The 57,671-nt window shown below is 37.9% G+C and carries 64 protein-coding genes, 1 tRNA gene and 1 riboswitch (2 of these 66 only partly in view); of the genes, 25 read left to right on the forward strand and 40 right to left on the reverse strand.

Translation table 11 applies throughout. The annotated features are described in order from the left end of the window. On the reverse strand, positions 1-19 hold the 5' portion of the coding sequence (locus SFB89_RS09440) for a helix-hairpin-helix domain-containing protein (RefSeq protein WP_331774437.1). 2,081 nt of this gene lie to the left of the window's left edge; only the first 19 of its 2,100 coding nucleotides appear in the window; the start codon lies at positions 17-19; its stop codon lies beyond the left edge, outside the window. Positions 20-144: 125 nt separating this feature from the next. Next, positions 145-261, forward strand: a riboswitch (TPP riboswitch). Here SFB89_RS09440 and thiB point away from each other — a divergent pair. From thiB to SFB89_RS09495, 11 genes are all read left to right on the forward strand, one after another. Next, positions 260-1,267 carry a thiamine ABC transporter substrate binding subunit gene (gene thiB / locus SFB89_RS09445; RefSeq protein ID WP_331774438.1) on the forward strand — a complete coding sequence of 336 codons (1,008 nt, stop codon included), beginning with the start codon at positions 260-262 and terminating at the stop codon, positions 1,265-1,267. (Overlaps the previous riboswitch by 2 nt.) Positions 1,268-1,278: 11 nt before the next feature. Continuing rightward, complete coding sequence (locus SFB89_RS09450; RefSeq protein WP_331774439.1) at positions 1,279-2,919, forward strand: ABC transporter permease subunit; 1,641 nt, start codon at positions 1,279-1,281, stop codon at positions 2,917-2,919. Next, positions 2,903-3,565 (forward strand): thiamine ABC transporter ATP-binding protein, encoded by a 663-nt coding sequence (locus SFB89_RS09455; RefSeq protein ID WP_331774440.1) that lies wholly within the window; start codon positions 2,903-2,905, stop codon positions 3,563-3,565. The genes SFB89_RS09450 and SFB89_RS09455 overlap by 17 nt, the downstream gene beginning before the upstream one ends. Before the next feature lie 211 nt (positions 3,566-3,776). Further along, positions 3,777-4,676: an AEC family transporter gene (locus SFB89_RS09460; RefSeq protein ID WP_331774441.1), complete on the forward strand. Its 900-nt coding sequence runs from the start codon at positions 3,777-3,779 to the stop codon at positions 4,674-4,676. 83 nt (positions 4,677-4,759) lie between these two features. Next, positions 4,760-6,835 (forward strand): HD domain-containing phosphohydrolase, encoded by a 2,076-nt coding sequence (locus SFB89_RS09465; RefSeq protein WP_331774442.1) that lies wholly within the window; start codon positions 4,760-4,762, stop codon positions 6,833-6,835. Positions 6,836-6,845: 10 nt separating this feature from the next. Continuing rightward, complete coding sequence (locus tag SFB89_RS09470) at positions 6,846-7,274, forward strand: MarR family winged helix-turn-helix transcriptional regulator (protein WP_331774443.1); 429 nt, start codon at positions 6,846-6,848, stop codon at positions 7,272-7,274. 103 nt (positions 7,275-7,377) lie between these two features. After that, on the forward strand, positions 7,378-8,682 hold the full coding sequence (locus SFB89_RS09475) for a TolC family protein (RefSeq protein ID WP_331774444.1): 1,305 nt from the start codon (positions 7,378-7,380) through the stop codon (positions 8,680-8,682). Continuing rightward, the gene (locus tag SFB89_RS09480) at positions 8,682-9,833 is read left to right on the forward strand and encodes an HlyD family secretion protein (protein ID WP_331774445.1); all 1,152 of its coding nucleotides are present in this window, start codon (positions 8,682-8,684) and stop codon (positions 9,831-9,833) included. The genes SFB89_RS09475 and SFB89_RS09480 overlap by 1 nt, the downstream gene beginning before the upstream one ends. 2 nt (positions 9,834-9,835) lie before the next feature. Continuing rightward, positions 9,836-11,464: an ATP-binding cassette domain-containing protein gene (locus SFB89_RS09485; protein WP_331774446.1), complete on the forward strand. Its 1,629-nt coding sequence runs from the start codon at positions 9,836-9,838 to the stop codon at positions 11,462-11,464. Then, a complete protein-coding gene (locus tag SFB89_RS09490; protein ID WP_331774447.1) occupies positions 11,461-12,582 on the forward strand; it encodes an ABC transporter permease in 1,122 nt (373 codons plus the stop codon). Before SFB89_RS09485 ends, SFB89_RS09490 begins: the two co-directional genes overlap by 4 nt. Next, positions 12,582-13,661, forward strand: a complete 1,080-nt coding sequence (locus SFB89_RS09495) for an ABC transporter permease (protein ID WP_331774448.1) — start codon at positions 12,582-12,584, stop codon at positions 13,659-13,661. The genes SFB89_RS09490 and SFB89_RS09495 overlap by 1 nt, the downstream gene beginning before the upstream one ends. Before the next feature lie 63 nt (positions 13,662-13,724). On the opposite strand, the gene SFB89_RS09500 is transcribed toward SFB89_RS09495, so the two are convergent. The 4 genes from SFB89_RS09500 to SFB89_RS09515 form a co-directional block, all read right to left on the reverse strand. Continuing rightward, positions 13,725-14,396, reverse strand: a complete 672-nt coding sequence (locus SFB89_RS09500) for a phospholipase D family protein (protein ID WP_331774449.1) — start codon at positions 14,394-14,396, stop codon at positions 13,725-13,727. Between the two features lie 191 nt (positions 14,397-14,587). Continuing rightward, positions 14,588-15,514 carry a zinc metalloprotease HtpX gene (gene htpX / locus SFB89_RS09505; protein WP_331774450.1) on the reverse strand — a complete coding sequence of 309 codons (927 nt, stop codon included), beginning with the start codon at positions 15,512-15,514 and terminating at the stop codon, positions 14,588-14,590. Between the two features lie 213 nt (positions 15,515-15,727). Continuing rightward, the gene (locus tag SFB89_RS09510) at positions 15,728-16,747 is read right to left on the reverse strand and encodes an alpha/beta fold hydrolase (protein ID WP_331774451.1); all 1,020 of its coding nucleotides are present in this window, start codon (positions 16,745-16,747) and stop codon (positions 15,728-15,730) included. A gap of 85 nt (positions 16,748-16,832) precedes the next feature. Continuing rightward, entirely contained in the window at positions 16,833-17,432 is a 600-nt protein-coding gene (locus SFB89_RS09515) for a TetR/AcrR family transcriptional regulator (protein WP_331774452.1), read from the reverse strand. A 432-nt stretch (positions 17,433-17,864) separates the two neighbouring features. Here SFB89_RS09515 and SFB89_RS09520 point away from each other — a divergent pair, with 432 nt between their 5' ends. Genes SFB89_RS09520 through SFB89_RS09530 form a run of 3 tightly spaced genes read left to right on the forward strand, consistent with a single transcriptional unit; the run spans position 17,865 to position 19,796 of the window. After that, positions 17,865-18,971, forward strand: a complete 1,107-nt coding sequence (locus SFB89_RS09520; RefSeq protein WP_331774453.1) for a hypothetical protein — start codon at positions 17,865-17,867, stop codon at positions 18,969-18,971. Beyond that, positions 18,971-19,525, forward strand: coding sequence for an NUDIX hydrolase (locus SFB89_RS09525; protein WP_331774454.1), 555 nt, complete (start codon positions 18,971-18,973; stop codon positions 19,523-19,525). Before SFB89_RS09520 ends, SFB89_RS09525 begins: the two co-directional genes overlap by 1 nt. A gap of 40 nt (positions 19,526-19,565) precedes the next feature. Then, the gene (locus SFB89_RS09530) at positions 19,566-19,796 is read left to right on the forward strand and encodes a tyrosine-type recombinase/integrase (protein WP_331776077.1); all 231 of its coding nucleotides are present in this window, start codon (positions 19,566-19,568) and stop codon (positions 19,794-19,796) included. Between the two features lie 75 nt (positions 19,797-19,871). Here the strand turns inward: SFB89_RS09530 and SFB89_RS09535 are convergent. The 11 genes from SFB89_RS09535 to SFB89_RS09585 form a co-directional block, all read right to left on the reverse strand. Beyond that, positions 19,872-19,962, reverse strand: a tRNA-Ser gene (locus SFB89_RS09535). A gap of 58 nt (positions 19,963-20,020) precedes the next feature. Beyond that, positions 20,021-21,397: an ATP-dependent RNA helicase DbpA gene (gene dbpA / locus SFB89_RS09540; protein WP_331774455.1), complete on the reverse strand. Its 1,377-nt coding sequence runs from the start codon at positions 21,395-21,397 to the stop codon at positions 20,021-20,023. Then, positions 21,390-21,587, reverse strand: coding sequence for a YwbE family protein (locus SFB89_RS09545; protein WP_331774456.1), 198 nt, complete (start codon positions 21,585-21,587; stop codon positions 21,390-21,392). Before SFB89_RS09545 ends, dbpA begins: the two co-directional genes overlap by 8 nt. Before the next feature lie 10 nt (positions 21,588-21,597). Next, complete coding sequence (locus tag SFB89_RS09550) at positions 21,598-23,085, reverse strand: AsmA family protein (RefSeq protein WP_331774457.1); 1,488 nt, start codon at positions 23,083-23,085, stop codon at positions 21,598-21,600. Continuing rightward, positions 23,082-23,771 (reverse strand): orotidine-5'-phosphate decarboxylase, encoded by a 690-nt coding sequence (gene pyrF / locus SFB89_RS09555; RefSeq protein ID WP_331774458.1) that lies wholly within the window; start codon positions 23,769-23,771, stop codon positions 23,082-23,084. The genes SFB89_RS09550 and pyrF overlap by 4 nt, the downstream gene beginning before the upstream one ends. A gap of 3 nt (positions 23,772-23,774) precedes the next feature. Further along, positions 23,775-24,176, reverse strand: a complete 402-nt coding sequence (gene nusB / locus SFB89_RS09560; RefSeq protein WP_331774459.1) for a transcription antitermination factor NusB — start codon at positions 24,174-24,176, stop codon at positions 23,775-23,777. A gap of 9 nt (positions 24,177-24,185) precedes the next feature. Further along, a complete protein-coding gene (gene ribH / locus SFB89_RS09565) occupies positions 24,186-24,650 on the reverse strand; it encodes a 6,7-dimethyl-8-ribityllumazine synthase (protein WP_331774460.1) in 465 nt (154 codons plus the stop codon). Positions 24,651-24,718: 68 nt separating this feature from the next. After that, on the reverse strand, positions 24,719-25,516 hold the full coding sequence (kdsA, locus tag SFB89_RS09570) for a 3-deoxy-8-phosphooctulonate synthase (RefSeq protein ID WP_331774461.1): 798 nt from the start codon (positions 25,514-25,516) through the stop codon (positions 24,719-24,721). Next, complete coding sequence (locus SFB89_RS09575; RefSeq protein ID WP_331774462.1) at positions 25,513-26,412, reverse strand: DMT family transporter; 900 nt, start codon at positions 26,410-26,412, stop codon at positions 25,513-25,515. The genes kdsA and SFB89_RS09575 overlap by 4 nt, the downstream gene beginning before the upstream one ends. Then, on the reverse strand, positions 26,393-27,172 hold the full coding sequence (locus tag SFB89_RS09580) for a DUF3108 domain-containing protein (protein WP_331774463.1): 780 nt from the start codon (positions 27,170-27,172) through the stop codon (positions 26,393-26,395). The genes SFB89_RS09575 and SFB89_RS09580 overlap by 20 nt, the downstream gene beginning before the upstream one ends. Before the next feature lies 1 nt (position 27,173). Further along, positions 27,174-27,929, reverse strand: a complete 756-nt coding sequence (locus SFB89_RS09585; RefSeq protein WP_331774464.1) for a sulfite exporter TauE/SafE family protein — start codon at positions 27,927-27,929, stop codon at positions 27,174-27,176. 94 nt (positions 27,930-28,023) lie between these two features. Here SFB89_RS09585 and SFB89_RS09590 point away from each other — a divergent pair, with 94 nt between their 5' ends. Next, a complete protein-coding gene (locus tag SFB89_RS09590) occupies positions 28,024-29,112 on the forward strand; it encodes a mechanosensitive ion channel family protein (RefSeq protein ID WP_331774465.1) in 1,089 nt (362 codons plus the stop codon). On the opposite strand, the gene SFB89_RS09595 is transcribed toward SFB89_RS09590, so the two are convergent. From SFB89_RS09595 to prfB, 3 genes are read right to left on the reverse strand one after another with little or no spacing between them, the layout of a single operon-like run. Continuing rightward, complete coding sequence (locus SFB89_RS09595) at positions 29,113-29,805, reverse strand: metallophosphoesterase (protein WP_331774466.1); 693 nt, start codon at positions 29,803-29,805, stop codon at positions 29,113-29,115. A gap of 46 nt (positions 29,806-29,851) precedes the next feature. Beyond that, positions 29,852-30,175 (reverse strand): hypothetical protein, encoded by a 324-nt coding sequence (locus SFB89_RS09600; RefSeq protein ID WP_331774467.1) that lies wholly within the window; start codon positions 30,173-30,175, stop codon positions 29,852-29,854. 12 nt (positions 30,176-30,187) lie between these two features. Further along, a complete protein-coding gene (gene prfB, locus SFB89_RS09605) occupies positions 30,188-31,285 on the reverse strand; it encodes a peptide chain release factor 2 (RefSeq protein ID WP_331774468.1) in 1,098 nt (365 codons plus the stop codon). Positions 31,286-31,339: 54 nt separating this feature from the next. Here prfB and panC point away from each other — a divergent pair, with 54 nt between their 5' ends. The 3 genes from panC to tilS are packed head-to-tail and all read left to right on the forward strand — an operon-like array spanning position 31,340 to position 34,464. After that, positions 31,340-32,161: a pantoate--beta-alanine ligase gene (gene panC / locus SFB89_RS09610; protein ID WP_331774469.1), complete on the forward strand. Its 822-nt coding sequence runs from the start codon at positions 31,340-31,342 to the stop codon at positions 32,159-32,161. Between the two features lies 1 nt (position 32,162). Beyond that, the gene (gene rimO, locus SFB89_RS09615) at positions 32,163-33,476 is read left to right on the forward strand and encodes a 30S ribosomal protein S12 methylthiotransferase RimO (RefSeq protein ID WP_331774470.1); all 1,314 of its coding nucleotides are present in this window, start codon (positions 32,163-32,165) and stop codon (positions 33,474-33,476) included. Next, positions 33,451-34,464 carry a tRNA lysidine(34) synthetase TilS gene (gene tilS / locus SFB89_RS09620; protein ID WP_331774471.1) on the forward strand — a complete coding sequence of 338 codons (1,014 nt, stop codon included), beginning with the start codon at positions 33,451-33,453 and terminating at the stop codon, positions 34,462-34,464. The genes rimO and tilS overlap by 26 nt, the downstream gene beginning before the upstream one ends. Here tilS and SFB89_RS09625 read toward each other — a convergent pair. The 7 genes from SFB89_RS09625 to SFB89_RS09655 all read right to left on the reverse strand — a co-directional run bounded on the left by SFB89_RS09625 (position 34,424) and on the right by SFB89_RS09655 (position 39,267). After that, positions 34,424-34,966, reverse strand: a complete 543-nt coding sequence (locus SFB89_RS09625) for a hypothetical protein (RefSeq protein ID WP_331774472.1) — start codon at positions 34,964-34,966, stop codon at positions 34,424-34,426. The two genes, tilS and SFB89_RS09625, sit on opposite strands and share 41 nt — an antisense overlap. After that, on the reverse strand, positions 34,959-35,480 hold the full coding sequence (locus SFB89_RS09630; protein ID WP_331774473.1) for a hypothetical protein: 522 nt from the start codon (positions 35,478-35,480) through the stop codon (positions 34,959-34,961). The genes SFB89_RS09625 and SFB89_RS09630 overlap by 8 nt, the downstream gene beginning before the upstream one ends. Then, complete coding sequence (locus SFB89_RS09635; RefSeq protein ID WP_331774474.1) at positions 35,470-36,534, reverse strand: hypothetical protein; 1,065 nt, start codon at positions 36,532-36,534, stop codon at positions 35,470-35,472. Before SFB89_RS09635 ends, SFB89_RS09630 begins: the two co-directional genes overlap by 11 nt. A 113-nt stretch (positions 36,535-36,647) precedes the next feature. Next, complete coding sequence (locus tag SFB89_RS09640; RefSeq protein ID WP_331774475.1) at positions 36,648-37,100, reverse strand: hypothetical protein; 453 nt, start codon at positions 37,098-37,100, stop codon at positions 36,648-36,650. Next, entirely contained in the window at positions 37,090-37,692 is a 603-nt protein-coding gene (locus SFB89_RS09645; RefSeq protein WP_331774476.1) for a lysophospholipid acyltransferase family protein, read from the reverse strand. The genes SFB89_RS09640 and SFB89_RS09645 overlap by 11 nt, the downstream gene beginning before the upstream one ends. A gap of 19 nt (positions 37,693-37,711) precedes the next feature. Continuing rightward, a complete protein-coding gene (gene miaB, locus SFB89_RS09650; RefSeq protein WP_331774477.1) occupies positions 37,712-39,016 on the reverse strand; it encodes a tRNA (N6-isopentenyl adenosine(37)-C2)-methylthiotransferase MiaB in 1,305 nt (434 codons plus the stop codon). Between the two features lie 8 nt (positions 39,017-39,024). Next, positions 39,025-39,267: an HP0268 family nuclease gene (locus tag SFB89_RS09655; RefSeq protein WP_331774478.1), complete on the reverse strand. Its 243-nt coding sequence runs from the start codon at positions 39,265-39,267 to the stop codon at positions 39,025-39,027. Between the two features lie 256 nt (positions 39,268-39,523). Here SFB89_RS09655 and nusA point away from each other — a divergent pair, with 256 nt between their 5' ends. After that, positions 39,524-40,630: a transcription termination factor NusA gene (gene nusA / locus SFB89_RS09660; protein WP_331774479.1), complete on the forward strand. Its 1,107-nt coding sequence runs from the start codon at positions 39,524-39,526 to the stop codon at positions 40,628-40,630. A 43-nt stretch (positions 40,631-40,673) separates the two neighbouring features. Here nusA and SFB89_RS09665 read toward each other — a convergent pair whose 3' ends face one another. From SFB89_RS09665 to gap, 6 genes are read right to left on the reverse strand one after another with little or no spacing between them, the layout of a single operon-like run. Then, on the reverse strand, positions 40,674-40,823 hold the full coding sequence (locus SFB89_RS09665) for a hypothetical protein (protein WP_331774480.1): 150 nt from the start codon (positions 40,821-40,823) through the stop codon (positions 40,674-40,676). After that, the gene (locus tag SFB89_RS09670) at positions 40,823-41,785 is read right to left on the reverse strand and encodes an ABC transporter permease (protein WP_331774481.1); all 963 of its coding nucleotides are present in this window, start codon (positions 41,783-41,785) and stop codon (positions 40,823-40,825) included. Before SFB89_RS09670 ends, SFB89_RS09665 begins: the two co-directional genes overlap by 1 nt. A 6-nt stretch (positions 41,786-41,791) precedes the next feature. Continuing rightward, complete coding sequence (gene fabI / locus SFB89_RS09675; RefSeq protein ID WP_331774482.1) at positions 41,792-42,616, reverse strand: enoyl-ACP reductase FabI; 825 nt, start codon at positions 42,614-42,616, stop codon at positions 41,792-41,794. Between the two features lies 1 nt (position 42,617). Further along, positions 42,618-43,322 carry a triose-phosphate isomerase gene (locus SFB89_RS09680; RefSeq protein WP_331774483.1) on the reverse strand — a complete coding sequence of 235 codons (705 nt, stop codon included), beginning with the start codon at positions 43,320-43,322 and terminating at the stop codon, positions 42,618-42,620. After that, complete coding sequence (locus SFB89_RS09685; RefSeq protein WP_331774484.1) at positions 43,319-44,518, reverse strand: phosphoglycerate kinase; 1,200 nt, start codon at positions 44,516-44,518, stop codon at positions 43,319-43,321. The genes SFB89_RS09680 and SFB89_RS09685 overlap by 4 nt, the downstream gene beginning before the upstream one ends. 9 nt (positions 44,519-44,527) lie before the next feature. Beyond that, positions 44,528-45,523 carry a type I glyceraldehyde-3-phosphate dehydrogenase gene (gap, locus tag SFB89_RS09690; protein WP_331774485.1) on the reverse strand — a complete coding sequence of 332 codons (996 nt, stop codon included), beginning with the start codon at positions 45,521-45,523 and terminating at the stop codon, positions 44,528-44,530. A gap of 199 nt (positions 45,524-45,722) precedes the next feature. On the opposite strand from gap, the gene SFB89_RS09695 reads away from it, so the two are divergent. The 4 genes from SFB89_RS09695 (at position 45,723) to SFB89_RS09710 (ending at position 48,693) form a co-directional block, all read left to right on the forward strand. Then, the gene (locus SFB89_RS09695; RefSeq protein WP_331774486.1) at positions 45,723-46,574 is read left to right on the forward strand and encodes a hypothetical protein; all 852 of its coding nucleotides are present in this window, start codon (positions 45,723-45,725) and stop codon (positions 46,572-46,574) included. Positions 46,575-46,669: 95 nt separating this feature from the next. After that, a complete protein-coding gene (locus SFB89_RS09700; RefSeq protein ID WP_331774487.1) occupies positions 46,670-47,164 on the forward strand; it encodes a type II toxin-antitoxin system antitoxin SocA domain-containing protein in 495 nt (164 codons plus the stop codon). 190 nt (positions 47,165-47,354) lie between these two features. Continuing rightward, positions 47,355-47,858, forward strand: a complete 504-nt coding sequence (locus SFB89_RS09705) for a flavodoxin (protein WP_331774488.1) — start codon at positions 47,355-47,357, stop codon at positions 47,856-47,858. Between the two features lie 100 nt (positions 47,859-47,958). Continuing rightward, a complete protein-coding gene (locus tag SFB89_RS09710; protein ID WP_331774489.1) occupies positions 47,959-48,693 on the forward strand; it encodes a phytanoyl-CoA dioxygenase family protein in 735 nt (244 codons plus the stop codon). Positions 48,694-48,733: 40 nt separating this feature from the next. On the opposite strand, the gene SFB89_RS09715 is transcribed toward SFB89_RS09710, so the two are convergent. After that, positions 48,734-49,048, reverse strand: coding sequence for an antibiotic biosynthesis monooxygenase family protein (locus SFB89_RS09715; protein WP_331774490.1), 315 nt, complete (start codon positions 49,046-49,048; stop codon positions 48,734-48,736). Positions 49,049-49,190: 142 nt separating this feature from the next. Between SFB89_RS09715 and SFB89_RS09720 the strand changes: the two genes are divergently transcribed. Together SFB89_RS09720 and nadD are read left to right on the forward strand one after the other, a co-directional pair. Further along, positions 49,191-49,640, forward strand: coding sequence for a hypothetical protein (locus SFB89_RS09720; RefSeq protein ID WP_331774491.1), 450 nt, complete (start codon positions 49,191-49,193; stop codon positions 49,638-49,640). A gap of 63 nt (positions 49,641-49,703) precedes the next feature. Then, the gene (nadD, locus tag SFB89_RS09725; protein WP_331774492.1) at positions 49,704-50,579 is read left to right on the forward strand and encodes a nicotinate (nicotinamide) nucleotide adenylyltransferase; all 876 of its coding nucleotides are present in this window, start codon (positions 49,704-49,706) and stop codon (positions 50,577-50,579) included. A gap of 12 nt (positions 50,580-50,591) precedes the next feature. On the opposite strand, the gene argS is transcribed toward nadD, so the two are convergent. The 7 genes from argS to SFB89_RS09760 all read right to left on the reverse strand — a co-directional run. Further along, positions 50,592-52,178, reverse strand: a complete 1,587-nt coding sequence (argS, locus tag SFB89_RS09730) for an arginine--tRNA ligase (RefSeq protein WP_331774493.1) — start codon at positions 52,176-52,178, stop codon at positions 50,592-50,594. Positions 52,179-52,189: 11 nt separating this feature from the next. Beyond that, entirely contained in the window at positions 52,190-52,417 is a 228-nt protein-coding gene (locus SFB89_RS09735) for a twin-arginine translocase TatA/TatE family subunit (RefSeq protein ID WP_331774494.1), read from the reverse strand. Between the two features lie 65 nt (positions 52,418-52,482). Continuing rightward, positions 52,483-53,127 carry a guanylate kinase gene (gene gmk, locus SFB89_RS09740; protein WP_331774495.1) on the reverse strand — a complete coding sequence of 215 codons (645 nt, stop codon included), beginning with the start codon at positions 53,125-53,127 and terminating at the stop codon, positions 52,483-52,485. Between the two features lie 3 nt (positions 53,128-53,130). After that, positions 53,131-54,222, reverse strand: a complete 1,092-nt coding sequence (locus SFB89_RS09745) for a hypothetical protein (protein ID WP_331774496.1) — start codon at positions 54,220-54,222, stop codon at positions 53,131-53,133. Between the two features lie 61 nt (positions 54,223-54,283). After that, the gene (locus SFB89_RS09750) at positions 54,284-56,686 is read right to left on the reverse strand and encodes an EAL domain-containing protein (RefSeq protein ID WP_331774497.1); all 2,403 of its coding nucleotides are present in this window, start codon (positions 56,684-56,686) and stop codon (positions 54,284-54,286) included. 95 nt (positions 56,687-56,781) lie between these two features. Then, complete coding sequence (fliR, locus tag SFB89_RS09755; protein WP_331774498.1) at positions 56,782-57,549, reverse strand: flagellar biosynthetic protein FliR; 768 nt, start codon at positions 57,547-57,549, stop codon at positions 56,782-56,784. Positions 57,550-57,556: 7 nt separating this feature from the next. After that, positions 57,557-57,671, reverse strand: partial view of an ABC transporter ATP-binding protein gene (locus SFB89_RS09760; RefSeq protein WP_331774499.1) — the end only. 521 nt of this gene lie beyond the right edge of the window; 115 of the gene's 636 nt are visible here — the last part of the coding sequence; its start codon lies off the right edge, out of view; the stop codon is at positions 57,557-57,559.

Below are 57,671 nucleotides of genomic sequence, written 5' to 3' on the forward strand. Positions count from 1 at the left end.
GTGCGATTAATCTGCTCATTCATGATCTCTTTATTGGAATATTTTTCATGTTCTAATCATATCATTTCAACCATAAAAATCATATCATGATAGAGAGAAAATTAAGTTGCAATTTAATCTAAGTTTGTATAATTCAAGTCATTAGTATTGTTTATGGGGTGCCCACAATAATGGCTGAGATAAAACCCAACACATTCTATTTTAGAATCGAATGAACCTGATCCCGATAATGCGGGCGTAGGAAAAAGGTAAAATAATTATGAAAAACAAATCCACATCATGGCGATACATCTTTTGCATCCTCTTGCTCACCACTTTGCTTCAAGCACAAAGCGAAAAACCCACTTTGGTAGTATATGCTTATGCTTCCTTTGCTGCTTCTTGGGGGCCTGGGCCTAAAATCAAAGCGGCTTTTGAGAAAAAGTATCATTGTAATTTAAAGTTTGTCACCACATCCAGTGCGATTAGTGCCTTGCGCAAAATCCAACTTGAGGGCAAAAATACCAAAGCCGATATCTTGATGGGATTGGACAAAAGTTCTGCCAATATCGCTAGAAAAACGCATCTCTTTATGGAACATGGTATCGATACTTCCGCACTCTCTCTTCCGATTGCATGGCATGATACCATCTTTTTGCCCTTTGATTATAGCTATTTTTCTTTTGTCTATGATGCCCATAAAACCCACAAGGTCCCGCACTCTTTTGATGCCCTCTTAAAAATGCCAAAAGATTTTAAAATCATCATCGAAGACCCAAGATCATCCACGCCAGGCTTGGGACTTTTGCTCTGGATTAAGGCGGTCTATGGTGATAAAGCGGGTGATTATTGGAGGCAATTATCACCACACATTCTCACCATCACCAAAAGTTGGTCTGAGGCTTATGGCCTCTTTTTAAAAGGCGAAGCGGCGATGGTATTGTCCTACACGACCTCTCCGGCTTATCACATCATCGAAGAGCACAAATCAAACTATAAAGCCGCCCCTTTTAAAAACGGGCATTATGCGCAAATCGAAGTCTCTGCCTTACTAAAATCATCGCCGCATAAAGCGTTGGCAAAAAAGTTTTTGGCGTTTACCCTCAGTGAGACTTTTGCCAATATTATCCCCACAACCAACTGGGCCTATCCCGTCATCAAAACCAAACAAGGCTTGCCTAAAGGATTTGAATCTTTGTACATACCCACGCACATGCTCCTACTCGATGACAAAGAGATAGAGACCAATAAAAAACACTATCTTGATGAATGGCTCAATGCCTTATAAAGATCTGTTTTGTGATTAAAAATATCTGGAGATTTCGCGCCGCTATTCTTCCTGGTAGCATCATAGCTTTGAGTTTTTTATTGTTGGCATTGAGTATCTTTTATATCCTTTTTTTGCACACCAATCAGATAGAATTTTCCTTTAATTTTCTCAATCACCGCATCATCCATCTTATCGAATTTACGATTTTTCAAGCCTTTTTATCCACACTTTTATCGCTTATAATCGGCACCTTGTTAGCCTGGTCATTAGCCCATCAAAATGCATTTTTTGGCAGAAATCTTCTGATTGCACTCCTCTCTTCTTCTTTGGTCTTACCCACGCTCATCGTTGTATTTGGCATCATTTCAATTCTGGGCAATAATGGCTGGGTCAATAGAGCACTCTTGTCCCTTTTTGATACTTCCTTGGGTAATTTTGTTTATGGGCTCAGTGGTATTTTAGTCGCTCACGTTTATCTCAATGCTTCCTTTGCCGCAAGGAGCATCTTGCATGTGTTTGAATCCATTCCAAAAGAGCGGTACAAACTATCCAAAAGTCTTGGTTTTTCTGTTTTGACACGATTTGTACTCATAGAATTTCCTGCGATAAAAAATTCACTCAAGAGTATCGCCTCAACCATATTTCTACTCTGTTTTACCTCATTTGCTATCGTTTTAGTATTGGGTGGGTCTCCTGCATATAACACGCTTGAAGTCTCTATCTATGAAGCCATACGAATCGATTTTGATATACCGATGGCCTTGAAATTAGCACTCATTCAGCTTAGTATCACGTTTTTTTTGGTCATTTTATCGTCCAATTTTCATACAGGATTATCCAATATCAAAACCGCCAGCACCCCCGTGCCCTGGCGTGAACCCATAGCAACACATCGCGTGCAAATTTTGATAATTTTGCTCTGTTCCTTTTTGTTTATCCTGCCACTTATCTCGATTGTAGTGGATGGTTTGGGAGCCAATTTTGGGAGGATATTTCACGATGCTCTCTTTTTAAAGTCACTCTTTACTAGTATCTTGATAGCCTCTTGTTCTAGTATCATGACAGTTATCTGTGCCCTGTTGATGAGTGATGCACGGAGGAATTTTAACATCAACCACCGCATCAAAAAATCAAAAGCACGCACGCTGATTGATTTACTCATCGCCTTTAGTGGCAATATTTACTTAGCCATCCCGTCGCTAATTTTAGGATTGGGATTTTTTATGTTTTCACAAACATTTCAAGGCCCTCAGGTACTTTGGGCTCTTTTGGCTCTTTTATCTGCCAATATATTAATGTCGCTACCCTTTGCCCTCTCCATTCTCTATCCCTCCATGCAAAAAATTGCACAACGCTATGATAAATTGGCTTTTTCTTTGAATTTAGAGGGAAAATCCCGCTGGTTTTATTGCGAATGGCCCTACCTCAAAACCTCTGTGGCGTATGTAGCCGCACTCTCTTTTTGTCTCTCTCTTGGAGATTTAGGCGTCATTGCGCTGTTTGGCAGTGATGAGATTACGACGCTACCTTGGTATCTTTATGGATTAATGGGCTCTTATAATACCAAAGATGGCGCCGGTGTCGCATTGATGCTGTTGGTGTTGACCCTGAGTATTTTCATCTTGCTACCCAAAGTTTTTACAAGGAATTTTCGTGCTACAAATCAATAATATTACCTATACTTACGAACAAAACGATATCCATACGCGCTACGACTTTACCGGCAGTGTGGCACAAAATGAGATTGTCGGAGTCATTGGGCACAGTGGCAGTGGCAAATCAACCTTTTTGGATTTGATTGCTGGATTTTTGGAGCCTCAAAGCGGTACGATTCTTTTTGAGGGCCAAGATATCAGCAGGCAAGAGCCTCAAAAACGCCCGCTGACGATACTGTTTCAAAAATACAATACGTTTGAGCATTTGAGCGTCATCAAAAATGTACTTTTAGGCATCACCTCATCGCTAAAACCCAAAAGTGAAGACATTCATGAGGCCAAAACGATTTTAAAAGAGGTCAAATTAGAAGGATTTGAGGACAAAATCACCGCATCGCTCTCCGGTGGGCAGAGTCAAAGAGTCGCACTCGCACGATCACTCATCCGACGAAAACCTATCTTGCTCTTGGATGAGCCTTTTAGTGGTTTGGATTTGGAAACACGCATCAAAATGCTGGATTTAGTCAAAAATATTTCCCAAAAAAGACAATTACACACTATCATGATAACTCATGATTTACAAGATTGTAAACGTATCGCCGATCGCGTCTATAAAGTCGAAAAAGGCCAACTAAAACCTTTTGATTATGAGCAAAATTAAAGGCATACTCTGCATTTTGTTGCGATAAAAAAGATGGGATTTTAACCTATGTCTTATCTATTTTTGATATAATTTCGCTCTAAAAGTTGGGCACGCTTTTTCTTTTCATCCAAACTTTACTGATGTGATTTCATTTTCATCAATCACTTCAAACTCTTTTCATGAAATCAAGCCATCTGTCTACTATTTTATTTGTCAAGAAGTTACTGTAATGGAAAATTTTGCACTTATCATCGTGTGTGTTAGTATCGGATATCTCTTTCAAAAGCTTCGGGTCTTTCCAAGACGCGCTCCTGCTATATTGAATCAATTTGTACTTTATATTTCAATGCCGGCCATAATTCTGCTCGAAATCCCTACGATGACCTTATCTCTTCATATGTTGATTCCTATCGTCATTGCATGGAGTGTTATGAGCATCACGGCGGTGATTACTTTTTTTGTATCGCGGTGGATGGCTTTTTCCAAAGAAGTAACGGGCGCACTCTTATTGGTGACCGTCCTGGGGAACACATCATTTGTGGGTATTCCATTTTTAAATGCCTATTACGGTCAAGAATCGATGGCTTATTTGTTGGTGTATGATCAATTGGGAACCTTTATCTTTCTCGTGAGTTATGCGACGTTTGTCCTCTCTTATTATTCTGGTGGTAGCAAAACTAGCTTTAAAATCATCACGATGAAAGTCCTCACTTTCCCTCCTTTTCTCTCGTTAATCGTCGCACTCTGTTTCCTCAACACAACATTTCCACCGATGATGACGCATATCTTGAAAAGTCTCTCCGCAACCATTGTACCGCTGGTCTTGATTGCTGTTGGTTTGCAGTTGAAATTTAAAATTCCAGCAGCAGATATGAAACCCTTTGTCTTCTCATCGATTATCAAACTAATCATCTCTCCTCTTTTGGCTTTTCTTATCTGTTTCACCTTTGGTTGGGATACTTTGGCGGCAAAAGTTTCTATCATGGAAGCGGCCATGCCCGCAATGATTACAGCCGGTGCGATGGCCTCGATGGCAGGACTCGCACCAAGACTGAGCTCCGCTATCGTAGGCTATGGTATCCTCTTTTCTTTTGGAACGACGAGTGTGATTTACTATCTACTTGGCTAAAGATTATTTTTTATTATCTCATGGCTATACTTTTTCTCTCCTTTTGGCTATACTAACACAATAATCTTCCAAAAGAGAGATGTATGATTATCCTAAAAAGCAGACTCATTAACATTATCTTATTTGTAGTCCTTTTGATTGGTACCCTTTTGTGGATTGATGCATACAAAGATAAAAAAATCTATGAAACCTATCATGATGTGATCACAAAACACACCCTTCTCCTGCAAAAAAATCACTCTAGAGAGATTATTAATACGGTCTATTATGCTGCGCTCAATACACTGAGCAATACTTATGTAAATTTTCGCTCAAATCTCAATCAACAAATGAACCAACTCGATACGATCCCTCCAAAAACATCGTATCAAAAAACTTGTGATAGCGTTCAAAAAATATTTTCAAATACGCCCCATATCAAATACTTACTCTATCATGATAAAAATAATATTGTGTGTGGAGACCCCACACTGCTAGAGAAAACACCTGAAAATCAGGATAATGATAATGTCGATTTGAATGCTGGTATTATTAGCGTCAAATCTATCAAAAATAATCTCATATTAAAAGCAGAAATTGACAAAAAAACCATTCATGATGTTACAAAAAACCTCTTGTACCATTATATTCATACGCTAAAATTTACCAATCCAGATACCTATGTGTGGGTCAATGAAATCAAAAACTATCAAGGTGGAGAAAACTATGCTATTCGGCGTATTCATCCCAACTTGAAAGCAACAGAAGGCATGCACTTATCCACATCGATGCAAGATATAAAAGGGGGATTCCCTTATAAAACAGAATTAGAAGGAATCAGAAAAAATGGCGAGGTGTTTCTAGAATATTATTTCAAGAAAAAAACGTCAAATGCCATCCGACATAAACTCTCTCACGGAAAACTCTTTGAACCTTTTGATTGGATTATCGCAACGGGTGTCTATATTGATGGCTTGAATACATCAATCAATACAGCCGAGAGAGAACTCCGCAAAGAATTACTTCTATCCAATATATCTTTTTATTTTATAGCCGCACTTCTCACACTCATCGCTATTTTGACTTTATATAAAAAAGAGCGTCATGAGATAGAAGCCAAAGAAAATGAGCTCAAATGTATCCACCAACAAAAAGCAGTCAAAAACTATCAGCAAGTTTTATACTCAATGCTGGATTTGATTGAAAAGCGTGATACCTACACAGCAGGTCATACAAGACGCGTCGCTGAATATGCGCTCTTACTAGCACAGGAATTGAAAGTCCCACAGCACGATATCGACATCCTGCATGAAGCAGCGATGATGCATGATATCGGCAAGGTGGCCACTCCAGATTCCATACTTCTAAAGCCTGGAAAACTAACAGCTAGTGAGTATAAAATCATTCAAGACCACGTCGTATGTAGCTTTGAAATACTCGATTCTATCGAAGCATTTAAGCCACATGCGGCTATTGTCATCAATCATCATGAGCGTTTTGATGGCAAAGGCTATCCAAAAGGGCTTCTTGGTCATGAGATGAATCTATTATCGCATATATTGATTTTATGTGATGCCTTTGATGCGATGACAAGCAATAGAATCTATAAGGCCAAAAAAGACCTCCCCGCTGCACTCGATGAGATTCGTACCTTGAGTGGCAAACAATTTGCACCTGAAGTCGTCAAAGCAGCCCTGCCCTTATTTGAAAAGTGTGGGATATTGCCGATTGAGCAAAACTACTTAAGCAACCAACTAGAAGAAGCACGCGTGGTATTTTATTACCGAGATTCTTTAACAAATCTTTACAATTATCGTTATTTTAATCATGTTTTAGAAGCAATCAAAAAAACGGGTAATGAGACATTTTATTGCTCATATTTTGTCACCTTAAAACATTTTAGTCAATATAACCAAACCTATGGCTGGCTAGAAGGAGATAATAAACTCTGTTTTATTGCGGATAAATTAACACAATTTTACCCAAAAGCTATTATTTTTAGAATGTTTGGAGATGATTTTCTCATCCTAAATCCGCACCATACTACTATCACAAAGAGTGATTTGATGGAACAACTTGAACTCAAAGAGACAATTTTGGACCTTGAAATCATACACACGGATCTGACAAAAAATCATATTCATAATTTTGATGAATTTTCGAAAATAATACAGATGTAATGGTAGTATCTTGAACAATACAAGCCATGTCATCAGCCTTATCGCCAAGATAAAACATAAAGCCAATCAGATTATTTTACAAGAATTGAACAAAAATGGTATCCACGGCTTGGTAGCCAGTCATGGTGATATTTTGATAGAGCTTTTAAATGCAGATACTCCCCTGACCATGCACAAGCTCGCCCGTGGTATTCAAAAAGACACATCTAACATCACCGCACTGGTTAATAAACTCTATCAGCAAGGCTTTGTTACCAAAGAGTGTTCGCTGAAGGATAAGCGTGTGATTTATATCTCACTCACTCATAAAGGGTATGCCCTACAGCCTACATTTGAGAAAATTTCAGCAGAATTACTCAAAAAAGTCTATAAAAATTTCAGCGAAGAAGAAAAAAAGACACTGATTGCCCTATTGGAAAAAATGGCAAAACATTTTTAATACTACAAAAAGATTAGTGACTAAAATGACATTTATAATAATTTATTAATGTCTAAGCAAATTCGTTCTAGAATGACCCAAGATAGTTATGTAAAGGAACTACGTGAAAAAATTATTATTTATTCTTTTAATACTGAGTACCTATGCCTTAGCAGCAACACTTCCGCAGATTATCGCCTCAAGCGAAACCAATCCATCTATCCAAGCGGCACAGCAACAAGCCAAAGCTTATGAGCATTTGCTTGATGTTGCAAAGTCTTCAAATTATCCCTCTTTAGACCTCTCTTATGGTGGCACATATCTCGATGAAAAACCCGTCGTCTATCTACCTGCTAGTTTAGGCGGGGGAACATGGCAGATGCAATCTCAAAATATATATACCGGTGCGGTGAGTCTCTCTTATCCACTTTTTAGTGGTTTTGCGATTAGTGCTCGTATTGATGAGGCGCAACTCAAAAAACAGCGAGCCACTTTGAAAGTCAAAGATAGTAAGAGAACCCTGTATCTCAATATCGTGCATCTTTATACTCAAGCTCTTGCCATGAAGCACATCATAGTATCACAAAAAGAGGCCTTAGCCGCAACGCAAGAGAGTTACAAAAAAGTACAAGGTTTTTTTGAGGAGGGGATGTGTTCTTCATCAGAACTGTATCGCATGGAAGCAGCCTTGCACCAAATCCAATCAGAACTTGTCAATACGAAAAATCAATACAAAATCCTTTTGCGACAACTCTCATTTCTCGCCAATACCACCATTGATACAGTAGCATCACTACCCAAAATCGGTACCATCGCTTATACTAAGCTCAAAAGCGAAGCACTACAAAAAAGACCTGATATCCAAGCGATGAAACTGCTCGTCAAAGAGACGCAAGCGAACATTCGATTGGCAAAAAGTGGGTATTATCCTCATGTGGCTCTTTTTGCGCAAGTGGCATATGGGGGAGACACTCCCGCGTTAAATGGTGATGGATACACAAATAAAAACAAGAGTGCGGCGGGTTTTAAAATCAACTACAATCTCTTTTCTGGATTTAAAGACGACCATCAAATCGAAGCGGCCAGAAAGAGCAAGCTAGCCAATGCGCTGATGCTCCAATCTTATACCGATCGCGTCAAAACAGAACTCTATAGTACGTATTTGACCTACCAATCATTACGCAGCCAAAAAAGCTCTGCACAAGCGCGACTAAAGGCACAAGAAACCTATGAAAAACTCATAAAAGAAAAATTTGAAAATCAATTGAGTGATGCTGATGTCCTCAGTCGCGCCATCTCATCTTCTGCGATGGCACGAGCTTTTTTGATTCAAATCGAAGCTAAACTTTATAATGCGTATGCAAAATTGTTGCTAGAAGTTAATAATGACACCTTTCTCGCATCATTAAATAATCAAAAGGATCAATAGTGTTAAAAAAATATGGAATGTACCTCGTCGTTGCTGTTCTTTTTATCATCGCTTTGGGATTGATTTATTATAAACTCAACCCTGAAACATTAGCCAAGAATCTCATCGCAGGAACGGGCAAGATGGATGGAGACCTTATTGCACTGAACACAAAATACCCTGGACGTCTTGACAGCGTCACGGTTCATGAGGGACAACAGATCAAAAAAGGCGACATCATCGCCACATTAAAAAGTGATGAATATCTCGCTAAAAAAGAGGCATTAACTCAAAATATACAAGCAGCTAAAAAGGCATTAGATGCAACAAGACAAGAGTATCTCATCGCTAAAGATAGTCTTCCATTGAATGTCAAAAATGCGTTCGATGCCCTCAAGATAGCACAATCACGCCAAAAATCCCTGCATGATTCAATCAATACCACCAAAGCCGTCGTAGCGCAAAATAAACGTGATTTACAAAGAGTGACGACGCTTTATAACAAAAAATTGATTGGCAAACAAAAATATGAATTAACCAAACTCGAATTGACGCATAATCACAATAAACTGCTAAGCCTTGAGCAAACACTAATACAAACACAAAAAAATATTTCTATCGCTAAAAATACACTCCAACAAGCGAAGTATCAAATGAAAAAAATCACGGCGCTCCAAGCGACGCTCGAAGCAGCCCAAAAGAAAATCGATGCCCTTCAAGCCAATAAAAAAGAGCTCCAAATCATCATCGATGAACTTACGATTCGATCTCCGATAAATGGTGTCGTCATTGAAAAAATAGCCCATCCAGGAGAAGTTCTCAGTTCGGGAATGATTGTGGCAACCTTACTTGACCCTAGCACATTGTACTTGAAACTTTTTATCGATACCATGGAAAATGGGAAAATCAAAGTGGGCGATAAAGCCGTCATTTTCTTAGATTCAAATCCAGATAAACCCATGAAAGCTACAGTGATACGTATCGCTGATAAGGCAGAATTTACACCAAAAGATGTCAGCGTCAGAAGTGATCGTATTCAAAGAGTCTATGCGGTTCATCTCAAACCATTGAAAGAAAACACTTTGCTAAAAATCGGTATCCCCGCCATCGGTATCATCTCAACTGATGGCAAGGGACTGCCAAATTCACTCAGTGAGATACCGGAAATATAACGATGTCTGACTTAGTGGTGCGCGATGTCAGCGTCAATTACAATAAAGTCAAAGCCATTTCAAAAGTCTCATTTGAAGCCAATCACGGTGAGATTATTGGTCTCATCGGAGCCGATGGTGCGGGGAAAAGTTCGCTCATGCTCTCTATCGCCGGAGTCATCAAATTTCAAGGAAGTGTGAGTTTCCAAGGGGCCGTTTATCACAATCCAAAAGAAGCGGATAAAATCAAATCCAACTTTGGACTCATGCCACAGGGAATCGGTCTGGTGTTGTATGACACCTTAAGCGTCGGGGAACATCTGGAGTTTTTTGCAAATATCCGTAATATCAAACAAGACCAAAAATTTCTTGAGTACAAAAAACGTCTCTTGCACATGTCGGGTTTGACCGATTTTGTTAATCGTGAGGCTGGCAAACTGAGTGGCGGGATGATGCAAAAGCTCTCCCTCATCTGCACCCTCTTACATCGTCCGAAACTTTTGATTTTAGATGAACCGACAACCGGAGTCGATCCTTTGAGTCGATTGGAGCTTTGGGATATTTTAGATAACATACGAACAGAAGAAGGCTCTATTATTCTTGTCAGTACCGCTTATATGCAAGAAGCCAGTCGTATGGATCGTGTCATGCTCTTTGATGCCGGTGAAATCATCGCCAATGGGACGGCCAAAGCACTATTGGCTTCGATTGAAAAAAATACTTACGAAATCACAGAGGGTGAAAATCCAGAGCAATGTATTCGCTTTGACAAAAGAAGCTATTCATTAAATCCACTACCGGCCAAACATGCACAGCCGACACTCGAGGGACTCTTTTTTATCAATGCACTCAAACAAAACAAAACACTCCCTGAGATTAAAATGCAAAAAAGAGAGAAAAAACAAGAGATACCTCAAATTGTCATGAAGGCTGATAAAATCACAAAAAAATTCGGCACCTTTATCGCTAATGATTCGGTCGATATCGAACTCAAACGCGGTGAAATCCTCGGACTCTTAGGGGCTAATGGTGCGGGGAAAACGACCTTTATCAAAATGCTCTTAGGACTTTATCGTATCGATGGAGGTGCGCTTTGGTTATTGGGGAAGGCGATTAAAACACAAGATGATAGAAGAGAATTAAAATCAAAAATTGGGTACGTATCACAACATTTTGCACTCTACAATGATATGACCGTCAAAGAAAACCTCATCTACTTTGCCAATATGCATAAAATCCCCTTCAAAGAGGCACTTGCACGTATCAAGAAGTATGCTTTTGAGTTAGGATTCGAGCCCTATATGGACAAGTTTCCCCCAGAACTTCCACTGGGTGTCAATCAAAGATTTTCCATCGCAACCGCTCTGTTGCATGAGCCTGTCGTCTTATTTTTGGATGAACCCACAAGTGGGGTGGATACGATAGCAAGAGCACAATTTTGGAAAATTTTGCACCGACTCAAAGAGCTTTGGGGCATCTCCATCCTCATTACGACGCATTATATGAGTGAGGCTGAATATTGTGATCGGATTGTCCTTCTTAAAAGTGGCAAGAAAATTGCAGATGATACCGTCAAGAATCTCTATCAAACGCATCCTGAGGCGCAAACTTTTGAAGATATCTTTTTAACCTACTTTAAGGCCAAAGCATGAAACTCCGAACCGTGCAAGCTTACATGCTCAAAGAGTTTATGGAACTGTATCGCACTAAATTAATCGTGATGGTTTACTTGTTGCCTTTGATGATTGTCATACTTTTTGGTTATGGTATCCGTATGGAGGTCACCCAAGCGAGAATCCTCATCATCGACAATGATCAAAGCCAACTCTCGCGCAAGCTTACAACCGCCTTTGAACATACAAAATATTTCAACGCGCAGACAACATTCATGAGTGAAAATGATGCCCTAAAGCGCATCAAACAAGCCAAAACAGATGTCATATTAATCATCCCGAGTTCTTTTGAAAAAAACCTCTACAAAGGGCTTAAAAGTGAGCTGGGCGTCTTTATCGATGCGGCCTTTCCGACACGTGCTAGTACACTAGAATCCTACGTACAAGGTGAGATTTTAAGTGTTGCTGCGAGTGTCACAAAAAATTTGCCCCATCAGACAAAAGGCTCAATCTCCTTAAATGCCCGAAGTCTCTTTAATCAAGCCATGCGCGATGAAGATGCCATCGTCCCGGGACTCATCGGTCTGGTACTTCTTGTGGCACCGGCTATTTTGGCCGCTCTTTTGATTGTAAAAGAAAAAGAAAAAGGTACTATTTTTAATTTTTATGCCTCACCATTGAGTAAGGGTGAATTTTTGCTTGCGAAGATATTGCCGGTTTTTTTATTGCACTCTTTTAATATTTTTATCCTTTTTTTAGTGGCGGTGTATCTTTTTGATGTACCCTTCAGGGGCAATTTCTTTCTCTATTGGTTTGCGAGCGAATTGTATATCATGATCAGTTTATCCATCGGCATGCTCATCTCTGTCATCACCAAAAGACAGATTGTCGCTGTCGTTTTGACTATTATTGTGACCATATTGCCGGGTTTTTTATATTCAGGCATTTTGATGCCAATTTCTTCAATGAGTGGAGAATCCTACTTTGAAGCACACATCTTTCCGGTGATGTATTACAATCATATTCTCTATGATGCTTTTTTGATTGGACAAGGATTGGCTTCGGATAAAATATTATCTTATCTTTTCATTTTACTGGGATTTTTGCTTTTCTTCTTTACCAGTGGTGTCATGCTTCTCAAAAAGGAGCTCAAATAATGAAGATATTTTTTATAATTTTGGCCAAAGAACTCATCAGCTTTATGCGCGCGATTATGCTGGTTGCGGTTGTGGTATATGCCTTTACGGTTGATATTTATATTGCAGGTAGTGGCATACAAATAAAACCCAAAAATGTCGCCGTTGGTTATGTTGATGCTACCGGTGGAGGAATCAGCCAAAAAATTCTCTCAAGACTTCACCAACCTGAATTTGTAACGCCTAAACTTTTTCTCTCCCAACACGCACTCTCAAACGCGATTTTTAATAAAAAAATACTAGTCGGCATCGTTTTTGATGCTGATTTTGAAAAAAACTATCGTGAAGGCAAGGTAGCAAAACTCAATATTTTATTGGATGCGACGGCCGCATCACAAGGTTTGACAACGCTGTCTTATTTACAAAACATCGTCATGGATTTTGAGAAATTAAATATCCCCATCGCAATCAAATCTCATAAATTATTTAACCAAAATGCCGATAACCACCAGTTTATGGCACTCACCGAAATGCTCTCTATCATCACGCTGCTCATCGTAATCTTAACCGCGATTGCCTTTGTCAAAGAGAAAGAAGATGGCACTTGGGATATCATGCTCTTGATGCCTGTCAATCCGAAAATCATCATATTAGCCAAGAGTATCTCACAAGTCATCGTCGTCATGGTGGGAGTAACGCTCTCTCTCGGATTTGTTGTTTTTGGGACTTTTGATACCCCGATGAACGGCTCTTTTTGGATTTTTATGCTCTTTACTTTTGCCTATGCATTTTCAAGTGCGGGATTGGGTCTATTTGTCGCGGCTGTGAGTAAAAATGTCATGCAAGTCGCCCAACTCTCCATCGTCATCATGATGCCACTTATTTTTTTAAGCGGCGCATGGACACCGGTGTATGCCATGCATCCTGTATTTCAAAAACTCTCTATCATCTCTCCACTTCGCTACTATATTGAAGGAAGCGAAAGTTTGTTTTATCGGGGGACTTCATTCATCGATATGATGCCTTATTTTGGCGGTGTCCTTATACTAGGAACGCTTTTGTATTGGTATGGATTCCAAAAAATCGGCAAATTGTTTTAGAATAGTCTCTCCTACAATTTAACTATTATTAAAAGGAGAAATAAATCGTATTTATTTTTCCTTTTATATTGCCATATCTTCATTCCACAAGATATATCCACCAAATTTACCAGGTCGCCATATACCGCCAACCCCTTTTCCTTTTTCTGTCAAATAGAATTTATCAGATTTAAGTTCCAGATATCCCAACTCAACCAATTTATGATTTAACTCATCTGTTTTCATTTTATGTTTCGTTGCTAATTTTGATGTTGTTAATTTTTGGTACGTTGTTTCCTCTTCTTTTTTTACTTTTTCTATTGACATCCTCACTTCATCGCTGATTCTGATGATCCTATTTACTTCTTCTTTTGTCGCCTTATAGAGGTCCGGGTCTTCATCACGTTTTATTAAGATACCCATTTCGTTGTTGTTTACTTGACTAAAATCATATAAGTTCATACTCGTGACAATACACATCTTTTCATTCATATAACATTTTGCATGTAAATTTTCACAAAAACTTGTGCGTATATAGGTAATTTCTTTGAGCCAACTAATCTCTTCATTTTTTAATTCTACTTTTCCATAAACAATCCTCATGTCAATTTTTAGCCTATTTTTATCTTCTAATAGTTCTTTTATTCTATTATTTAATTTCAAGAAGGGACTAATTAAAATCAATTTGTCATTGGTTGATTTGATTAATTCTTCTAAAAAATAGTTGGTTGCGCTTGTATTGAGAAATTGTGCCACTTTAAATTCCTTTTTCTATTGAGATGTTTATATCATTAATTATATCGCATATCATGACAAATTTAAAATGCAACAGTAAAATTGTACAAAAAAGTTTAATAAAGCGATCATACTCCCTCAAGCAATACTAGCTTTACAGATATCAAATTGACAAGCTGCTTTAGAAGGATCAATAGTCTAAACCGTGTCGATTAGACTTTTCTGACATATCTTCTATCATAGCCTGATGAGGTGTGACTTTGCGTGTGGGGCTCTTGATACGTTTCTTTGATGTCAAACTCTTTTTTTAATGTCTCTAATCTCGCCACTCTATCAGCAGTACTAGGATGCGTACGAAACAAATCACTCATAGCAAAATTTGATTTGCTAAAGGGATTGATAATCATCATGTGTGCTGTTGTCGGTGTCGCTTCTCTTAGGGGTATTTGCTTGGCATAAGATTCAAGTTTCAAAAGAGCACTTTGAAGCCATTGCGGGTTTTGTGTGAGTCTTGCCGCGCCCTCATCGGCCATGTATTCTCTGCTGCGACTGACACTCATCTGGATTACCATCGCCGCAATGGGCAAAACAATCGCCATAATAATCATCATGATAGGATTACCATTTCGCTCACGATCTCCAAAAATCGCGCCAAATTGTAGCATATTGGCGATAAAGGATATAGCCCCTGCAAATGTCGCTGCGATGGTTCCTATGAGGATATCATGATGCTTGACGTGAGAGAGTTCATGGGCTAAAACACCCTCAATCTCCCGCTCATCTAAGAGATTCAACAAACCCTCAGTAACGGCTATTGCAGCATGCTCAGGATTGCGACCGGTAGCAAAGGCGTTGGGTGCGGATTCTGGGATAATGTAGATTTTTGGCATCGGAAGATTGGCTTTTTGTGATAATCTCTGGACGATTTTATAGAGTCCAGGTGCACTGCGCGCATCAACCTCTTTTCCTTTATAATGTGCCAAAACCATTTTATCTGAGAAATAATAAGCATAAAAATTCATCGCTCCAGCTAGTGCTAAAGCGATCAGCATCCCACTTTGTCCACCAACATAGTTACCAACAAAAACAAAAATAACTGTCAAAAAGGTCAAAAGACCGATTGTTTTTATCTGTTCCATTGTCAACTCCTAAAATTTTTTGAAATTATACTAGCAAAATATTAACAATTTTTTATGCAACCTGAGTGCCAGCGCATATCATTGCAATTTAAATGAAAGATACTGTTAAGACACCATTTGAGAGATTATTTGAATGTGAGAAATTTAGCGATTTAGACGTGCATAAAATGATCTCAACTAAAGACCATTTTATGCATGGTATCTAAAAGTATTTTACTCTTTTGTTTTTAACTCTTTGAGTATTCTTTTTAAGGCAAATACAAAACTCTCAGGGCTATCTTCTTGGCTGAAATGATTGGCATCTGCGATTAATTGCAAATTTCCATTGGGATAAAAAGAGCGCCATTTTGCGATGTTTTTGGCAGTTCCAAACCAAGGATCTTTAGCTCCGAATATAAACTCCACAGGTTTATGAGCCAGTGTAGGTAATTTTGCTTCTAATTGCTCCAACCAAGGTGCTGCATCAGTGATGGCTTGAGGAAATACTAATGTACCTTTTCGTGATTTTGGTGTGGGAAATGGCATCTTATAAGCATCTAAAATGGCTTTGTTGTTTTTTGTTGTTTCATTTAAAACACTCGGCAAAATTGTAGTCGCAAAGTAGTTGTTTTCAATCATTAATTTTTCCATTTTGGGTGTTTTCATCATTTCTGAAAATTCTTTTAGTTTGCCTTTTGCTGGCCATGCCCAGGTATTGGAGATAACGAGACCCAAAATTTTATCGGGATTATCAGTAGCAACACTTAAGCCTATTGGCCCACCCCAATCTTGAACAACAAGGATAAATTTATCTAGTTTTAAATGTTCATGAAGTAATGCCTTGACCCATTTGACATGTTCTTGTGGCGTAAAACTGTAGTTTTTAGGAGTATCTGAAAAACCAAATCCCGGTAAATCAAAAGCAATCACCCTTGCATATTTTGACATTCCTTTAATAATTTTTCTATTTAAAAATGACCAATCCGGATTTCCATGTGTCAAAACGATAGGAATGCCCGCTCCCTCATCAATATAGTGCATCGATACGCCATCTTTTTTAAACCAATTACTTTTAAAAGGATACTCTTTTTTATCTACGATAAAAGGTCTTTGTTTCATATTTGTTATATCTTTGTTAAAGACAACTGGATCTGCTTGTTGATTATAAATAATCGCTTCGGCCATCATATTGGTTATACCTACCGATAATAAGATACCAACGATAACTAAGCCCTTAAAATTCCTTTGTATCATGATGCATTCCTTGAGTTAAATTTACAAAATGATACCAAGTGGTACGTTAATAGATGCTTAAATTTTATACCACATAGTATTTTAATTATTTAAAAACAGAAAATGCAAGTAGAAGTATCTCTTTGAGCTTCGATGTACTAAAGCCATTAAAGATTTTTGTCATGGCCATGCTCACTTGTGCATCGATGTAATTGACAGCAAGTTGTGTTGAGATATCTTTGGGAAATTCATTGTTGTTTTTTGCTCGCTCAATCCATCTGGTAAATGAACGTAAAAATTCTTCTTGGATTCTTTCAATCTGTGCTTGACTCTGGGCTCCTAATGGATATTTTAAATCGCGCGTTCTGATAAATAAACAACCGTATTGATTGGGACTGTTTGTTGTTAAAATATCGATGTATTCATTGAGTGTCTCGTCAAAAGATTTATTTTGCAAAAATATTTTGTGAATAGGCTTCAAGACTTCTTGTTGATAGTGTTCTAAAACCGCCTTTATAAGTCCATCATCATTGCCAAATTCACGATAAATCCCGGGTTTTGATACATTGGTACGTTTGCAGATTTTATTCAAAGAGATGGCCTCAATGCCCTCTTTCCAATATGCTTGCATACTGACATCTAACACCTGCTTTCGATCTAGCGTTTTTGGTCTTCCTCTGGAGCGTTTTTTCTCTTCTGCTATCATGATCTAACCTTTTTAATTCAATAACATTTATATTACCACATGGTACTTTAATTTGTATTAAATTATTATATCTTGCATTTTCTTTGAGTACTTCACATCATTTTATAAAATTCATACATAAGTTTTGGTTTAGAACTGTATCCGTGAGACTAAAATAATAACAGGGATTAAAAATGAAGTGGCGGACAGAGAGGAATTCAAAAAAATCGTATGGTTTTATTACTAGAAATCATCAAAATCGCGTGTTGCAAATCCATTAAACAGAAAAACTGTTCTAATTTTTAAGTCCTCTATTATCCTGAATATCTAAGACTTAATGCGAAATCATAGAATTACTTCATCGCTTTATCATATAATTGCAACATAAGTATGGCTGTAGTAAAATGATAAATGACTTAAAATATAAAAATGAGTTTGATAGGACGGTTGCAAATGAAAGAATTGTTTAGAGCAAATCTATATCTAGCTGATAGTGATAGCGTAATTTCTCAAAATAGTAATGAAAATTATATTGTAAAATTTAAATCTAGTTTATTATTAGCGAAATCAATCGGAATGAATCCAAATATGATAATAGATAGTCTTGGTTTTGAAAAAGTTTGTCAAGATGATAATATAAAAAAATTTCTTATTAGAAGAATCAATCAGTCAAAAGAAGAAGAAGGCCCTAAATATTCTATTAAGGTGCATATATTTAATAACTTTATTGAAAAAAACTATTTTGACTGTAATAAAACTGATAATCCATTTCAAAGATATTATGAAAAAATGATAGAAGACCCTTATCATTTTAGTTCATATGGACTCAAAAAAAATGAATTGGAAAAGAATTCTGAGCATAAAAAACGAAAAAATGAAAGATTAGAGGTATTATACAAGTTTGGGCATGAAATTTACCACAAGACTGGTTCCAACATATTTGAAATACACAATCATGATTCCAATAAATTAAGAGACTTAATCATTGATAGGATAAACTTCACCCAAAAAGAAATCAAAAAAGATGAATACCTTTCTTCAGAAAACAGCACAAAGGAATACTTGAATCTATTAAAAGAATTTATTGATATGATAAAATATAATCAGAATATATTAAATCGTTCACATTTTTATGACCTATTAAAAGAAGACAATATTAAGAAGGGTTTTAGCGAAAATATAATTAACAAAGTAAAAAAAGATATTATTGATATATCATACAGCAGCTCATTTATTAAAGAAGGAGAGATATACAGATATAAGAGCATTCCAAAATTGGACACTTTTCTTGCGAGAATTTTTAATATGTATACAGAAAAAGAATTTGTATTTCAACTTGAAAATTTATATAAAGAATTTAAAAATCTAAAATCTAAAATTGAAATCATAGATTTGATGGTACATCCAACAAAAATGTGTAATTATCTTCTCAATGAATTAATGAATACCACCCAAGATAAAGGAATCAATATATTACATACTTACGCTTCTAGAATCATTAGTAGGACTAAGGTGATGGGAATTGCTGATTCAGAGAACTTAGTAATAGGGATGAAATAATGTTGTACACTCAACAAACAAATTCTATCTTCAAAAATAATTATATTGAGCTACAAAATAATTTAGTAAAAAATGAACAGACGAACCAAGTATTCAAACATATTAAAATAATTGAAAAGAATACAATAAAACCAGGGAGTGTAATTTTGTGTGAATATAAGAAAAAAATTATGCTACTTGAATTATATAGATATGGAATAAATGCCATATCTTGGGAATTTCCCAGAGGATATATAGAGGATAACGAATCATTGAGTGAATGTGCAATTAGAGAACTTTATGAAGAAGCTAATATTATTTTCAATAAAGAAACTGATCAAATAATTCAACTAGGCGAAACTGCAGTAAACTCTTCTATTATGGCTTCTAAAGTTTCATTATTTTTGGTTAAGATTAATCATACTATTGATATAAAACTTCAAAACAATGAAAATATTAAATCAATAAGTTGGATTACCCAAAAGGAAATACAAGATTATATTAAAAATGGAATAATTATTGACAGCTTTACAATTAACACTTTAATGTTTTATAATCTAACATATAACTACTAAAGTCTATAGATTAGGAGAGCCTTTTAATACTTGTGACAAAATCAGTTCTCATTATTGGAAACCTACATTAAAAAAGTTAGGCGTTACCTATCGTAACCTATATCAAATGAGACACACTTTTGCGTCCCTTATGATATCAAATGGGGAAGATATTTTGTGGGTTTCTAATATGTTAGGTCACAAACACAGCTCAATGACTCTTGATATGTATGCTCGATATGTCAGGCAAAAAAGTAGGAAAAGAGCTACCTTTTTACAAGATGCTTCCTGATGTTTTGGGCACAATTTGGGCACAGTAGATTTTTTCTCTTAACAAAGTACCGTAAAATAGGGATTAAAAATGAAGTGGCGGACAGAGAGGGATTCGAACCCTCGGTACCCTTACGAGTACGCATCCTTAGCAGGGATGTGGTTTCAGCCAACTCACCCATCTGTCCATCTTAAAAAGTAGAACGAAATTATATCATTTATAGATAATTTCAGGCTTAAATTTTGCTATTCTAAGATCCAAACTGAGAAATTTTTGCCTTTTATCTTGCCTTCTTTGAGTTGAGAGAAAGCTTTCTTGATGTATGGCTTCTCAATTGCCACATAACTTTGTTTCTCAAAGATGTCAATCTTACCGATTGAACTCCCGGGAAGTCGTGCATCTTTGGTCAAGGCTCCGAGGATATCTCCTGCTCGCATTTTACTTTTTTTGCCCCCTTCGATGACGAGTGTCATATATGCTGGTTGCATCGCAAAATTTTTATCATACTTCAATGCATCTGTATCCAAAAAGCTACGTGTCTCATCTCGATACGGTTCTACTTTTTCAGTTTCATACTCATCAAACAGTGTCACAGCAATCCCTTCCCTGCCCGCTCTTGCTGTTCTGCCGATACGATGGGTGTAGGTCTCCTGGGAGTGTGGCACATCATAATTGATCACCATGGAAAGCTCTTTAATATCAAGTCCGCGTGCTGCGACATCGGTAGCCACGAGGATGGGGCAACTATGGTTAGCAAATTGCACCAGTACATCGACACGCTCATACTGTTCTAAATCACCATGTAATGCGAGGGCATCAATATTTTTGCTACGAAGCGCTTTTGCAATCTCATCGGTTTCAATCTTCGTATTACAAAAGATAATCACGTTCTTAGGTTGATACTCATAGAGAATCTTCATCAAATTTGCCAACTTGCTTCGTGATGGCATGTGATAGAAATACTGCTTGACGTTATTAGCCACCTCTTCACTTGCCGCTTTAACCATTTCTGGATTGTTTTGTATGGTGCTTGCAAATCCTACTATTTCATCTGGAAATGTTGCGGAAAACAACAAAGTTTGTCTCTGCTTTGGAACGTGGGAGATGACTTTTTCAATCTCTTCAATAAATCCCATATCGAGCATGCGATCGGCTTCATCGAGTACCAGAGTTTTGACATGGTTGAGATTCAAAGATTCCTTTTTGAGATGTTGCAAAATACGCCCCGGTGTCCCAACGACGATATGAGCACCATGTCGCAAGGAACCCAGTTGCGGACCAAATGCCACACCACCGCATAGAGTGAGAATCTTGATGTTGTGTTTAAATTTGGCAATATTTCGCAACTCATGCGCCACTTGTTCGGCTAATTCACGTGTCGGACACAAGATGAGAGATTGGATTTTGAAGTTTTTGACATCGAGTTTTGAGAGTAGCCCGATACCAAAGGCAGCGGTTTTACCACTGCCCGTTTTTGCCTCAGCGATGACATCTTTGCCTGAGAGAATATGTGGCAAACTCAAAGCTTGTACCGGAGTCATCTGCTCATATCCCAATGCCGCAAGATTGTCCCGCATTGAAGGGGAGAGTCCTAACGTTGCAAAATCGTGTGAATCAGACATCCATAATCTTTTGTACGCGTCCGACTTGACCCTCTTCAAGTCGAACCTTGATTCCATGTGGATGGGTAGGAGAGTTTGTCAAAATATCTTTGACAATACCCTCGGTGAGTTTACCACTGCGTTGGTCTTGTTTTAAAACAATAGCGACTTTTAGGCCACTTCTTATATCTTTTCTATTTTTTCCATTCAATGGGATTCCTTTAGGGTTGTTTCACCACGCCGTTATAAAATACGCTGCATTTTTTATTCTCTTTTTTCGCCGGTGCTACGACTCCTGAAATCTTTCCAAAGAGTGAGGTAGCCATATTGGTGACGGTGCTGATCATAGATTCATCTACTTTAACACTCGGTTTGCTAAAAGTGCCTTCTATGGTTTGTGAAAATTTTGCGCAATTATTTGCTTCTAATACACCCAGTTGCACATTTAAAAATCGCTCATTTATCAAATTTAACTGACCTTTAATCGCGACTCTATTTTTACCTGTTGCCATAGCAACATCACTCAAATCGGCGATGCCTTTGGCGATTTTCGTCTCGATGTGCAAGTGCTTCAAGAGTGTCGTCCCACTATTTGCACCACCATAAATCCCTGACATGTCACTCGATTTTGAGAGCAAGAAGCCAAGAGGTCCCGCTACTAAAGAAGCGCCCACATCTGTCAAGTCAACATTTTTAGCTTTATCATACCCGCTCAAGATTTTATCCAGATCAAATCCTTTGATTCCGACATCTTTACCATCGATAATCGCTACGCCATTAAGAGTACGCTTGATGGTATTCATGTCACCCAAACTGAGAGTAAATTTCTTATGTACGCTAACTGATCCACTTAAAATATCTTTTTTGATATATTCTTTTGAGAAATTGGCTAATTTAAAATCAGGCACATCGGCTTCAATTTCTAAATATGGTACTTTTTTATTGAGATCTAGCTTCCCTTTTGCCGTTGCGAGAGAGTCATACATCGTAAGTTTGAGATTTTTCAAGTTTGCAATCGCATCTTTTAAATCCAAATCCACCGATATATCTTTGATTTTATATTGATTAAAAATCACCGCTTTAATCTGAGTGTTCGCCTCAAATGAGAGTGCATTTAACCCTTTTTTAGAAGCATCATATCCGATGTTATCGATAGCTACATTGATATCTTGTACTGTTGCTTTCGACTTTGTTTTCAAATCTTCAAAATTAATATTGGCGTTTTTCAACCTTACTTCTGAGATATTTACCTTCGGTAGTGTGCTCTCTTTGGCTTCGCTCTTCTCTTGTTTTGGTGCCTCTTTTTCTGCTTTCGGAGTGCTTGGTTGTGTTACTTCAAAGTTAAATTTTCCATTTTTAAATTTTGTAATATCTAATGAGAGGTTATTGAGTGTGATGTATTTCACTTTGATTTCTTTACTTAAAAGTGGCATCAATTCAACCGCCACACCAATTTTTTGGAGCGCCATGATCTCTTGTTTTGATTTTATCTCAGGATTTTTCACAATCACATTTTCGATACTAATACCGATAGGCGAGAATGATGTCCCGATGTCACCGTTGATTTTCAATTCATATCCAGAATGCTCTTTTACGGCTTGTTCGATTTGTGGCTTGTATTTATTTAAATTCACCATACTGATGGCAATCACCAGACCGATGATGATGAATGCAAAAAGTGCGACAATTCCTATCAATAATTTTTTCATGCTTGTATCCTCTTTAGAATATTCTCAACGACTCCTAAAGGGTCGTTTGAATTGTAAATGGGTCTGCCGACAACGATGATATTGGATTGCTCGCTTTGTGCTAATTCCAAAGTAGCGACGCGTTTTTGGTCGTCTTGTCTATCATGATCTATTTTGATTCCAGGCGTGAGCGTGATGAAGTTTGGATCGGTTTTTGATTTAATCATGCGACTCTCAAAAACAGAACATACCACACCATTGAGCCCGCTTTCATAAGCATCTTTTGCAAATTTTTCTGCTTTTTCTTCTATGGTTTCGTTGTAAATGCTATAGAAATTTTTCTCATCAAAAGAGGTCAAAGCCGTCACCGCTAAGACCAAGGGAGGATGCTCTAAATGGGCCAATCGTTTCATGACACCGCTCATCGCGATTTTACCACTACTAGCATGCACATTGAACATATCGACCCCGAGATTTGCCATCGACTCCGCTGCATCTGCCATAGTATTGGGAATATCATAAATCTTCAAATCTAAAAAAAGTTTAAATTTTGGATTGATTGCTTTGATCTCTTTCAATAATGCTTCACCATCGCGTATAAACGAGCGAAGTCCAACTTTGAGCCAAATATCATGATCTTTCAAACTTTTGACAAGCTTGAGATTTGACTGGGCTGTGGGAAGATCAAGTGCAACACAAAGTTCCATCTTTTAGGCCCTTTCTTTTAATACTGCATCCAAAACGCCATTGATGAATTTTGGACTGGTTTCATTGCAAAGCTGTTTTGCCAGCTCAATCGCTTCGTTGATAATCACCGCGCTATCGAGGTCCGAATAGAGTAATTCATAAGTACCCAACCTCAAAATCGCTCGTTCAATATTGCCAATTTTTTCTAGATTCCACTCTTTGAGATGGCGATCTAAAGCGATGTCAATCTTTTCGATATTTTCTTGAATCCCTTTGTACAAAGAGAGTGCGAAATCTTTTTGTTTATTGCGAATCTTTTTTTCTTCAAAAATTTCATCTATGAATTTAATATTTTCGATATTGCCGATATCCTCAGCATATAATAATCCTACGATACTCTCACGTACCTGATGTCGTGTTGCCAATAAAAATCCTTATATCTTTTTGTAAAGGCTGATAAGCTCTATCAAACCCGTCATCGATTCAAAACCTTTGTTTCCCGCTTTGCTTCCGGCTCGTTCAATCGCTTGTTCAATCGTATCAGTGGTCAATACGCCAAAAGTGACTGGTTTTTGATATTTAAGAGCGGTATTGGCGATTCCTTTGGTCGCTTCTGCTGAGATAAAATCAAAATGTGGGGTACTCCCTCGAATCACAGCACCCACACAGCAGATACCGTCATATTTATTTTGTGCTAAGATTTTGTCCAAAACAAATGGAATCTCATAAGCACCCGGAACTAAAACCAGCTCCAAATTTGACTCATCACCCCCATGTCTTAGAAATGAATCTTTAGCTCCTTCCACCAAACGATCGGTGATGATATGATTAAATCTTGCGTTGATAATCGCAATCTTTTCATCGCCATTGAGAGCGAGATTTCCTTCGATAATTTTCATATGAATCCTTATTTCTAATTTATCTTTTATTATACTATATTTTCAATTTTTTTTAATTTAATGCTTTTTTAGCTTAAACTTTTTTGTATCTTGTTGATATCCTCTATCGCTTTTTTGAGCTGTTCTAGCGTTAGCATATTGGGGCCATCACACAAGGCAACATCAGGATTGGTGTGCGTTTCAAAGAAAAATCCATCCACACCGATTGCGGCGGCGGCACGTGAGAGTGGTGCGACAAATTCTCGCTTTCCACCGCTACTTCCTCCCGCGGCTCCTGGCATCTGTACCGAATGGGTTGCATCAAAGATAACCGGTGCAAATTCGCTCATGATAATAAAACTGCGCATATCCACAACCAAATTGCCATATCCAAAAGTGCTCCCGCGCTCTGTCAACCACACTTTGGCAGCGCGCGCTACCTCTTTGCCTTCTTCTTGGATTCCTCTGGTTTCTAAAACTTTTTTGACCGAGTAGCGCATATCCGCGGGGTTTAAAAACTGCCCTTTTTTGATATTCACCACTGCATCGGTTTTGGCACTTGCTACGAGCAAATCTGTCTGACGGCACAAAAATGCTGGGATTTGCAATACATCCGCAACTTCTGCGACGATAGGCGGCTGATAGCTTTCATGAACATCGGTCAAAATCTTGAATCCAAACTCTTTCTTTACCGCTTCTAAGAGTTTCAACCCCTCATCCAAACCCGGCCCTCTAAAGCTACTAATACTCGTTCTATTGGCTTTATCAAAACTGGATTTAAAATAAAAATCGATATTTTTGTCTTCATGATAAACACGTAATTTCTCTGCTACTTTAAAAAGTAAATCCTTGCTTTCAATGGAACAAGGTCCGGCTATTAAAATCAATTTTTCTCCTTATGGAAGGCTACTAAAATGCCTCCTAATATAACAAGCAGTATACCAAATGTTCCTGCAAAATCCGGTAAAGCATCGCCCAATGCCACGCCGACTAAAATCGAGAAGAGAATCACGGTATAACTCACCGCCCCCACGATTCCGGCTTTGGTGACGCCATAGGCTTTGGTCATGTAAATTTGTGCCAACGTGGCAAATCCACCAAGAAATAAAATATAAAGCCAAGAGAGCGCACTTGGCATCACAAATTTACCACTGATAACCCCAATATAGGGGATATCATAAAAAGAAGCAATCCACATCATGATAGCCGGTACAATGGTGCCTACAATCATAAAAGAGAGCACAATCGAGCGCGTATCATAAAAGCGTCGCAACTCTCGCACACTCGTATAAGCAAGTGCAGCAGCAATACCGCTAATCAAACCGATGATATCAGTCTCATCAAAGGCAAGTCCACTTGGCTTCATGATAAAAATAATCCCGATAAATCCTATAAAAATAGCAATCCAGCCTTTTTTACCCACGCGCTCACCCAAAAACATATAGGCAAAAACTGCCGTCCAAATCGGAGAAGTGCGCGAAAAGGTCATGGCATCGGCGAGTGAAATATGCGCGATATTATAAAAAAAGGCCAACAGGCCAATCAATCCAGCTAATCCACGAAACAAGAGTAGATATATCCTGCCGCCTTGTTGGACGATAGGCATCTTATACAGTGACATCATGATAAAAACTACTCCGATGAGATTCCTGAAAAATGCCACTTCGATGGAGGGCATCTCACGGGAGAGCAACTTTGCAAATGCTCCTACTATGGCAAAGAAAAAGGACGCCATCACCATATAGATGACACCTTGGTCAATCTTACTTAATACTTTTTTCAATCAATTCCCCTCTAATATCTCCAAAAAATACGACATCTTTGAGTACTGCTTTTTCGCAAATCCCCTCTTTATCAAGGGCGATATAAAGTTCCCCTTTTTTACTCGAAAATATCTTGTCATCTAGGATAACTTTCATAAAATAAAGATGACTCATATCTCCACTGACCAAGTTTTGAAACTCTTTTTTAGACAGTGGCAAGATGTCGATTTTACCATTGTCTTTGTTCGCACCAATCGCATGAAGAATTGTATGTTTCGTAATATTTAAATCCGGAAAAAGATGCTTAAAATTAAAAAACAGACTCAAGATATCATTATCTGTGTAGAATTTTGCCCTCTCTTCCTCTTGGCTTTTTTGCGCACCTTTTTCTCGTATTTTTTTTATCATGACACTTTTTTTATCATGATCAAACGAGAACAAAAGCGTATAAATCTTCATCACGATTTTATTCGTATGCTCAAAAGGGTCGCCGATATTCATTTTGTTTTTGACAATTTTCGAGTAATGATTGGGAATCAAACGCGTCCCTTGAACCACCCCTTCACTTTCATAGAACTCTTCTCGTCCTCCACTGACAAAAGATGCAAATCCTGTCGATTTGGCATGCACTTTGATCTGGTAGTGATTTTTTTCTATATGTAGCGATGTTTTGGCCGTACCGATTTGTCCAAAAATACCAAAACTGACTTTATAAGTCGCCGTAATATCTTTGGCAAAAGCAAGATTGAAACACAATAATAGCAACCATAAATACTTCATTTTAGCCTTTCAAATAAGGTGAGAGTATGGAGACAACAGAGGTGAGTATCAACAACGAGATGACGATTTTACGCAACATTTCTCGGTCTAAAAAATCCCCCAATTTGACACCGATGAGCGTTCCGATAATCACAACGGGAGAAAAGAATAACCCTAGCAAAAAATCATTCAACAATGTCGCCCCAAAATGATAATATAATAACGCAATTTGCATGGGCGCAGCAAAGAAGAAAAGAGCGCTTAAAAACGCACGAGATGTAATCGCACTCCATTTATGTGCCATCACCCAAAGCACAGCAGGTGGTCCTCCCATGGATACCATACCAAGAGTAATACCACTGGTGAAAAATGACAAAAATGTCCAAAAGAAGTGGATATGTTCTCGTGGTTTTACCTTGAGAAAAAGTTGCGATGCCACGACCAACAATATGGCAATACCAACAAATTGTTTGATGGTTTCTTTGTCAAACCCACTGATAAGTGTCAAGAGATAAATACCAATGGGAATACTCAAATAGCGAAATACGCTGGCAATTCCCACATCTTTCCACTCCACATGGGCACGTAATTTGTATGTTGATGTAGCCGATTGTACCAAAATAGGAATCGAGGTGATAGAAATAGCCTCAGACAACTCCAAACCGCTCCAAATCAACAGCGGAATAGCAAAGATATTAAAAGCAAAACCCACGATGCCTTGTATGGTACTACAAAAGAGAAGAATACATCCAATAATGATGATAATAGAGATGCTCAATCTTTGCCTTTCTGATAGAAATACTCATTTTAATAAAAGTATAGCTTATGATATGTTAAAATCCGATAATTTATTACGTGCAAGGATCACGAACATGAATATCAATACCCTACTTCACTATACAATTTTTCAGATGAGCGTCCAGAATATTCTCATCTCTATTGGCATCTTTGGCATTGCGCTTTTAACCAGCAATCTCTTTAGCAAACTCACGATTAGATTATTACAAAGAATGACTCAAAAAACCAAAAGCAAGGCCGATGATAAATTGCTCTCAATCATCGAAGCACCTCTTCGTATGAGTATCATACTTTTTGGTTTTTATCTCGCAAAAGAGTGGTTGAAAGTCCCCAAATTAGACCTATTTTTAAACGGTGTCATCAAAACATTCGTCACCATTATCATCTTTTGGATTCTCTACAAACTGGTCCACAAATTTTCCTATATCTTGAGCAAATTTTCTTCAAAATTTGGCAGAGAGATGGGGGATGATATCAAAAACTTTATCATCAAAACATTGAAAATCTTCATCATTATCATCGGTTCAATGAGCGTGCTCCAGGGTTGGGGTATCAATGTCAGCGCTTTTATCGCTTCTCTGGGTTTGGTCGGTATGGCTTTTGCACTCGCGGCCAAAGATACTGCAGCCAACCTTTTTGGCTCCCTTGTCATCTTCACCGACCGTCCTTTTAAAGTGGGCGATTGGATTCAAACGCCTGATGTTCAAGGAATTGTCGAACGTATCGGTATTCGCTCGACTAAAGTGCGAGATTTTGCACAAGCGCTCACCAGTGTGCCTAATGCTATTATTGCCAATTCTGCGATTATCAATTGGTCGAAGATGGGCAAAAGAAGAATCAAAATGCGCATTGGTCTCACCTACGACACGAGCAGTGAACAGATGCAAAAAATCTTGGATGAAATTCGTGAGATGCTCAATAATCATGAGGGCGTTCACAAAGGGTTAATTATGGTCAATTTCGATGAATTTGAAGACAGCGCCCTTAGTATTTTTTGTTATTTTTTCACCATTACTACCAATTGGAAAACATTTCTTGCTACACGCGAAGATATCAACTTGAAAATCATGAAAATTGTCGAAGAGAATAAAGCCAGCTTTGCCTTTCCTTCTCAATCTTTGTATATTGAGAGTTTACCGAAAACAACAGAGGCAACGCTTTGATTATTTGATGTCTCTTTTATCTGTTTTTTGTTGTATTGTTTTTAGAGTGCCGAGATTGAGTGCGGTGAGTTTGTTGCCATAACAACATCCTGTGTCGATACAGATGAACCGCTTCTCTCTAAGCACCTCATTAAAATTACAATGACCAAAAATATTGATGACATCATACCCCCTAAAATCTTCCCAATCTTGCATAAATGTCGTATTATTGAGTCGATTCATAAATAAAGCATGTGAATTTTTCTGATTTTTTCTTTTGTAATAAGGCAATCCAAAACCATGGGTTATGAAATACTGATCAATCTCTAAATAGAGTGGCAAACTCGCAATCCAATCCAAATGTTTTGTGAGATGTTCGGGATTTTTTTTATAGCTTTGTAGTGTTTTTTGACCGCCTATGCCTTTTTTCAACAGCCATTTGCTACAGAGGTCTTTTTTTTGTAATGCCTTTTTCATGAAGTGATGCATCAAATATTCATGATTGCCTTTGACGCATTGATGGTTGTGTTCGATGACGTATTCAATGACTTCTTTGGAAAAATTTCCCTTATCACATAAATCTCCGAGAAAAATCAGTGTCGCTTTTTTGGGCAACTTCTCGATTAATCCCATCAGAGTATAATAACACCCATGAACATCACCAATCAAAAAAATTTCATTTAAATCAGCAGATATCCCATGCTTATGATTCATTTGATACCTGCCTTGGAGTACAAAACATCACGATTGCATACTCAAATTAAAGCTTTCCTAACACATAATAGGTCTCTTTGTTGGGAACTTTTTCTAGTGCAATTTTGTATTTTTCTGACCATTTTTGGATCATGTCATTCGTGCTTTTTATGAGTTCTGGGGCTTGGGCTTCGTTTTTGATTTTAAAATAATCATACGAACTTGATATCGCCACAAAAGAGAGGTGAGATTTCAGCGCATCATGAAGCGCAATCAAATGTTTTTCAACATAATCAAAATCTTTTGTATTGGCAATGACTCTTTTGACTTGAGACAAAGAACTCTCAGTCACACTATAACCTAATTGATTTAAAATGGCATCGCTTCTCATGTTTATCCTTTTTTATTTTGTTTTGGTACTAATAAGTACGTCTTCCATCACTTTTGTCAAATCGCCATCAAGGATGTGATTGACTTGGGAATACGCAATTCCACTTCGGTTGTCTTTCACTTGTTGGTACGGCGCTAAGACATAACTTCGTATCTGATGACCCCATCCGATATCACTCTTTTCTACACCATCTTTGATGGCTTGTTGTTTTGCACGTTCGTGTTCATAAAGTCTTGACTTTAACATTTTCATCGCATTGGCTTTGTTTTTGTGCTGACTTCTGTCGTTTTGACATTGTACGACGATTCCTGTCTCAATGTGAGTGATTCTAATAGCCGATTCGGTTTTATTGACATGCTGTCCTCCCGCACCACTTGAGCGATACGTATCGATTCGGATATCTTTATCCTCCACCACAATATCAATATCATCATCTATTTCCGGACTTACCATCACCGAACTAAAGGAGGTATGTCTTTTGGCATTGGAATCAAAAGGTGAGATACGCACCAAGCGATGTACGCCATTTTCTACTTTGAGATACCCATAGGCGTTGTCCCCTTTGATGATAAAACTCACATCTTTCAATCCCGCTTCATCCCCTTCTTGATAATCTAATACTTCAACTTTAAAATTATTACGCTCGCACCATCTTAAATACATACGGTACAGCATACTCGCCCAATCTTGCGATTCAGTGCCTCCGGCTCCGGGGTGAATGCTAATAATGGCATTATTGTCATCATCATCTCCGCTTAACATCATCGAAATCTCCAAATCCGTAATGACCTGTTCTAAATGTTCTGCTTCACCAAAGAGTTCCTCAATCGAATCTTCATCGCCCTCATCTTTCGCCATTTCATATAAATCTGCGGCATCATCCACCGTTTTTTTGGCTTCGGTGTATTTTTTCAATACCGAAGTAATTTTAGTTTTCTCTTTTTGGATGAGACTGGCCGCTTTTGCATCTTCCCAAAACGTTGGATTTTGCTCAATCGTATTAATCTCAGCCAATCGCTCTGTGATAGACTCTGGTTTAATGATTTGCGCTATATTGTCAATTTTTGTTGAAAGTTTTTTTAAAAGTTCTGTATACTCATAACTGTCCAAATTTAATTCCTTTTAGATATAATAGCAAATCTATTTTACTATAAAGTGCCTAAAATGAAAATATTTAATAATCCAAATGATTTAAAAGAATACAGAAAAGGTGTGAAAGGAAACATCGGATTCGTGCCAACTATGGGTGCGCTTCATAAAGGTCACCTTTCACTAATGGAACGCTCTAAAAAAGAGAATGATATCACCATCGTCTCGATTTTTGTAAATCCAACACAATTTCTCCCCGGAGAAGATTTAGACCAATATCCTAGCCGCATTGATGCAGATAAAAGAATTTGTGAATTGGCCGGTGTTGATGCGCTTTTTATCCCGACCAGTGAAGTCATGTACGCGCACACTGAGCCGATGATTACGGTCCCAAATATGCCAGGATACATCCTAGAGGGACTCAAACGCCCAGGACATTTTAACGGGGTCTTGCGCGTGGTGATGAAATTGCTCAATATCACCCAACCCACGCATGCATATTTTGGGAAAAAAGATGCCCAACAACTCTATCTCATCACCAATATGGTGCAATCTTTCTTTATGGATACGATTATCGTGCCGTGTGAAATCGTACGTGAAAGTGAAGGCTTAGCGCTCTCAAGTCGCAATGCATATTTGAGTGATGATGAAAAAAAACAGGCGCTCAAAATCTCTAAATCACTCAAAGTTGCCACGCGCGCCTTGATGAAAAAAGAGTTTAGCGCTGCGAACATCAAAGCCATCATGATGGAAACGATGGAAGGATTAGATGTGGAATATATCGCCATCGTAGATCGCGATTTTAATGAAATTGAGACCATTGTGCTCAAACACAGTATCATCTTGGTTGCCGCACGCGTCGGCAAGACTCGATTGATCGATAATTTATGGATATAACATGGAAAAAACACTCTATCTCGTCTCACTAGGTTGCAACAAAAACTTAGTAGATTCCGAAGTCATGCTGGGCAGACTCAAGGATTATAAACTCATCAACGACCCCACAACTGCTGATGTTTTGATTGTCAATACCTGCGGCTTCATCGGCGCAGCAAAAGAAGAGAGTCTCAATACAATATTCTCGCTTCATGATCAAAGGAAAAAAGATTCTCTACTTGTGGTGAGTGGTTGTCTGACGCAACGCTATCAAGAGCAACTCACCCAAGAATTAAAAGAAGTAGATATCTTCACCGGTGTGGGAGATTATGATAAGATTGATGAAATTATAGAAGAGAGAAAAAACAGATTTTCAAACTCCACTTACCTCATCAATGAAGCCCAACGCGTCGTCACGGGTTCTTCGTATCATGCGTATGTCAAGCTCAGTGAAGGATGCAATCAACGTTGTAGTTTTTGTGCCATTCCTGGATTTAAAGGGAAGCTAAAATCACGTGAATTATCCTCTATCAAAAAAGAGTTGGAAACTTTGGTAGCACAAGGTTTTTATGATTTTAGTTTTATCTCACAAGATAGCAGTTCGTATCTTCGAGACCAAGGTAAGAAAGAAGGTTTGATTGATTTTATTGATATGGTCGAAAGCATAAAAGGCGTCAAAAGTGCACGAATTTTATATCTGTATCCTACCACAGCTAGCAATGCACTCATCCAAAAAATCATCGACTCTACAGTATTTCACAACTATTTTGATATGCCAATCCAACACATCAGCGATACCATGCTCAAAAGAATGCGACGGGGAGCAGGAAAAGAGCGGATTATGGAACAACTTCACATGATGCGCCATGCGAAAGATAGCTTTTTAAGAACGGGCTTTATCGTCGGACATCCCGGTGAGACGGAAGAAGAATTTGAAGAGTTGTGTGCTTTTGTCGAGGATTTTGATTTTGATCGTATCAGTATCTTTGCCTATTCTGATGAGGAAGATACCCTCGCCTATGAGATGGAAGAGAAAATCGACAAAAAAACGATTAACAAACGCATCAAAAAACTCAACAAAATCGTAGAAGATAAAATCCAAAAAAGTCTCGAAACAGAGATTGGCAAAGAGATTGCCCTAGTCGCAGAACACGAGAGTAGCGAGCATGAGTTTTTTATCGGCGCCAAAAAGTTATCGTGGGATCGTGATATCGATGGGGAAATTCTCATCAATGAGTCATTGATAGGTGACCTGAAATTTGGACAATGCTACATGGCAACCATCACACAATTAGCCGGAGATAAACTTCTTGCAACCGTTACCCAGCCTGCATGAAACGACTGTTTCGGTATTAAAACAGGGCAAAAATCTACTCGCCTTCTCAGGGGGTGTGGATTCTAGTGCATTGTTTTTTATCTTGAAATATCATGATATCCCTTTTGATCTTGCGATGGTTGATTATAATATGCGCGCACAAAGCAAACAAGAAGTGGCCTACGCCAAGACTTTGTGCGCGCATCATGATAAAACACTCTTCTTGCATACATGTCAATTAGAAGCATCCAATTTTGAAGATCATGCTCGAGCGGAGCGATATGGGTTTTTTGAAAAAATTATAGAACAACACCACTACGACCACCTCATCACCGCCCACCATTTGAATGATAAAGTAGAATGGCTTTTGATGCAATTAGGAAAAGGAAGTGGCGTGGTGGAAATGTTAGGATTTGATGAAATCGAAACGCGTGATACCTTTGATATCATCCGACCACTCTCACACATCAGCAAGCAAACATTGCTAGATTTCTTACAGGCGCAAGAACTTCAATATTTTCAAGATGAGAGTAATGATTGTGATGATTACACTCGCAACAAAATACGCCACAAATACGCCACGGCATTGGTCCAAGAATTTGAAAAAGGGTTGGTCAAAAGTTTTGAATATTTGAGAAATGATGCACAGCTTTTGATGCCACGGCAATACCAAAATATCAAAGATTTATATGTATGCAAACGCGATGCTCATGATTTGAAAAATATAAGGCAAATTGATCACATCTTGAAAAAACTAGGTATTTTGATGAGCAGCGCCCAAAGGAAAGAAGTCATCAGAACCAAAGAGTGCGTCGTCTCACACAAGATTGCGGTCGTTTTTGATGATGCCTTGATTTACATCGCACCGTTTCAAACGCACACCATGCCAAAAGATTTCAAAGAATTATGCAGAATCCACAAAATACCGCCAAAAATCCGTGCTTATGTCTATTCTAGCGAGATTGACATTACTGCTTTGGTGGCGCTATCTTATAAACTTTTATCTTAAATGACGCATCAATAACATTATCTTTAGCATTGAGTTCAATAGGAAAATCTGCTTGGACAATATTTTGATAACGATTGAGTCCTTCTAAAAATTTGTAAAATTTCACGGGAGTATTGAGCGAGGATGTGACATTGAGTTCATAAACCTTGAATTCTTTTTTATAATCACTTTGTTGCACCTCTTTTAATGTCACATGATGGAAAAACTGATTGGCAAAACTCACAAATTCCTCTTTTGAGAATTGATGTTTAAAGGCATCAAATATCTTTCTATTTTTCACTTGAAGATTTTTGAGCTCTTTTTCTCTACCCGCTAGGACATGTTCCACGCGTGCTTTGTACACATTAGCGCGGTTATAATCATTGCGACTGCTACGATATTGTTTGACATTAGGCACAATCAAAGTAAACAATAACACCAAAGTAATGGTGATAAAAATAGCAAAGAATATCAGCAACTTGACGTAATTTATTTTTTCAATACTTCTATCTATCTTACTCACTGAAGCCATCCGTTTGTGTTATTTTATTGGTACTGATAAAATTGTACCAACCGTTTTTTGTTAGATAAAACATCGTACTGTTGGTGCTAAAGATAGATTTTAACGGGGCAGCAAGAAGAAAATTATAGGTATCTTTTGTTGGCGTTTTACCGTAAATAATCAAAGAATCTTTTTTGATAACCACACGCTTGAGCGTAATTTGGTCAGGAACCAAATCAAAAAGATTTTTGATACTATCTTTTAAGAGGGTATTGCGAGAATATATCTCTTCACCTTGTGCTTTTTGGCGCAAGAGATACTCAATATTCTGATCCATCTGTGAGACTTTAGACTCCAAGACGATGCGCTGGGCATGTTCGACTTTGGTCTCTTTTTTGTAACTGTGTATTTGAAATAACAAGAAAAGTCCAAATGTAATCAAGATAAAGGAGACAAAAAGAATAAAAATAATCCATATTTTAGTAAAGAGTGACACCAATGGTTTTGGGTGAGGTTTAGTAAAACTATAACGCATTGTTCGCCTCTTTGACACTCATATCACAAATTGTTTCTCCAATATTGATTTTGTGAACATCGACACTGAGAAACAGCTCATTTTCAATACTTTGTATGATCTCTTGGCTCATCTCATAGCCATCGAAGAGTACCATTTTACTGACAAAATCACTCTCGTATATGGGATTATCATAATATTCTCTCAGCGCTCTACTTAAAAATTTATAAATCTTCATATCTCTACCATACAGTTCGATTCCCATGATATCAATATCATCCTCTTCATCTTCATGTTCGAGTGCTGCGTTAGAAGATTCTGCGTCTACCTCATCCAAAAAACTCTCTTTTGGACTTTCTTCATCATTATCCAGACTCGCCAAATCATCCAGTGCAAGAAATTCATCCTCCTCTTCTTTAGGAGCTTCGGGAGCTTTGACATCGTCTATGACATCAACAGCCTCTTCTTCCTCTTCCCAGTCACTGACGGCGTTGAGTTCATCCATATTGGTGTCATCTTCTATTTTACTAAAGACCCCAAAACATAAAACACCGTGCTGAAAAATACCCAATGCAATAGAATTTTGTTGATTTAATAAATACAGTACGGTCTTTTTTTGCGGACGTTGTTGAGAGAGGAGATAATACAAAACAACAAAAGGAGAATAGATAAAATCCAAACCGATATTTTTATATACATTATTCGCCCAATTGATATCGATGAAAGAAGCATATGCAGACCATGTGCCAAAGGAAGCTGTTTTGACATTTTTAGAATCCACACTAAATTTTTCAAAATCTTTGGCTTCTGTACCTTTGATGGCACCCTGCCCCAAAGAGTCCAAGAAGAGTGAAACATAAGCAAATTGATACTTTTCTTGAAGGGATAAAAGATACTCTTCAATCGCTTCATCTAAGTGATTCGACTCTCTATTGACCTCAAAGTCCTTTTCAAATGTCGCAATGACTTTAGCACGTTTGATTACCTTACCATAGACAGCATAAGCACCATCTCTTGGGACAATAGAAATAAAAAGATTCGAAAAATATCTCCGGATTATATTTGAAAAACTCATATGCCCTTTTCTTGCCTTTATCGTTGCATCTTGTGATACACTCTTTGATTTTAGGATACTCTGTATGTATTTTAAGCTACATTTGCTTAATTATAAGCAAATGTAGTACCAACTCAAAACAATTCCTTGTATAATTGTGCAAACTTATCATTTATTTTTTTTGAATTTTCGATTAAATCTTGATTGGTCAACTTAGTAGGAGATAATTTTTCATACTCCCCAAGGACGATTTGACACATCATTTTGATACGAATTTTATCATCATTACTATATTTTTTTTTGGTGCTAATGTTTTCTATTTTTTCAAGATAGTTACTGCCCAGTTGGATAAAATTTTCATAAGCAAGAGCTATCTTGCTTTGTGCCAAAACAGTAGAAGCCATTTTGTTATATTGGTCTTGATGGTACGCTTCTTGTGCCAGTTCGTATGCTTTTGTATAATTGCCCACAAAGTAATAAAATCTTGCTTGAAAGGAGTCTTGGTAGGAGGAATTGTAGGTAAAATAAATACCGCTAATCACAAGAATCATCCCCACAAACAGTACCAATATCACTTTAGATAGCATGATGCATCATCCTCTCTTTTACAACTTGCTTTGCGGCTTTTATGGAGAGATTATCCAGCAAAAACGGTTCGCCAAAATAATACTCTACTGTCGCAAAAGGTTTTGGGATAATAAAGCCATCCCAACTGTTTATCCTCCAAAATGAGGAGGGTTTGAAATTAAGTGTCATGATAGGCACATGTTTTTTTTGTGCCAACACAACCACACCATCGGCCACGCTGTATCGTGGACCTTTGGGGCCATCGGGGGTAATTCCGATATCTTTTTTTGTATCCAATGTCTTCATGGCCGCACGTAGCGCTTTGATACCGCCTCGTGTCGAACTGCCACGAATACTGCCCACACCAAAATACGATGCGATTGTCGCAATTATCTCACCATCTTTGTGTTCGCTGATAAAAAAATCAATCGGTCGCTGTTTATTAAAAATACCATAACCACCAAAAACCGATAGCAACTCTCCATGCCAGACCGTGATAATGAGAGGCGAAGGCAGCGAGGCAAGAGGCGTTGCAAAATGCACCTTTTTTTTATAGGTGACATACAACAGCTTCATGATAACATAGCCTAGCTTGGGCATGATTTTTATCATGAAGCTTTTTTTGAATTCCTTAGAAAACAACTTCGCCGTACAAAGAGAGACGCTTTGGATTAGTAATTTTGATGCGCATTGTTTTACCTAACCACTCTTCTTTGCCCTTTATTTGAACCAGCGCATTATTATCGCTTTTTCCTGCCAACATACCATTGCTGCGAAGCTCTTCAAAATAGACCATATACTCTTTATTTAGTCTAGTTTTTGAGATCTCATCGAGTATTTTTTCTTGTTTATCTTGCAATATTTGCAAACGTTTTGATGCCACTTCGCTCTCAACTTGATCAGTGAATTCAGCTGCTTTGGTGAGGGGTCTTGGAGAGTATTTAAATGAAAAAATTTGTTCAAATTTTACCTGTTCCATCACATCTAAGGTATCTTGAAAATCGGCCTCACTCTCACCAGGAAATCCGACGATGATATCGGTGCTGATAGAAACATCAGGGCACAAAGCTCTGAGTTTCAGCGCACGATTTAAAAACCACTCTTTGGTATAGCCCCGTTTCATTTTTTCCAGCAATGATGTCGAACCACTTTGGAGGGGCATGTGCATCGATTTACAAACTTTTGGATTATTGACAAATGTCTCTAGAAACTTGTCATCCATATGAAGGGGATGAGGCGAAGTAAAACGAATCCGCTCGACTCCCTCAACCTCGCTGACTCGATTCAGTAAGTCGCTAAAGTCCATCTTTTCATGCGTTGACATAGAGAATCTTCTGCCATAATTATTGACATTTTGTCCTAATAAAAAGATCTCTTTTGCACCGTTTTGAGCGGCTTTTCGCGCTTCATTGACAATCAAATCTGCGGGTATTGAAATCTCTTCACCCCGCGTATGTGGCACGATACAATAGGTGCATTTTTTATCACAACCTATTGAAATATTGATAAAGGCTTTGTAGGGATTGTTGCGAAATTCACTAAAGGCATAAGCGCTCTCATCATAATCAATATCGGTGCTGATAAACTTATCCTTACGCACCGCTTGGGTGATTTTTGAGACATTCCTCGCCCCTAAGACAAAATTGACTTCAGGCGCTCGTTTAAAAACTTCATCGCCGAGATGACTCGCCGTACATCCACATACACCGATTTTCGCACCCTCTTTTTTCTTCTTATTAAAAACACCGATTTCAGAAAATAGCTTACTGACAGGTTTTTCACGCACACTGCACGTGTTGATAAGAATCAAATCCGCTTCATCGATGTTTGGTGTCACATCATAATCTTCTTTATCATGAAGCTCTGCAATCATATGTTCACTGTCTCGCGTATTCATCGCGCAACCTAGTGTTTCAATATATAATTTTTTAGACAATTTGCATCCTAAAGTATGTGTACTTCATACATGTAATCATCATCCCCAAGACCATATTTCACTTCTCTAAGATACACACTGCAATCATTTGCTTCAAAATGTTCTACGAGTGCCACAAGATCTTTATGGGAATTCTCTTTATCAAAATAGAATATTTTTTGTCCCTCTTTTTGTACGCTCTCCATAATTTTTTCTAATTTTATAATTTTTGGTTTAGCGTCTAACTCTTTTCTTGCTAATTTAAGTTCCATTTTTACCTTCTTTGTTGAACAAAATTATATCCCCAAATAGGAGACATAGAATCACGATATTTTATCTTTATTTGTATAAATTGATGATTAAAGCAACATATTGCTTGAATAAAAAGAATTTTTTAGGTATAATCATTCCCTTCATGTAAGTTTTAAATTTGTAATTCTTACACTCGCAATTCCAGAAATTCCATAGTATTACGTGTTATATTGCGAAAAGATTTCAGCATGAATATGCAAAAAAAAGAGGTATCCATTGAGTAAAATATTAGACATTATCGAATCCATCGCCAACGAAAAAGGGTTGGACATTAAAGAGGTTAAAGAGACCGTCACCACGGCGCTCATCAACACTGCTAAAAAAGTTTACGGCAGAGAGTACGAATACGGTGCTGAGATTAATCCCGAGACAAAAAGTCTAAAACTTTACCAGAAAGTCATCGTGTTGCAAGATGATGATGAACGATTGCAAGAAGAAAATGAAAATTTTATCGCACTAAAAGAAGCCAAAGAAGTGGATCCAGAAATCGAAGTCAATGACGAATTAACTTATGAATTGCCTCTTGATAATTTGGGTAGAACTGCAGCGGCCACCTTACAAAAAGAATTGGAATTTCACATACAAAGATTATTAGAAACCAAGATATTTGATAAATACAAAAACATGATAAATCGTCGTGTATTTGGCACCGTAGTCAGAGTCGACAATGAAGAAAATACTTATATTGAGATCGATGAAGTCCGTGCAATACTTCCACGAAAAAGCAGAATCAAAGGTGAAAAATTTAAAGTGGGCGATGTCGTAAAAAGTGTCATCAGAAAAGTTTTTATTGAGCGTTCACAAGGGATTGTGGTCGAACTCTCAAGAACCAGTCCAAAGTTTTTGGAAGCCCTATTACAACTTGAAGTCCCTGAAATCAAAGATGGTCTGATCGAGATCAACTCATCGGCAAGAATTCCCGGAGAGCGTGCCAAAGTAGCACTCACATCACTCCACCAAAATGTTGATGCTGTTGGAGCTACGGTAGGAACGCGAGGTGTGCGCATTAATTCTATTAGTAAAGAGTTACACGGCGAAAATATCGACTGCATTGAGTACTCTAGCATTCCAGAGATTTTTATCGCCAAAGCGCTTAGCCCGGCTATCATCTCCAGCGTTAAAGTCGTCGGCGACAAAAAAGCCGTCGTCACCTTGCTAGCAGATCAAAAATCCAAAGCTATCGGTAAAAATGGTATCAATATCCGATTAACCTCCATGCTCACCGGCTATGAAATCGAACTCCGAGAGAAAGATGGCTCAAGCACATCAAGCGCAAGTGAAGTCAAAGATCCAAACGCATTAAAAAATCTATTTGGCAGTTAAGCTATTGGTAAATCCCTCAGTAAAACCTGAGGGATTTTATGGGTTACTCTGTTTTTTGCTCGACGTAAGAGGCGCCATCATGAACTTTTTCTTTCGTCCAATTTGCTCCCGCTTTCGTATCCTCTTTGATACCGTTCCACGTCGCACAACCCGCAAAAATTAGCATCATTGTTATCATTAAAATATATTTCATCATGATCTCCTATTTGAAAATGGATTGATTTTTAAGAGCACTAAGTCGGCTATAATATTACCTAAAAGTGTCAAAAAAGCAGAAATAATCAAGATGCCCATAATCACCGGATAATCTCTGCTTAATGCACTTTGAAAAAACAACAATCCCATCCCGTTAATCGAAAAGATAGATTCTAAAATCACACTCCCGCCAATCAATCCAGGCAAAGAGAGTCCTAAAATTGTGACAACAGAAGGCGAAAGATTGGGGAGGATATAGCGCCAAAGAATCTGTTTTTGACTCAACCCTCGAGATTTCGCAAAAAAGATATAATCACTCTTTAGAATATTGATACTCAAACTGCGCACATACATGACCAAACTTCCCACACCACCAAACACCATCACAAAAATAGGTAAGCACAAATGCCAGGCCATATCTAAATAATAATCCATGCCTGATAACTTTACAGGAGAATGCAGTCCCGATATGGGGAAAATCTTGAAATGAACGGCTAAGAGAATCACCAACAACAAAGCCAAATAAAATGATGGCATGGCATAACTGGCTAAAGAGAAATTTTTCACCATAACATCGTAGCGACTGCTTTGTTTGAGTGCTGATTTGATACCCAAATACAAAGAGATTATAAAAACCAAAATCATACTGATGATGTTCATAATCAAGGTGATGGAAATGCGTGAGAGAATCTCATCTTTGACCAATTTCCCACTGGCAAAAGAGATACCAAAATCGAGGTGAATCAACGCATTAAGCCACGATATGAATTGCATACTCAGCGTCTTATCCAATCCATAAACATGCTTTAATTGTGCGATGGATTCGGGGGTGATATTGGGGTTTAGTTCCCCACTTGCAAAAAATGAGTTTGGTGCCAGATGAATGGCACCAAATGAGATAATCGATATAATAAAAAGCATTAGCACAATATAAGAAATCTGCTTGAGTGCTAATGTCATCATTATCTATTTATTTAAATCCCAAACTAAAGCAGTATGACCTTCATCATCCGTGTCATCCATACCCATACCCATGATATTGTAACCAGCATCCACATAATGAACTTCTCCGGTTACGCCACTAGCAAGATCGCTGAGCAAATACATACCGCTGTTGCCCACTTCATCAGTAGTCACATTTTTTCTAAGGGGCGCATTGAGCTCATTCCATTTTAAAATCATTCTAAAATCACCAATACCACTGGCAGCTAATGTTTTAATCGGTCCGGCACTGATAGCATTGACTCGGACATTTTTCTCCCGTGCACAATCCACAGCCAAGTATCTGACACTGGACTCAAGTGCTGCTTTTGCAACGCCCATAACATTGTAATGTGGGATATATTTTGGTCCGCCAAGATAGGTGAGCGTCAATACAGATCCACCCGCTTTCAAAACCGGCATAACCGCACGTGTCAAGGCCACCAAAGAATACACAGAGGTACCCATTGCAATATCAAAGGCATCTCGTGTCGTTTCTAAAAAGGGACGAGACAATGCTTCGCGAGGGGCAAAGGCAACAGAATGTACGATAAAATCGATCTCGCCAAAATCAGCACGTAGTGATTCACTCAAGGCATCCAAATGCGCATCATTATTGACATCAAGTTCATATACTTTGTCACTTCCAAGTTCACTCGCTATGGGTTCGACTCTTTTTTTGAGTTGTTCATTTAAAAATGTAAAAGCAAGTTCTGCTCCTTGTTCTTTACACGCTTTTGCAATACCATAAGCTATCGATTTATTGTTGGCAATTCCAACAATCAAACCTTTTTTCCCTTTCATCAACATATTAATCCTTTGTTAAATTATCAGCTATTTCTATCATTTGAGCAAAATTTTCTTGCTCCCAACTCGCAGTCCCCACCAAAACACCATCACAATGCTCTAAGCTCAAGATGGCTTCGGTATTATCCACTTTGACACTACCACCGTATAAAATCGGTGCTTTTATCTTGGTCTTTAGATTTTTAAGTACCGCATCAATTTCTTCAAGACTGGCCACCACACCGGTGCCAATCGCCCAAACCGGTTCATACGCAACAATCAATCCCTCATAATCAATATCGATACCCACACATTGTTCCCATAGGTACGACATCACCGCATCAATTCCTGCTTTTCTCACTTCGATGGGCTCACCAATACAATAGATGATTTCCATCTCTTTTTCTTTGGCAAAATCAAATTTCCCACACAAAGACTCTTGCGATTCTCCTAAGATATGGCGTCGTTCAGAATGTCCAATCAAAACAGAATCAATATCAAATTCTTCTAATTGTTCATACCCTATCTCTCCTGTAAATGAACCCCGATCAGCGGGATAAAAATTCTGGGCACCCAGTCGGATATTGGGTCTGAGCTCAAACGTATCTAATGCTGTAAAGGGAGGGAAAATTCTCACTTCGCAAAAAGAGTCTTGATTGTTGATAAAATCAACAAACCCCGCCGTACTCTCTCGGGTATGATTGGTCTTGAAATTTGATGCAATAATCACTCGATCTCCTTACTATAAAGGGGTTTAACGCCCGGTAATTCTTTGCCTTCTATCAATTCTAAACTCGCACCACCACCGGTTGATATGAATGTCATCTCATCGGTATCACCCGCACGTGCTACCACATCGGCCGTATCACCTCCACCGATGACTGTTGTCGCATGTGCTTCAGCGATGGTATGGGACATTTTGACACTACCTCTGGAGAATTTTTCAATTTCAAAAACCCCCATCGGGCCATTCCACAGAATCGTTTGGGCATCATTGAGTGCTTCTCTAAAAAGTCGTGAAGTCGCCGGTCCGACATCCAGCCCCATCCATCCTGGAGGAATCTCTTGTGTTGTGACAAACTTCAGCGTTGATTCTTGAGAACACGCTTGTGCTGCGACAACATCAACAGGAAGATAGAGTTTGACTCCCAATCGCTTGGCCTCAGCCAAAACATGGTGCGCCTCAGGGATAAGATCCTCTTCAAGCAGTGAATTTCCCACATCAATATCGAGTGCTTTTAAGAACGTAAAGGCCATCCCGCCACCGATAATCAATTTATCGATGCGTGGTAAAAGATTTCTGAGTGCTTGAAGTTTCCCACTGACCTTACTCCCACCAACAACCGCGACAAAAGGTCGTGCCGGTGCTTTGAGTAAATTTCTTGAAAATTCAATCTCTTTTTGAAGTAAAAAGCCAGCAGCACTGTGCTCTTCATCAAAAAAACCTGTGATAGCTTCCACAGAAGCATGCGCTCTGTGACACACACCAAAGGCATCATTGATATAATAATCTGCTAAATTTGCCAGTTTTTTGGCAAATACAATATCATTTTTCGTTTCACCTTTATCAAATCTAAGATTTTCCAAAAGCAATACTTCACCGCATTTTAAATTTTTTGCTTTTTCGACGGCATCAGGACCTACGACATCATTGGCCATTTCGATTTCAGGAACCAAGAGTCTTGATAATCTTTTTTTGACCGTCTTCATGGAGTATTTTTCGTTATAGACGCCACCGGGTCTTCTGAGGTGACTGGCTAAAATCACAGCACAATTATTATCTAAACAATATTTAATTGTAGGGATAGCTGAAATAATTCTTCTATCATCTGTGATATTTAAAAACTCATCCAAAGGAACATTAAAATCACATCGAATAAAAACTTTTTTGCCCTCTATATCCAAATCTCTTACGGATCTTACCATAGATTTTCCTTATTTACTTACGTGCAAAGCCATATCAATCAATCGTGATGAATAGCCCCATTCATTGTCGTACCACGACATCACTTTAACCATATTGCCACAGATAACCTGAGTCAAATCGGCGGCAACAAAAGAGCTATAGGTTGATGTCATAAAATCAGATGAGACGCGTTTCTCAACATCATATCCGAGGATTCCTTGGAGTTCATTTTCTGCTTTTTCTTTAAAGAGGGCATTAATCTCTTCAATACTGGTCTCTTTTTTCACAAGCACATTTAAATCGACCATAGAGACATTAGGGACGGGGACTCTCACGCTTTGACCGTGAAGTCTGCCTTGCAGTTGTGGCAATACTAAGCCAATCGCTTTGGCCGCACCGGTAGTGGTTGGGATAATATTAACAGCCGCAGCCCGTGCACGTCTTGGGTCTTTGTGCTTGACATCTACTAAACTTTGCCCATTGGTATAGGCATGTACGGTGGTCATCAAACCTTTGTCAATACCAAAGGCATCATCAATGATTTTTGCAACCGGTCCGAGACAGTTTGTCGTACAACTGGCGTTGGAGACAATCGCTTGATTTGCATAATTTTGTTCATTAACACCCATCACAAAAGTCGGTGTATCATCCTTCGCAGGGGCAGACATAACCACTCTTTTGATACCACTATCAATAAAAACTTGTGCTTTTTCTCTAGTCAAAAATGCGCCCGTACACTCTAAGACAACATCCACACCATAATCAGCAAAATTCAGCTCTTTGGGATCTCTTGTTGAGAACATTTTGACTTTTGATGAACCCATTTGCATATAATCATCTTCGAGTATTTCTACATCTCCAGCAAAGGTACTATGTACGCTATCATACTTGAGCAAGTGCTTGGTCATCTCCCTAGCAGCTGTATCATTAACACAAACCAACTCGACATCATCACGAGTATCGATAATCCTCGCAACACATCGTCCTATTCTTCCAAATCCGTTGATGGCAATTTTTAGTGACATCTCTATTCCTTTTGGTATAATCTGACTAATTTTAGCAAAAATGAGATATATAAAAGTTTAAGTGAGGCCGCTAACATTGTCTATTTGATGTGTTTCATATTGATATCATTTAGAATGACTCTCTCTTGTGAATTCTTGATTTTGACTTCAAAATAACAAACTTGTGATATAATCAATGAAAGCTCATAAAGGAGATGTGATGTTACAGAATATTTTTGCAAAAAAACATATCCTATGGATACAATTAATGTATGCCAGTGTCATGGCGAAAAGTGGAGAAAGTGTCAGGATGTTTGAGACCTTTGAGGCTGTCGAATTTCGACATCTAAAATGGTTGGCAGATATTATGCTCACAAAATACCGAGAGTTTGATTACCAAACCAATGCACAAGTTTTTGACTTTAATCGGGATATCCCCCCTATTGATCATGATTTTAATATTTTTGTAACACAAATCAAAACAGATTTGCAAACACTCAGCACTTCATATACAGATGATTTGAGTTATCATGAGCGCTTTGCTAGTGATGAAATTCACTTTGCACATCGCATCGAAAAATTGCAAGAGAGCAAAGGTTTTGAGGCCTTTGATTCCTTTTGCGCCACTACTGAAGATATCGCTAAAAAATACAATATTGATATCCAAGAAGCCACATTCGTACAAGAAGCCCTCGGTGATTTGGTGGATAAAGAGTATCAGAGTGTTTTGAGTTTCTTTTATCTCATCACGCATCTCGATAATAAAAAATTTGCCGAATCTCTCAGCGATTTGATGTATGAATCCATGTCTCATATGAAGTATTATGCTATTTTGATGTCTTCTCTGGGAATCTTACGGTTACCACGATGCGTCGATAAAAAAGAGTATATGATTAGTAATTTAGCTAATTTTCTGGATAAAAATATCCAAGATGAGATTGACGAAGTCGCATATATGGAACAAATCGCACACAAAACACAACTTGCCGAATTCAAAAATCTTCTCGAATTTATACAACGACAAGAAGAGCATCATATCATGATATTAAAAAGTATTAGAGAAAATATCTAAATCATATCGTGAAAATTTATAGATTTTTTTGAGATATTAGCAATATTTTAATCTTTTAATGCTACTATCTCATACTATAAAAAACAAGGAATGATATGCGTCTTGATATAACCAAAATAGCTCATGTAATCTTATATTTACTAGATGAAGAGGTTCAATATCTCAATGATAAAAAACTCTCAATACTACTTTTTTTGATGGATTACAACCACATGACACACTGTGGCGAAAAGATTTTTGGTGAGACTTATATCAAAGCCGCCCGACAACCCGAACCGGTAGTCTTGGCAGAATTATTTGATATTATTGCTAATGAAGAAGATTTGGACGAAGAAGACCCAAGACTCTTTTTAATACAAGAATTACTCAATTTTTTGGATATTGAATTGATAGCAAAACGCAATCACATCGCACTTGAATTTATCAAAATGGAAGAGAGTTTTGATGCCTCTTTATTCTCAAAAGAAGAACTCAAAACCATACAAAAAGTCACCACCAAGTATCATGATATCAGTCCTAGAAATATTGCCAATGAATGTTTCAAGATTGAAAAAGTCCGAGAGAGTGCGCTCACAGAAGTCATCATCTAATCTACATCTCATCTGATTAGTCCACATAGTGCCAAAAATCACTCCATTTTTTGCTGAGAAATGTTCCTAAAGTATGACGTACAACATGTTGATTGCTTGTTGGTCTCTTATTGCTAAATGATAATGATTATTATTTATATATTTTTAAGGCAAAACATTATATAAAGAAATAAAAAAGAAAGGATAACTCATGAAAACAGCAATATTTTATGGAAGCGACACCGGACATACAGAAGATATCGCCAAACGAATCGCTGAAAAATTAGGCAACTTAGAAATATTTGACATTGCTGAGACTCCCATCGAAAAAATGAAAGAGTACGATGCACTGATATTGGGAATCGCTACTTGGGGTGAAGGTGATTTGCCAAACGATTGGGATGATCATATTGATGCCTTTAACGCGATTGATTTCAGTGGCAAAACCGTCGCACTCTTTGGACTCGGTGACCAAGAGGGATACGGTGATACTTTTGTCGATGCGATGGGATTATTGTATGAAAAACTCACCGCCATGGGAGCAAAAATCATCGGAGAATTTGAAATCGACAGTGATTATGACTATGATGACTCCACAGCGATTATCGATGGAAAATTTGTCGGATTAGCACTAGATGAAGATAATCAAGAAGAGCTCACCGATGAGAGAATTGATCGTTGGGTCGCACAAATCAAAGGGACATTAAACCAATAAACCTAAAAAGGTATCATATCTCGCGTCATTTTCTTTTCTATCTATGGTTTTTTAACGCAATTCATAGTAAAATGACGCGAAATTATTGATAAGAGAGATGATGACATTAACACAAACTCAAATAGATACCTTTAACAAAGATGGATTTCTCGTCCTTAAACATTTTGCCGATGCCCAGTTGTGTGATGATATCTTGGCCAAAGCCAATGCTCACCTTGCTAACAAAACAGCACCCATAGAGAGTGAGCAAGAGTATCTACAACAAAAAGTTTCGCAAATAACACTGCGTCGCTTGCGTCAAGTCTATGCTAGAGAAGAAATTTTTAGAACTTGGATGAAAAATCAAAATATTCGAGACATTTTAAAAGGGCTGTTGAGGGATACCCCGGTCTTGGTACTGGCACATCACAACTCTATCATGACAAAAATGCCACAAATCAGTTCACGAACTTTTTGGCATCAAGATGCGAGGTATTGGCATTATGAAAATGATAATCTCGTCTCTGTCTGGTTGGCTTTAGGAGATGAATATTTGGAAAATGGACTCTTAGAATTTATTCCTGGTTCTCATCACATCCACTTTGAAAAAGAGCGTTTTGATGCACAGAGTAATTTTGTCGATGAACATCCTCAAAATCAAGCCTTGATTGCAACCAAAACACATACCAATCTCTCAAAAGGTGATGTGGTGCTTTTTCATTGCAAAACACTCCATCATGCCAACAAAAATACTACTGATAAGCCTAAGATATCATTTGTTTATACAGTTCGAGGGCAACAAAACAAACCCATCAAAAACACTCGTAGTGATTTTGATGAAGTCGTTTTACCATAAGATAGATGCCCTCGAACTGATTTTATATCATGAAGAAAATCTACTCTATGGTTTCGTAAACTTCCACTTCAGGGCGACCACTGAACCAATCTTTTGGTGGCATATTTTCATGAGATTTTGAAAAAGCTTCACTTCTTGTATAATCCAAGAAACTTTTCATATCTTTCCAAGTTGTCTCTATTGTAAAATTGTTTGCTTCTGAGACATGGGGCATGTGTTGGGGTGCCAACAGTCTCATTTCTATGAAACCGGGTTGTTCTTCTACTTGATGTTTTGTCACCGCATCTTTAAGATGGGCGGCATATTGCTCATTAAACTCAAGTTTAATTGGGAATTTGGTCAAAACTATTACCATTGTAATCCTTTGGTGAAATGTACTAGGTGCCATCATTTGCAACCTGTTGAAAAATTATAACGCAACACTGCAAATAAAATATAAATCAACATAAATTAAACATAATTGTCATAAAATCACACTATTATATATGAGGATTATCATGAACTGGATACTATACATTCACCTAATCGCCGCCATGGCATGGATTGGCGGCTCCATCTTTTTATTCGTTTTAGGCATCACATTAAGAGACAAAGAACAACAACATGCCATCTACCCCGTAATTGGGCCTATATTTGGATATTTTGAGATAGTCGCACTGATTATTTTGCTTCTCAGTGGTACGTGGTTGGCTTACGATAGTGGCTTGCTCAATGCTCTAGCGATTGGAGACCACAGTAAAATTGTCGATTTATTAAGAATCAAGTTGTGGTTTGTGTTACTCATCATCATCGCTTCCTTACTGCATTTTTATATCGCGCTGAAAACCAACACAAAAGCAAGAAGTTTATTAGAAAACCTTATCTCTAGAGGCTCCTCTTTACTCATCTTCTTTTTGAATTTAGTAGTGGTTTATTATGCAATCTTGATTCGAGGTATCATTCATTAGCCTCTCTTTATTAATAATTTGTACTTCCTGGGGTATAATGAGCAAAAAACAGGGGATGGGAATATGAAAATAGCGATTTTTGGTGGGAGTTTTGATCCGCCACATATCGGTCATGAGATGATTGTACACGAGGCATTACGCCATTTGGATATCGACACACTTTTTGTTATTCCTACCTATCTCAACCCGCTAAAATGTGATTTTGTAGCTCCAGCCACCAAGCGTATCACTTGGCTTACCCAGCTTTTTGAGACGCAACAAAAGGTGAAAATTTGTGACTATGAAGTCAAACAACAACGTCGTGTTTATACGATAGAAACGATTGAGTACTTACTCAAAACGTATGAAATCTCCAAAATATATCTCATCATCGGAGCCGATAACTACAAAATATTTGACCAATGGAGAGATCATGATAAGATACAATCCCATTGTGAGCTCGTCGTCGCATCACGAGATGATACGATTTATCCCAAGGACTTGAAAAAATTGAATATAAATGCTAAGATAAGCTCCTCCAAACTTCGGGCCCATATGGATGGGGCTTTTATACCAAAAATGATAAGAAATGAAGTTATAGAGTATTACACAAGGAACATAATGGAAAAAAGAATAGAAAGAATCGTCAGCATTTTAGATACCAACAAAGCAGAAAGTATTCAAACTTTTGATATGAGCAACAAAGACTATATCGTCGATGCTGTTGTCATCGCAACAACACTAGGAGAACGCCATGGGGCAGCCTTGCTTGAAACACTCAAAACGGAGTTAAAAGATAAAGGAGAAATCTTTTTAAATATCGATGAATCCAGTGATTGGGCGATTTTAGATATGGGAGATATTCTGGTTCACTTGATGAGCCCTGCTTATAGAGAAAAGTATAATATCGAAGAGTTCTTAACCAATCGAGAGTTAGAACTCAACCAAGAAGACCATTAAGATGTAGCCCTGCTACATCTTATCTTTGGCTTCAATTCCCATCAAGCGAAGGCCCACGCGAAGACTCAACGCTACCATAGCAAATATTTTTAGATATTTGTCTTCATTGATTTCACCGACCACGCGATTTTCATTGTAAAATTTATGCAAACTTGCCGCTAGACTCTTGAGATAATCACTCAAGCGTTGTACTTGTCTGCTTGTGAAAGCATCGTCTAAAACTTCAGGCAATAACAAGGCACTATAGAGTAAATTGGTCGCATCATCACTTAAATTTTCTAGTTTTACCGATAAAATGTCTTCGACCTTTTTACCACTTTTTTCAAAAATTTGATTGATTCTTGCATGCGCATAATTGATATAAAAGATAGGATTGGTGCTGTCTTGTTGTTTGAGCATATCGACATCAAACTCAAGGTGTGTATCGGCTTTTTTGCTCAAAAACACAAACCGCAAAGCATCTTTGCCAATTTCATCAACAACATCACTCATCAAAATAAAATTACCGCTTCGCTTACTCATCTTATAAGGCTCACCGCCTTTTAGTAAGGAGACCATCTGCGCTAAAATAATCTCTAACTTTGTCTCATCATATCCCAAGAAATTAATCGCTGCTTTGACCCGTGCAATATAGCCGTGGTGATCAGCGCCCCAGATATTGATATAGCGATCATATTGGCGTTGAAATTTGTTATCATGATAGATAATATCACCGGCAAGATACGTCGGTCTGCCATCATCTCGCACCACAACACGATCTTTTTCATCACCGTGTTCGCTGGATTTAATCCAAACCTTACCATCTTTTTCATACGTTTTATCATGATCACGTAACCGTTTAAAACTCGCATCCCATTTTGAATAGAGCGATTTTTCACTTACAAAATAGTCAAATGTAATACCCACTTGTGCTAGATTTTCACGAATTAAATCCAACATCATCTCTTTTCCCCAATCGGAAAGAATTTCGATATTTTTTTCATCTTTAAAGATGTCAGGACTAAAATCTTCACTGGCACGAACGGCAAGCTCTTGTATGTATTCTCCCCGATAAAATTCTTCTGGCCAGGTTGTCTCTAGTTTTAGAATCTGTTCACGACCGGAGAGGTAGATAGAAAGTCCGAGCAATCGTATCTGATTACCCGCATCATTGACATAATACTCACTATCAATCTTGTAACCGAGATGATTTCCGATTTTGCATAAGGCATCTCCTATGACGGCACCTCTAGCATGACCGATGTGAAGGGGGCCTGTAGGGTTGGCACTCACAAATTCCAATAGAATAGTCTCATGATGCTCATCTTTGGCAAATAATTCTTCATGAGCTATGGCCCATGAGGCATACTCATCCAAAAATGACTCACTCAATTTGAAGTTAATGTAACCCTTCACAGCCGTAACTTCGTGAAAGATACTACACTCTTCGAACTGATGGCACAACTCTTCGGCGATAAGAATCGGGGATTTTCTAAACTCTTTTGCAAGGGAAAATGCTACAGGTGTAGCATAATGTCCAAAAGAGAGGTCCTTTGGTTTCTCCAAAGAGAACTCTCTGTTTAACTTATCTTGAATACTGTTTATGATTTTTTTTTTCAAATTTCTAAGCCTTAAGCTTTTGTATGATCTTCTACATTAGTTTGTTCTGCAGTTTTTTCTGCAGTTTTTTTCTCTTCTTCAATTTTTGCTTCTTCTGCTTCTTCTTCTCTCATAGCTTTCTTGAAGTTTTTGATCCCTTTTCCCATACCTTGTGCAAGATCTGGTATCTTTTTAGCGCCAAATAGTAACACTACTATCGCTAAAACTACTAATAATTCAGGCATACTTGGCATACCCATGTTGACTCCTTTGTATTGTCTTCTGTTGCATAGGCATTAGAAGAGTATTTTAATTCTCGATGGAATTATATCGTATTAAAATTAAATGAAGAAACATTTGACTCATTTGTCCACGAACATATGAATTCTTCTTCATTTATTGAGGCCACTTTATATTGAGACGTGCGAGCGATACAAACCAAAGCTTCCAAAGTTTTTTGAAAATCTCCGTTAATCAGCACATAATCATACTCTTTGATTCGCGTCATCTCTGAAATGGCATTGTTTAATCTTCGCTCAATTGTTTCTTTGGTATCAGTACCTCGCTGAATCAATCGCTCCTTCAAAATCTCTTGATTTGGAGTCGTTAAAAAGACTGAGGTGATAATATTACCAAATTTCTCTTGGGCAATTTTATGTCCCTGAACATCAATATCAAAGATGACCAATTTACCATTTTTCAATTCTCGCAATATGGGTTTCAAACTGGTGCCGTAATAATTATTGTGAACATGCGCCCATTCAAGGAAGTTACCGTTTTCGATATCTTGTTTAAACTGTTCTTTCCCAATAAAAAAGTAATCTTTCCCCTCCACTTCGCCCGCGCGTTTTTCACGTGTCGTCGTTGAAATAGAGAAATAGGTATTATCGATGCGCTTCATCATCTCATGCATCAAAGAGCTTTTTCCTGAACCACTAGGTCCAGATATCACCAAAATACTACCCTTCATATACTATAACTCATCAATTGAAATCGAAATATTGACTTTGAAGTCTTTCAGCGCTGCTTTGAGCTCTTCTTTGCCCAAAACTTTTTTCACATCATCCATAATCGCTGTTTGAAGTGACGCTTGTGCTTGTTTTAAATCTTCTTCAAAGATGCCAGCCAAATCCTCTTCGCTCAAATCATCGATACTATTTTTCTCAGCGCTTTCTTCGGTATTAGGCAGTGATAATTCTGGCAATTCTTCTTCAAATTCAAGAGGTGATTCTGCATCAGTATTTTCGAAATCAAACATCGATTCAGATTCATCATCTTCTTCAAATTTTAGTGAGTCATCCTCATCTACATCCTCATCCATCTGAGCAATTTGAATGCCCTCATCCTCATCTTCTGTCTCTAATACTTCATCATTTTGAAAGGTTTCTTCATCTTCTAACAATTGTTTGACCTGATCCACATCGTCGCGATCTAAGATAGAAGGAGCAGGCGTGGTATCTTCTTGGTAATCTTGATTGATGGCTTCTATCGTTTCATCCTCTATTTTATAATTTTCTTCTACGTCTTGGGTATCTAAATCATCCTCTTCATAAGGGTGCAAATCATCGTCAAATTTCAACAATTCATTGGGAACTGAAGCAATGATATCTAAATCATCTAAATCCAATCCCTCCTTGGCATCTTCCATCTCTTTTGGTTCTGTCATTTCTGAATCATCAACATAAGCTTCCACAGGAAAATCATCAATGACATCTTCTTGCGCAGTCGTATCACCCGTCTCATCTTCTATTGTTTTGCCAATCTGTTTTAATAATTCAACAAAATCTGTCGGTAAAAAAGGCTTATAGAGCATATAATCTGCAAATTCCGGTTTTTCGATGCCACGTGAACCAATGTAGACCACTTTTCCTAAACTACCACTCTCTTTTAGTAACAAAAATGAACTCTCATCCACTGAATCACTGTCTGTTATGGTAATATCAAAAGATTTTTCCAAATCTACACTATCATCACTTATCTCGTCAATCTCATAACCCAGTTTCTCAGCACTGAGATTAATAAGCTTTGAGACAGCCGGATTGTTATTTATCAGAAGAAGGTGCACAATAACTCCTTTATAATTTGGTACCATTTTATTATAATCTTGATTATGATTGCATTAATATCTAAAAATTATTTTTAAAATATTGTTCCATCTCAGCAACGCAAAGAGGCTCACTGTAATAGTATCCTTGTACAATATCACAGCCATTTTCCCTCAGATAATTGAGTTGTGCCTCTGTCTCAACTCCCACTGCAATGCTTTTATTATGGAGATTTTTTGCCAATGCGATCATGGTCTTGACGATGGCACACGCATTACTATCATGAGGTATTCCTTCGATGAATGATTGGTCGATTTTCCATTGATTCACAAGATTCTGTCGAAGATAATGCAAAGAAGAGAATCCTCTCCCAAAATCATCAATCGCGACATTCACACCAAGGTTTTTAATCTTATCAAGAAATCCAATATTACTCTTCCAATAATTCATCAAAATAGACTCAGTAATCTCCAAATTCACATACTTTGTCTCCAATCCACTCGCTTGCAATACCTGATGCAACAGCGCACTAAGATTGTCGTTGGTAATTTGAACATTGGAGATATTAATACCGATATTACCACTATAAATCCCCATATCGTGCCATTTTTTCACTTGTTTACACGCAGTTTCAAGTACCCATCGCCCCAGCGGAATGACCAGCTGCATCTTCTCAGCTATCGCAATAAAATCTGTTGGCTTAGTAAATCCTAACTCTGGACTGCTCCAACGAATCAGTGCTTCCAATCCCACAATTTTTGAAGTTTTTACAGAAATTTGAGGTTGATAATAGAGTTCAAACTCTTTCTTTTCAATAGCACTACGAAGTAGGTTTTTAATATGTTCTTCTTTTTCTATCTTACGCCCCAATGCCTTTTTATAAAATTCATAGGTATTTTTACCTCCCATCTTAGCTTTATAAACTGCGGCATCGGCATTTTTAATCAAATCTTCAGTAGTTAAAGCATCATCAGGATATAAAGCGATTCCAATGCTACAACCAAGATAGTGAACATGAGAATCCGTACGTATGGGATCATCAAAAATATGATTGATTTTCTGAGCCACATTGATAATATCTTGTACCTGGGTGATATGTTCTAACACGATGACAAACTCATCTCCACCAAATCTGTAAACCATATCATCTAATCTTAGGATTTTTTTGAACTGTTCTGCTGCAATAATCAAAACACGATCTCCCTCGATATGCCCAAAACTGTCATTAATATTTTTGAAATTATCCAAATCTAAAAATAAAACGGCAATCTTCTCTTTCCGTCTCTTGCTCGCTTGTATAGAGTGTGCTAGCATACTTGAGAGCATCGCGCGATTGGGCAAATTTGTCAAACTATCATGAAGTGCCATGTGCTCAATCTTTTCTTGGGAACATTTGAGCTCTGTGATATCTTTTGCAAAATTATCACTTCCGGCATACTCATGATTAGAATCAAATCGCGGTGTGATATTGGTGTCAAAATACCGAACTGAGCCATTTTTATGCACAATGGCTATCTCTATATTTTTTAGGGGTTCTAATTTTTGTAGATAGGCTTCTTTTTGTTCTCGTGCTGCTGTTACATCATAATAAAAAGCGTCAATATTCTTGCCAAGTACTTCATCGACGTCATAGCCTGTGACGTTTTTGATAGAAGGGGAGACTTTAATGATTTTTCCCTCTTTGTCCGTTTGCAAAAAAATATCTTGCATATTGTCAATGATAGATTTCCACTCTTCGCGCGATTTTTCCAAATTCAAGAGTGCTTTTGTTTTGATGGTCTGATCTTCCAATGACGCCGTCACAGAGGTAATCTTTCCCTCTTCATCCAAAATGGCATTAAAAAAGACTTCCAGATAGATTGTTTTTTTCTTAATCACCGTATGATACAAACCTTTGTAATGAGCCTTGCCCTCTTTGAGACTTTTTTTTACGGCATTTTTGAGGTGTTCGTCTTTTAATTGTTTTAACAAATCAAAACCGATAAATTGTTTTTTGGTGACGCCAAAGGTCTTTAATGCAGGCTTATTACTCTCGATAATGATGCCATTGGAGTCAAAATAGATAATACCACTGGGTGAATTTTCAAAAATCGTTCGATATCGTTTTTCACTATTAATAAGGCGGTCTTTGACATCGCGTTCCCCGCCTATGACTTTAATCAACAAAGTATAACCGCGAACGTGCTCCTCATGATCTTTAAGAAAATGCAAATGTGCCGAGACCAAAACCTCGACTCCACCTTTGTGCCATAGAGTGAGATCAAGCATCACATCATCAAAAATCTTATCTTTTTTATTAATCTGCGATTGAAAGCATTGTGGATGGGCGCACAATTTCTCGAGTTTTGTTCCAATAAGCTCATCTTGGCGATATCCAAGTAAATGAAAGATTGAAGGAGATATCTCTAAAATTTTGCCAGACTCATCTAGTGTCGCGTAGATGTCATCTAAAAAACAAAGATTTGAAATATTAATATCTTGCATTGATTGACCTTCCATGAACATTCGCCCAATTCGTGTAAAACAATAGTATAGGAATCTTCTTTAAATATTGTTTAAGCTTATGCCCGATATGTGGGTCAAAACAGCAAAGAAAGGTGATTGAGCGCTTTGGTAAATTCTCGTGAAAAGATAAACATAATCGGGGAAAGTACGGCAATCAATACCACAAAAGCAACCATAATCTTAATAGGAAATCCCACAACCAAAAGATTAAACTGTGGCATGGTTTTCATGAGCATCCCAAAAACCAAATCCGAAAGCAATGAGAGTCCCACGATAGGAAAGGAGAGGATAAAACCATAAACAAAGAGGCTGGACATTGATTTTAATAAATACTCCCACAACGCACCGCCAGGATAGAATTGTCCTAAGGGAAGCATGTGTAAGGATTTGACCATAAATACAATCATGAGATGGTGAGCATTGAGGGCTAATAGCACCATCAATCCGATGAGTGTCAAGATTTGGGAAATAATAGGCGTTGATACATTGGATTGGGGGTCAATGACACTGGCCATCGTAAAACCCATAACAAACGAAATCTGCATTCCTGCCATCTGGAGCATCGCAAATATAAGATTGAGAATCAAACCCGCAATCAAGCCCATAAACAGCTCACTCACAATAGCAAGTGCGACGGTGTACATATTGATTTCCATGTGAGGCATCGTCGCAAAAGGAAATAAGAAAATGACCATGAAAATGACCAAAGCTGTCTTAGCCGCAGTCGGAATAGTCATATGTGAAAAGAAGGGAAAAAAGGCAAATAATCCAGAAATTCGAGCAAACAAAAGCAAGAACAAAATCACTTGATTTTGATTAATAAATTCTAGTAACGATTGCATTCGTACCTCAGAGTAATCCTTCTTGATTCAGATGTTTATGAAATTTACATTTCTGTGCCAAATCATCATCATGTGTCACCATCAACAACACGCCATCGACCATTTTGATGTAATCAAACAAG

The sequence above is a fragment of the Sulfurospirillum sp. 1612 genome (assembly GCF_036556685.1).
Lineage (GTDB): Bacteria > Campylobacterota > Campylobacteria > Campylobacterales > Sulfurospirillaceae > JAADIZ01.

What these genes read in the sequence shown, in the direction of transcription:
- SFB89_RS09490 (WP_331774447.1), top strand. Translation starts at nt 11,461, where the DNA reads ATGAAACTCCGAACCGTGCAAGCTTACATGCTCAAAGAGTTTATGGAA.
- fabI (WP_331774482.1), bottom strand. Translation starts at nt 42,616, where the DNA reads ATGTTGATGAAAGGGAAAAAAGGTTTGATTGTTGGAATTGCCAACAAT.
- SFB89_RS09640 (WP_331774475.1), bottom strand. Translation starts at nt 37,100, where the DNA reads ATGCTATCTAAAGTGATATTGGTACTGTTTGTGGGGATGATTCTTGTG.
- SFB89_RS09645 (WP_331774476.1), bottom strand. Translation starts at nt 37,692, where the DNA reads ATGATAAAAATCATGCCCAAGCTAGGCTATGTTATCATGAAGCTGTTG.
- SFB89_RS09695 (WP_331774486.1), top strand. Translation starts at nt 45,723, where the DNA reads ATGTTACAGAATATTTTTGCAAAAAAACATATCCTATGGATACAATTA.
- gap (WP_331774485.1), bottom strand. Translation starts at nt 45,523, where the DNA reads ATGTCACTAAAAATTGCCATCAACGGATTTGGAAGAATAGGACGATGT.
- SFB89_RS09715 (WP_331774490.1), bottom strand. Translation starts at nt 49,048, where the DNA reads ATGGTAATAGTTTTGACCAAATTCCCAATTAAACTTGAGTTTAATGAG.
- SFB89_RS09520 (WP_331774453.1), top strand. Translation starts at nt 17,865, where the DNA reads ATGAAAGAATTGTTTAGAGCAAATCTATATCTAGCTGATAGTGATAGC.
- SFB89_RS09465 (WP_331774442.1), top strand. Translation starts at nt 4,760, where the DNA reads ATGATTATCCTAAAAAGCAGACTCATTAACATTATCTTATTTGTAGTC.
- SFB89_RS09630 (WP_331774473.1), bottom strand. Translation starts at nt 35,480, where the DNA reads ATGCGTTATAGTTTTACTAAACCTCACCCAAAACCATTGGTGTCACTC.
- SFB89_RS09750 (WP_331774497.1), bottom strand. Translation starts at nt 56,686, where the DNA reads ATGCAAGATATTAATATTTCAAATCTTTGTTTTTTAGATGACATCTAC.
- SFB89_RS09515 (WP_331774452.1), bottom strand. Translation starts at nt 17,432, where the DNA reads ATGATAGCAGAAGAGAAAAAACGCTCCAGAGGAAGACCAAAAACGCTA.
- SFB89_RS09665 (WP_331774480.1), bottom strand. Translation starts at nt 40,823, where the DNA reads ATGAAATATATTTTAATGATAACAATGATGCTAATTTTTGCGGGTTGT.
- htpX (WP_331774450.1), bottom strand. Translation starts at nt 15,514, where the DNA reads ATGGAACAGATAAAAACAATCGGTCTTTTGACCTTTTTGACAGTTATT.
- panC (WP_331774469.1), top strand. Translation starts at nt 31,340, where the DNA reads ATGAAAATATTTAATAATCCAAATGATTTAAAAGAATACAGAAAAGGT.
- rimO (WP_331774470.1), top strand. Translation starts at nt 32,163, where the DNA reads ATGGAAAAAACACTCTATCTCGTCTCACTAGGTTGCAACAAAAACTTA.
- SFB89_RS09655 (WP_331774478.1), bottom strand. Translation starts at nt 39,267, where the DNA reads ATGGAACTTAAATTAGCAAGAAAAGAGTTAGACGCTAAACCAAAAATT.
- pyrF (WP_331774458.1), bottom strand. Translation starts at nt 23,771, where the DNA reads ATGGAACTTTGTGTTGCACTTGATCTTCCCACAGCCCAGTCAAATCTC.
- SFB89_RS09485 (WP_331774446.1), top strand. Translation starts at nt 9,836, where the DNA reads ATGTCTGACTTAGTGGTGCGCGATGTCAGCGTCAATTACAATAAAGTC.
- SFB89_RS09720 (WP_331774491.1), top strand. Translation starts at nt 49,191, where the DNA reads ATGAACTGGATACTATACATTCACCTAATCGCCGCCATGGCATGGATT.
- SFB89_RS09580 (WP_331774463.1), bottom strand. Translation starts at nt 27,172, where the DNA reads ATGAAGTATTTATGGTTGCTATTATTGTGTTTCAATCTTGCTTTTGCC.
- SFB89_RS09590 (WP_331774465.1), top strand. Translation starts at nt 28,024, where the DNA reads ATGAATATCAATACCCTACTTCACTATACAATTTTTCAGATGAGCGTC.
- ribH (WP_331774460.1), bottom strand. Translation starts at nt 24,650, where the DNA reads ATGAAAATTATCGAAGGAAATCTCGCTCTCAATGGCGATGAAAAGATT.
- SFB89_RS09600 (WP_331774467.1), bottom strand. Translation starts at nt 30,175, where the DNA reads ATGAGAAGCGATGCCATTTTAAATCAATTAGGTTATAGTGTGACTGAG.
- SFB89_RS09460 (WP_331774441.1), top strand. Translation starts at nt 3,777, where the DNA reads ATGGAAAATTTTGCACTTATCATCGTGTGTGTTAGTATCGGATATCTC.
- SFB89_RS09635 (WP_331774474.1), bottom strand. Translation starts at nt 36,534, where the DNA reads ATGAGTTTTTCAAATATAATCCGGAGATATTTTTCGAATCTTTTTATT.
- SFB89_RS09710 (WP_331774489.1), top strand. Translation starts at nt 47,959, where the DNA reads ATGACATTAACACAAACTCAAATAGATACCTTTAACAAAGATGGATTT.
- fliR (WP_331774498.1), bottom strand. Translation starts at nt 57,549, where the DNA reads ATGCAATCGTTACTAGAATTTATTAATCAAAATCAAGTGATTTTGTTC.
- thiB (WP_331774438.1), top strand. Translation starts at nt 260, where the DNA reads ATGAAAAACAAATCCACATCATGGCGATACATCTTTTGCATCCTCTTG.
- SFB89_RS09595 (WP_331774466.1), bottom strand. Translation starts at nt 29,805, where the DNA reads ATGAATCATAAGCATGGGATATCTGCTGATTTAAATGAAATTTTTTTG.
- SFB89_RS09550 (WP_331774457.1), bottom strand. Translation starts at nt 23,085, where the DNA reads ATGAAAAAATTATTGATAGGAATTGTCGCACTTTTTGCATTCATCATC.
- SFB89_RS09685 (WP_331774484.1), bottom strand. Translation starts at nt 44,518, where the DNA reads ATGGTAAGATCCGTAAGAGATTTGGATATAGAGGGCAAAAAAGTTTTT.
- SFB89_RS09670 (WP_331774481.1), bottom strand. Translation starts at nt 41,785, where the DNA reads ATGACATTAGCACTCAAGCAGATTTCTTATATTGTGCTAATGCTTTTT.
- SFB89_RS09510 (WP_331774451.1), bottom strand. Translation starts at nt 16,747, where the DNA reads ATGATACAAAGGAATTTTAAGGGCTTAGTTATCGTTGGTATCTTATTA.
- SFB89_RS09735 (WP_331774494.1), bottom strand. Translation starts at nt 52,417, where the DNA reads ATGGGTATGCCAAGTATGCCTGAATTATTAGTAGTTTTAGCGATAGTA.
- gmk (WP_331774495.1), bottom strand. Translation starts at nt 53,127, where the DNA reads ATGAAGGGTAGTATTTTGGTGATATCTGGACCTAGTGGTTCAGGAAAA.
- SFB89_RS09495 (WP_331774448.1), top strand. Translation starts at nt 12,582, where the DNA reads ATGAAGATATTTTTTATAATTTTGGCCAAAGAACTCATCAGCTTTATG.
- SFB89_RS09525 (WP_331774454.1), top strand. Translation starts at nt 18,971, where the DNA reads ATGTTGTACACTCAACAAACAAATTCTATCTTCAAAAATAATTATATT.
- SFB89_RS09705 (WP_331774488.1), top strand. Translation starts at nt 47,355, where the DNA reads ATGAAAACAGCAATATTTTATGGAAGCGACACCGGACATACAGAAGAT.
- nadD (WP_331774492.1), top strand. Translation starts at nt 49,704, where the DNA reads ATGAAAATAGCGATTTTTGGTGGGAGTTTTGATCCGCCACATATCGGT.
- dbpA (WP_331774455.1), bottom strand. Translation starts at nt 21,397, where the DNA reads ATGTCTGATTCACACGATTTTGCAACGTTAGGACTCTCCCCTTCAATG.
- SFB89_RS09700 (WP_331774487.1), top strand. Translation starts at nt 46,670, where the DNA reads ATGCGTCTTGATATAACCAAAATAGCTCATGTAATCTTATATTTACTA.